38 protein-coding genes and 1 tRNA gene (1 of these 39 cut by a window edge) are annotated in these 44,589 nt (G+C 63.8%); 9 read left to right on the forward strand and 30 right to left on the reverse strand.

All coding sequences use genetic code 11. The features are described from left to right. The 3 genes in view from HMPREF3166_RS06450 to HMPREF3166_RS06460 are tightly spaced (at most 25 nt apart) and all read left to right on the forward strand, a layout consistent with a single transcriptional unit that may run on beyond the window. Positions 1–1,042: the 3' portion of a vWA domain-containing protein gene (locus HMPREF3166_RS06450; RefSeq protein ID WP_141741140.1), read on the forward strand. It extends 851 nt beyond the left edge of the window; only the last 1,042 of its 1,893 coding nucleotides appear in the window; the start codon falls outside the window, past its left edge; it ends in the stop codon at positions 1,040–1,042. 25 nt (positions 1,043–1,067) lie between these two features. Next, a complete protein-coding gene (gene ligA / locus HMPREF3166_RS06455; protein ID WP_070488286.1) occupies positions 1,068–3,125 on the forward strand; it encodes an NAD-dependent DNA ligase LigA in 2,058 nt (685 codons plus the stop codon). Between the two features lie 23 nt (positions 3,126–3,148). Then, entirely contained in the window at positions 3,149–4,039 is an 891-nt protein-coding gene (locus tag HMPREF3166_RS06460) for an aldo/keto reductase (RefSeq protein WP_070488288.1), read from the forward strand. A 7-nt stretch (positions 4,040–4,046) separates the two neighbouring features. On the opposite strand, the gene HMPREF3166_RS06465 is transcribed toward HMPREF3166_RS06460, so the two are convergent. Genes HMPREF3166_RS06465 through HMPREF3166_RS06475 form a run of 3 tightly spaced genes read right to left on the reverse strand, consistent with a single transcriptional unit; the run spans position 4,047 to position 7,715 of the window. Continuing rightward, positions 4,047–5,162, reverse strand: coding sequence for a uroporphyrinogen decarboxylase/cobalamine-independent methonine synthase family protein (locus HMPREF3166_RS06465; RefSeq protein ID WP_083293833.1), 1,116 nt, complete (start codon positions 5,160–5,162; stop codon positions 4,047–4,049). 7 nt (positions 5,163–5,169) lie between these two features. Continuing rightward, the gene (gene mnmA, locus HMPREF3166_RS06470; RefSeq protein ID WP_070488289.1) at positions 5,170–6,420 is read right to left on the reverse strand and encodes a tRNA 2-thiouridine(34) synthase MnmA; all 1,251 of its coding nucleotides are present in this window, start codon (positions 6,418–6,420) and stop codon (positions 5,170–5,172) included. 29 nt (positions 6,421–6,449) lie between these two features. Further along, the gene (locus HMPREF3166_RS06475) at positions 6,450–7,715 is read right to left on the reverse strand and encodes a cysteine desulfurase family protein (RefSeq protein ID WP_371327263.1); all 1,266 of its coding nucleotides are present in this window, start codon (positions 7,713–7,715) and stop codon (positions 6,450–6,452) included. Between the two features lie 302 nt (positions 7,716–8,017). Here HMPREF3166_RS06475 and HMPREF3166_RS06480 point away from each other — a divergent pair, with 302 nt between their 5' ends. After that, complete coding sequence (locus HMPREF3166_RS06480) at positions 8,018–9,217, forward strand: ATP-binding protein (protein ID WP_049049860.1); 1,200 nt, start codon at positions 8,018–8,020, stop codon at positions 9,215–9,217. Positions 9,218–9,307: 90 nt separating this feature from the next. Here the strand turns inward: HMPREF3166_RS06480 and HMPREF3166_RS06485 are convergent, their stop codons facing one another. The 5 genes from HMPREF3166_RS06485 to HMPREF3166_RS06505 form a co-directional block, all read right to left on the reverse strand. After that, entirely contained in the window at positions 9,308–10,261 is a 954-nt protein-coding gene (locus HMPREF3166_RS06485; protein ID WP_035012055.1) for an electron transfer flavoprotein subunit alpha/FixB family protein, read from the reverse strand. Positions 10,262–10,282: 21 nt separating this feature from the next. Further along, positions 10,283–11,071, reverse strand: coding sequence for an electron transfer flavoprotein subunit beta/FixA family protein (locus HMPREF3166_RS06490; RefSeq protein ID WP_034985575.1), 789 nt, complete (start codon positions 11,069–11,071; stop codon positions 10,283–10,285). 92 nt (positions 11,072–11,163) lie between these two features. Further along, a complete protein-coding gene (locus HMPREF3166_RS06495) occupies positions 11,164–12,390 on the reverse strand; it encodes a THUMP-like domain-containing protein (protein ID WP_070488291.1) in 1,227 nt (408 codons plus the stop codon). Between the two features lie 9 nt (positions 12,391–12,399). Beyond that, complete coding sequence (locus tag HMPREF3166_RS06500; protein ID WP_070488292.1) at positions 12,400–13,311, reverse strand: NUDIX hydrolase; 912 nt, start codon at positions 13,309–13,311, stop codon at positions 12,400–12,402. Between the two features lie 41 nt (positions 13,312–13,352). Further along, positions 13,353–14,294, reverse strand: a complete 942-nt coding sequence (locus HMPREF3166_RS06505) for an ABC transporter ATP-binding protein (protein WP_141741141.1) — start codon at positions 14,292–14,294, stop codon at positions 13,353–13,355. Between the two features lie 69 nt (positions 14,295–14,363). Between HMPREF3166_RS06505 and HMPREF3166_RS06510 the strand changes: the two genes are divergently transcribed. Both HMPREF3166_RS06510 and glgB read left to right on the forward strand, forming a co-directional pair. Continuing rightward, entirely contained in the window at positions 14,364–16,388 is a 2,025-nt protein-coding gene (locus HMPREF3166_RS06510) for an alpha-1,4-glucan--maltose-1-phosphate maltosyltransferase (protein WP_070488294.1), read from the forward strand. A gap of 11 nt (positions 16,389–16,399) precedes the next feature. After that, positions 16,400–18,535: a 1,4-alpha-glucan branching protein GlgB gene (gene glgB, locus HMPREF3166_RS06515; protein ID WP_070488296.1), complete on the forward strand. Its 2,136-nt coding sequence runs from the start codon at positions 16,400–16,402 to the stop codon at positions 18,533–18,535. Positions 18,536–18,541: 6 nt separating this feature from the next. On the opposite strand, the gene HMPREF3166_RS06520 is transcribed toward glgB, so the two are convergent. The 17 genes from HMPREF3166_RS06520 to rho form a co-directional block, all read right to left on the reverse strand. Beyond that, a complete protein-coding gene (locus HMPREF3166_RS06520; RefSeq protein WP_070488298.1) occupies positions 18,542–19,582 on the reverse strand; it encodes a tetratricopeptide repeat protein in 1,041 nt (346 codons plus the stop codon). 98 nt (positions 19,583–19,680) lie between these two features. Further along, positions 19,681–20,406 (reverse strand): endonuclease NucS, encoded by a 726-nt coding sequence (nucS, locus tag HMPREF3166_RS06525; RefSeq protein ID WP_034985584.1) that lies wholly within the window; start codon positions 20,404–20,406, stop codon positions 19,681–19,683. Positions 20,407–20,442: 36 nt separating this feature from the next. Then, complete coding sequence (locus tag HMPREF3166_RS06530) at positions 20,443–20,862, reverse strand: DUF2550 domain-containing protein (protein WP_035003544.1); 420 nt, start codon at positions 20,860–20,862, stop codon at positions 20,443–20,445. Between the two features lie 103 nt (positions 20,863–20,965). Continuing rightward, a complete protein-coding gene (locus tag HMPREF3166_RS06535) occupies positions 20,966–21,337 on the reverse strand; it encodes a F0F1 ATP synthase subunit epsilon (RefSeq protein WP_070488300.1) in 372 nt (123 codons plus the stop codon). Between the two features lie 12 nt (positions 21,338–21,349). Beyond that, positions 21,350–22,795: a F0F1 ATP synthase subunit beta gene (gene atpD, locus HMPREF3166_RS06540; protein ID WP_005292972.1), complete on the reverse strand. Its 1,446-nt coding sequence runs from the start codon at positions 22,793–22,795 to the stop codon at positions 21,350–21,352. A gap of 2 nt (positions 22,796–22,797) precedes the next feature. After that, entirely contained in the window at positions 22,798–23,778 is a 981-nt protein-coding gene (locus HMPREF3166_RS06545) for a F0F1 ATP synthase subunit gamma (protein WP_070488301.1), read from the reverse strand. A gap of 66 nt (positions 23,779–23,844) precedes the next feature. Continuing rightward, complete coding sequence (atpA, locus tag HMPREF3166_RS06550; RefSeq protein WP_034985862.1) at positions 23,845–25,482, reverse strand: F0F1 ATP synthase subunit alpha; 1,638 nt, start codon at positions 25,480–25,482, stop codon at positions 23,845–23,847. An 86-nt stretch (positions 25,483–25,568) separates the two neighbouring features. Beyond that, the gene (locus HMPREF3166_RS06555) at positions 25,569–26,387 is read right to left on the reverse strand and encodes a F0F1 ATP synthase subunit delta (protein ID WP_034985591.1); all 819 of its coding nucleotides are present in this window, start codon (positions 26,385–26,387) and stop codon (positions 25,569–25,571) included. Between the two features lie 5 nt (positions 26,388–26,392). Next, a complete protein-coding gene (locus tag HMPREF3166_RS06560; RefSeq protein ID WP_034985593.1) occupies positions 26,393–26,953 on the reverse strand; it encodes a F0F1 ATP synthase subunit B in 561 nt (186 codons plus the stop codon). A 69-nt stretch (positions 26,954–27,022) separates the two neighbouring features. Further along, a complete protein-coding gene (locus HMPREF3166_RS06565) occupies positions 27,023–27,265 on the reverse strand; it encodes an ATP synthase F0 subunit C (RefSeq protein WP_005292984.1) in 243 nt (80 codons plus the stop codon). A 93-nt stretch (positions 27,266–27,358) separates the two neighbouring features. Continuing rightward, on the reverse strand, positions 27,359–28,159 hold the full coding sequence (atpB, locus tag HMPREF3166_RS06570) for a F0F1 ATP synthase subunit A (RefSeq protein WP_070488303.1): 801 nt from the start codon (positions 28,157–28,159) through the stop codon (positions 27,359–27,361). A 501-nt stretch (positions 28,160–28,660) separates the two neighbouring features. Further along, on the reverse strand, positions 28,661–29,131 hold the full coding sequence (locus tag HMPREF3166_RS06575) for a Cg1360 family ATP-synthase-associated protein (RefSeq protein ID WP_049049868.1): 471 nt from the start codon (positions 29,129–29,131) through the stop codon (positions 28,661–28,663). 5 nt (positions 29,132–29,136) lie between these two features. Beyond that, the gene (locus tag HMPREF3166_RS06580) at positions 29,137–30,309 is read right to left on the reverse strand and encodes an MraY family glycosyltransferase (protein WP_070488305.1); all 1,173 of its coding nucleotides are present in this window, start codon (positions 30,307–30,309) and stop codon (positions 29,137–29,139) included. After that, complete coding sequence (locus tag HMPREF3166_RS06585) at positions 30,309–30,968, reverse strand: L-threonylcarbamoyladenylate synthase (RefSeq protein WP_034985601.1); 660 nt, start codon at positions 30,966–30,968, stop codon at positions 30,309–30,311. The genes HMPREF3166_RS06580 and HMPREF3166_RS06585 overlap by 1 nt, the downstream gene beginning before the upstream one ends. A 55-nt stretch (positions 30,969–31,023) precedes the next feature. Beyond that, positions 31,024–31,989 (reverse strand): N5-glutamine methyltransferase family protein, encoded by a 966-nt coding sequence (locus HMPREF3166_RS06590; RefSeq protein ID WP_246816955.1) that lies wholly within the window; start codon positions 31,987–31,989, stop codon positions 31,024–31,026. A 19-nt stretch (positions 31,990–32,008) separates the two neighbouring features. Next, positions 32,009–33,085, reverse strand: coding sequence for a peptide chain release factor 1 (gene prfA / locus HMPREF3166_RS06595; protein ID WP_034985602.1), 1,077 nt, complete (start codon positions 33,083–33,085; stop codon positions 32,009–32,011). Positions 33,086–33,088: 3 nt separating this feature from the next. Continuing rightward, entirely contained in the window at positions 33,089–34,837 is a 1,749-nt protein-coding gene (gene rho / locus HMPREF3166_RS06600) for a transcription termination factor Rho (RefSeq protein WP_034985603.1), read from the reverse strand. A gap of 292 nt (positions 34,838–35,129) precedes the next feature. Between rho and HMPREF3166_RS06605 the strand changes: the two genes are divergently transcribed. Together HMPREF3166_RS06605 and HMPREF3166_RS06610 are read left to right on the forward strand one after the other, a co-directional pair. Beyond that, entirely contained in the window at positions 35,130–36,827 is a 1,698-nt protein-coding gene (locus tag HMPREF3166_RS06605; protein WP_035003550.1) for a long-chain fatty-acid--CoA ligase, read from the forward strand. Between the two features lie 151 nt (positions 36,828–36,978). Continuing rightward, positions 36,979–37,659 carry a DedA family protein gene (locus HMPREF3166_RS06610; protein ID WP_034985607.1) on the forward strand — a complete coding sequence of 227 codons (681 nt, stop codon included), beginning with the start codon at positions 36,979–36,981 and terminating at the stop codon, positions 37,657–37,659. A 23-nt stretch (positions 37,660–37,682) separates the two neighbouring features. On the opposite strand, the gene thrB is transcribed toward HMPREF3166_RS06610, so the two are convergent. The 5 genes from thrB to argS all read right to left on the reverse strand — a co-directional run bounded on the left by thrB (position 37,683) and on the right by argS (position 44,354). Then, complete coding sequence (gene thrB, locus HMPREF3166_RS06615) at positions 37,683–38,609, reverse strand: homoserine kinase (RefSeq protein ID WP_070488307.1); 927 nt, start codon at positions 38,607–38,609, stop codon at positions 37,683–37,685. Beyond that, complete coding sequence (thrC, locus tag HMPREF3166_RS06620) at positions 38,609–39,682, reverse strand: threonine synthase (protein ID WP_035003552.1); 1,074 nt, start codon at positions 39,680–39,682, stop codon at positions 38,609–38,611. The genes thrB and thrC overlap by 1 nt, the downstream gene beginning before the upstream one ends. A gap of 56 nt (positions 39,683–39,738) precedes the next feature. Then, complete coding sequence (locus tag HMPREF3166_RS06625) at positions 39,739–41,064, reverse strand: homoserine dehydrogenase (protein WP_034985613.1); 1,326 nt, start codon at positions 41,062–41,064, stop codon at positions 39,739–39,741. 136 nt (positions 41,065–41,200) lie between these two features. Further along, complete coding sequence (lysA, locus tag HMPREF3166_RS06630; protein ID WP_070488309.1) at positions 41,201–42,613, reverse strand: diaminopimelate decarboxylase; 1,413 nt, start codon at positions 42,611–42,613, stop codon at positions 41,201–41,203. A gap of 70 nt (positions 42,614–42,683) precedes the next feature. After that, positions 42,684–44,354, reverse strand: a complete 1,671-nt coding sequence (gene argS, locus HMPREF3166_RS06635; protein ID WP_070488310.1) for an arginine--tRNA ligase — start codon at positions 44,352–44,354, stop codon at positions 42,684–42,686. Positions 44,355–44,481: 127 nt separating this feature from the next. On the opposite strand from argS, the gene HMPREF3166_RS06640 reads away from it, so the two are divergent. Continuing rightward, positions 44,482–44,554, forward strand: a tRNA-Arg gene (locus tag HMPREF3166_RS06640). Positions 44,555–44,589: the final 35 nt, after the last annotated feature.

Consider the following 44,589-nt stretch of genomic DNA (forward strand, 5'->3'; position numbering starts at 1 on the left):
CATCAGCGTCCCGGACAACACCCAAGGCCGGATCGCGATCACCCCAATCCCATTAGGATTCGAGGGCGGCAACTGGATCAAATACGGCACTGAAGCAGAGGTCAGGAACGACTCTTGTGAATATAGGGAGACCTACGAAGACTATTACATTTGGCCAGCCCCACCTTCAGCAGAGAACATCACAATCACTCCCGATCAGTCATGTGACTCGACGAAATATCGAATCAAGATTTCCGGCATTGGCGATTTACACGACACTGAACTCCCGGTCGAAATCCTCGTCGGTTTTGAACCCATAGCTAGCGAGTCCGAAGCCGGGCCAAAGTACGGCAGCGGGGTCCCTGAAGACGGGGACAAAATCGAAATCCCCGACACTTCTCCGCAGCCAACCCCCGGTGGCACGTCCTACGCCACTGCACCTGAAATCACTAAAAGCACGGTCTCCGACACCCTCGTCCCAGGCGAGATGAAGTTCTACCGCATGAACGTCGACTGGGGTCAGCGCCCCGTCGCGGAAGTCGAGTTCGACAAGAACGAGGAACCGGGAGCCCGCACCCGCAGGGGGAATCTGTACATTGCATCCCCACGCCGGGCGATTACGTCGAGACCTTTGTCGGACGAGCTAGAAGAGAATGCTCCCGTTACCGTTCAAGCTGTCAACACGCCATACGTGTACTACCTCAACCGCGAAGGAGCCGAGCAGGACTGGAGAACAGCGGATGCCGGCCAGTGGTACTTCGTGGTCTCCCTCGAGGGATACAACGACAACGGCAAGCCGAACAAAGAAGTCGAGTTCCGCCTGTCCGCCGCTGTAGAAGGCGAGCGAGCTGACGGGCCGGCGTGGCGCCAACCCCTCGAGCCTGGTCCGGCTCCTTCCCCCGAACCCCCAAGCAGCACCGGCGCGGACGGATCCGCCCCGCAGGCAAAGGACATCGACAACGCCACTCAAAGCCAAACGATCATGTACGCCGGCCTGGGATTGCTGGCCATCGTCCTGATCGCAGGCGGCGCCGTCTACTTCACCACCGTCCGCCGCAAGTAGATCCCCCGCAAGTAGACTAGCGGGGGTGAGTACTCAATCCCGCTGGCAAGAACTCGCTGACCAGGTGCGCCACCACCGGCAGCTCTACTACTACGGCGAACCGGAGATCTCGGATGCGGACTTCGACGCCCTGCTGCAGGAGCTCAAAGACCTAGAGCGGGCCCACCCGGAAATCGTCACCGGCTCTTCCCCCACCGAGGAAGTCGCCCCCGCTCCGCCCACCAGCAGTCCGTTCCGCAATGTTGACCACCGCGAGCCGATGCTCAGCCTGGACAACGTCTTTGATACCGAGCAACTCGCCGGCTGGCTGGACCGCACCCCCGCGAAGACATATCTGACGGAGTTGAAGATCGACGGGGCGTCAATAAACCTCCTTTACATCGACGGCCAGCTGGAACTCGCGCTGACCCGCGGCGACGGTACGACGGGCGAGGACATCACCCACAACGCGCGGACCCTCGACGACATCCCGGATACCCTCCACGGCACCGACGAATTCCCCGTACCGGCTCTGGTGGAAATCCGTGGCGAGGTGTTCATCGACGTCGAGGACTTCGCCGCCATGAACGCCCAGCGCCAGGCTGAGGGGCTGAAGATGTTCGCCAACCCTCGCAACGCCGCCGCGGGCGCGATGCGGCAGAAGAATTCCGCGGACACGGCCAAGCGCCCGCTGAAGCTGATCTGCCACGGTATCGGCGCGCGCGAGGGCTTCTCCCCCGCGTCCCAGCACGATGCGTACCGCGCGATTGCCGCGTGGGGGCTGCCGGTTAGCCCGTACACCAAGCAAGTTCACTCTGCTAAGGAGGTCCAGCAGCAGGTCGAGTACTGGGGAAACCACCGCCACGACGCGGCGCACGAGATGGACGGGCTGGTCGTCAAGGTCGATTCCTTGGAAGAGCAGCTGGAGCTGGGCCACACCAGCCGTGCCCCACGCTGGGCGATCGCCTACAAGTACCCGCCGGAGGAGGCGATGACCACGCTGCACAACATCCGCGTCGGCATCGGCCGGACGGGTCGCGCCACGCCATATGCCGTCATGGAGCCGAAGTACGTCGCGGGCTCCACGGTCTCGATGGCCACCCTGCACAACCCGACGGAGGCGCACCGCAAGGGCGTGATGCTGGGCGATACGATCACCATCCGCAAGGCCGGCGAGGTCATCCCGGAGGTGCTGGGCCCGGTTGAGGACAAGCGCACGGGTGCGGAGCGGCCTTTCCTGTTCTCGACGTTCTGCCCCGAGTGCGGCACCCGTTTGGCTCCTTCGAAGGTTGGTGACGCCGACTGGCGTTGCCCCAACACGCAATACTGTCCTGGCCAGTTGCATACCCGGTTGACGTACCTGGCTTCCCGCAAGGCTTTTGATATCGACGCCTTGGGGGAAAAGGGCGCTTATGATCTGATCCATTCCGGTGTACTGGCCGACGAGTCGGAGCTATTCGACTTGAGCGCCGAGGATCTGGAAAAGACCAGTTCCTATGCGACGAAGGCCGGGAAACTGAATAAGTCCGGTGAGACTTTGCTGGAGAAGCTGCAGACTGCGAAGGAGGCGGACCTGTGGCGGGTGCTGGTGGCTCTGTCCATCCGGCACGTGGGGCCGACTGCGGCGAAGGCTTTGGCGAAGCATTTCGAGTCCGTGGAGGACATCGCCTCGGCCTCAGTCGAGGAGATGGCCGGCATCGACGGTGTAGCAGAGACGATCGCGGAGTCGATCTCGGATTGGTTCGCGGTGGATTGGCACCGCCGGATCGTGGACCGCTGGGCGGCGGCTGGCGTGCGGATGCGTCAGGAGGCCGGGGAAGCTTCCGGCGAGGCGGATGGCGTGGATTCCGCGCTATTGGAGGGCCTAACTATCGTGGTTACCGGATCGCTGGAGGACTTCGACCGCACGGCTGCGAAGGAGGCTATCGAGGCTCGCGGCGGCAAGGCAGCGGGCAGCGTGTCGAAGAAGACGGACTTCCTGGTGGCGGGCGAAAAGGCTGGTTCCAAGCTGAAGAAGGCCGAGGACCTGGGTGTGCCGGTGCTGGACGAGGCAGGCTTTAAGGAGCTGCTGGAAAACGGCGCAAACCGAACGGCGCAAGACTGAACTGAGTAGAGAGGCAGGAACGAATGACTGAAACTACAGCTCTTTCTCTCCCGGAGATCGGGCTCGGCACATACAAGCTGCAGGGCCAGGCTGGCGCGGACTCCGTGTCCGCGGGCATCCGTGCGGGTTACCGTCTGATCGACACGGCCTACAACTACGAAAACGAGGGCGCGGTGGGCGCGGGCGTCCGCGCTGCAACTGGTGCCACCGCGCCCGGAGCCGCAGCAACCGGAACCGCGGACGCGCCTGACCTGGCGGATCCTGCCAGCGCGATCCGCCGCGACGAGGTGCTCGTCACATCCAAGTTGCCCGGCCGCTATCAGCGCCACGACGACGCTGTCGCCTCCGTCGAGGAATCCCTCTTTCGCCTAGGCCTGGACCGCATCGACCTGCACCTCATCCACTGGCCGAACCCCAAACAGGGCCACTACGTCGAAGCCTTCGAAACTCTACTGGAGCTGCGCGAACGCGGGCTGATCCGCCACGTGGGCGTGTGCAACTTCCTGCCCGAGCACTTGGAGGCCGTCCACGCCGCCACCGGCGAGTACCCGGTGGTCAACCAGATCGAGCTGCACCCGCACTTTCCACAGGCCGAGGCCGTCGCGGCACACCGGGAGCTCGGCATCGTGACGCAGGCCTGGTCGCCGCTGTTGCGCGGCGCGGTTCTGGAGGAGCCGGTCATTGCCGAGATTGCTGACGCCCACTCCGCAACCCCCGGGCAGGTCGTCCTAGCGTGGCACCGCGGCCGCGGGGTACTGGCGATCCCGAAGGCTGCCTCGGAGGAGCGGCAGCGCGAAAACCTGGACTCGCTGAACGTCACGCTGAGCGAGGCGGAGATCGAGGCGATCACCGCGCTGGGGCGCCCGGACGGGCGCCGGAAGAACCAGGACCCGGCGGTCTACGAGGAGTTTTAGCGCGAAATCAGTTGCGCCAGAGCAGGGCCGCCGCGTGGCGCGCCCGAGCTGCCGCCACGGAGGCCTGCGCGGCGGTGCGCTTGCCCTCGGGAACCACGATGTCCACCAGCCCCGGCAGTTCGTCGGCGGGCAGGGTCCACTGCTGCCACTGGCGCAGCACGGCGCGGGCGATGTCGCCCGCGGCGGCCTCCACGTCGGCCCCGCTGACGTCCTCGGCAGGGGCGCCGGCACTCTCCGCGCCGGCTGGCCCCGGATGCGCAGCAGCGTGCCCTCGGGCGCCGGGAGTCTCCCCGCCCACCGACGGCGCCGCCTGGGGTACCGCCCAACCAATCCCCTGGCCGCGTCCGATCATCCCGCCGACCAGGTCTTTACCGCTGGTTGTCTGCAACTGATCCGCGAGCACCACGATGCGGTGGAAGCCGGGCGCGTGCGAGAGGGCGTCGTCGATAAAAGACCCCGTGTCCAGCACCACCGGGCGCGCGACCTGCTGCTGGAAGCGCTGCCACACCCCGTAGATGAACTCGCGGTCGACGGCGGGGATGGTATCGAAGCGGGTGGCGCCGGGTAGGCCACCCATGACCTCGCGGACGCGCGGCTCGTGAAGTGCGATGACGACCTCGCAGCCGAGCGCCGCTGACAGCGCACCGGCGATCTGCTCCACGCCGAAACCCAGGTGCAGGGCGCAGTCCTTAAACGCCGGGCGGTCGCGCAGCACGGGGTGGCCGCGGAACTCCACCTCCGCACCAAAGGTCCACGGGCCGGTGACGTGCAGCATCAGCCGCTCGACCTTGCCCGTCAGCAGCTCCTCGGCGGCATCCGTGGCCTCGCGTACCCAGCCGTCCATGCGCCGGGATTCCAGGCTCGGGTGGGCAGTCAGCTCCCACCCGCGGGGATTAGCGCGGATCGGCAGCTGCGCGAAGCTGGCCGTCAGCGCAGTGAGATCTCCCGCCCGCCCGCAGCGGGGAAACGACATAACCGGCGGCACGCCTGTGTCCTCGTCCACGTCGCACGTGCGGGTCAGCGCGGACTGCATCGCGGCGCGCACCTCCGCATGGTCCGTGACGGTGCTCTCCCACCAGCCCAGGCGCCCGATCGGCTCCGACTGCTCGGTGTTGTCTGCCATCGCCGCGCTACGCCTCTGCCGGCGTTGCGCGCTCACCCGCGCTGCCAGCGGCTCCGGCGTTCGCAGCGCTATCCCGCGGCGCAGGCTCATCCGCGTCGTTCCGCGGCGCAGACTCACCCGCGTCGTTCCACGGCGCGGTGGCGCGGATGGTGCCGCTGCCCAGCAGGATGTCGCCTTCGGCGTCCGGCTGGTAGACCACAGCGGCCTGACCGCGCGCCACGCCCTGCAACGGCTCGTGCAGGTCTAGCTCCAGGCGCCACGGGCTCTCGCCCTCCTTCTTGACGCGCCCCGCCGGCGTGGTCCCCTCCGGGTCGTCCACTAGCCGCGCGGTGGCGGGCACTACCCCGCCGTGGGCGCGCACCTGCACCTCACACTCGAATTCGCGGCCGTGCACGGAAGGGTCCAGGCGCTTCAGTCGATCGGCCGTGATCCCACCGACCCGTAGATCGTCGCGCTGGCCGATGGTCACGGTGCCCGTGGCGGCGTCAATATCCGTCACATAGCGCGGCTTGCCGTCCAGACCCTCGCGCGGCAGCCCCAGCCCCTTGCGCTGGCCGATGGTGAAGCCGTACACGCCGTCGTGTTCAGCCACGGTCGAGCCGTCCTGGTCCTTCATGAGCCCCGGCCGCAGACCGATCTTCTTCCCAAGAAATGCCTGCGTCTGCCCGTCGGGGATGAAGCAGATGTCGTGGGAATCCGGCTTGGAGGCCACACCAAAACCGCGGTCCTTCGCCTCCTCGCGGATCTCCGGCTTAACTGTGTCGCCGACCGGGAACATGCAGTGCGCCAGCTGCTCGTCGGTAAGCACGCCCAGAACGTAGGACTGGTCCTTGTTGGCGTCTACGCCGCGGCGCATCACACCGTCGTGCAGGCGGGCGTAGTGGCCGGTCACCACCGCGTCGAATCCCAGCGCGATGGAACGGTCCAGCAGCGCCTCAAACTTGATCTTCTCGTTGCAGCGCAGGCACGGGTTCGGGGTCTCGCCGATGGCGTAGGAATTCACGAAATCGTCGATCACGTCGGCCTTAAAGCGGTCGGAGAAGTCCCACACGTAGAAAGGAATCCCCAGCTTGTCGGCCACGCGGCGTGCGTCCGCGGAGTCCTCCAGGGAGCAGCACCCGCGCGAACCCGCCCGCACGGCCTCGGGAGACTGGGATAGCGCCAGGTGTACGCCGATCACTTCGTGCCCGGCCTCGAGCGCTCGGGAGGCCGCCACGGCGGAATCCACACCGCCACTCATTGCTGCTACTACTCGCATGTTTGGCACCCTACTCGCGTACCGGCCTTTTAGGCCATTCCGGCAGCGCGGGCCTGCTCGACCACACGCGGCAGGATGCCCGCCAGGTAATCGACCTGGTCGTCGGTGATGTCCGCCCCCAGAGTTATCCGCAGCGCTCCCCTTGCCACGTCCACTGGCACGCCCATGGCAGTCAGCACGTGGCTGGCACGGTTCACCCCGGCGCTGCAGGCGGAGCCCGTCGATGCGTCCACCCCGGCGGCGTCCAAAAGCATGATCAGTGAGTCACCCTCCGCGCCGGGGAAGCTCATGTGCAGGTGCCCGGGCAGCGCGCCGACCTCGGGAGTCCAAATCCGCACGCCGTCGATGCCCTGCGCCGCCGCCCGTAGCCTCTCGCGCGCCACGCGCATTCTGGCGGTTGCTTGTTCTAGTTCTTTAATTGATGACGCCAGCGCCGCCGCACATCCCACCGCACCCTGCACGTTCACTGTGCCGGAGCGGAGCTTTCGCTCCTGGCCGCCTCCGCGCACGGGGCTTAAGATGTCCGCGTCCCGGCGGGCGAGCATCAGGCCCGTGTTCTTCGGGCCGCCGAACTTGTGGGCGCTGGCGGCCAGCGTGGTGGCGCCGAGGGCGTGGAAGTCGACGGGGATGTGGCCGACAGCTTGCACCGCGTCGGTGTGGAAGGGTACGCCGTTGTCGCGGGCGAAGCTGGCGAGACTCTCCAACGGCTGGATTGCGCCGGTTTCGTTGTTGGCCCACATGCAGGTCAGCAGTGCGAGGTCGCTGGGCGCGCCCGCGCTATCTTCTAGACCGGCAATCCAGTCTTCGGCGCGGATGCGGCCGGCGGCGTCCACAGGAAGGACCACACGGTCAAAGCCCAGATCGAGCGGCCCGGCCGTGAGCCAGTCGACGGACTCGACCACGGCGGGGTGTTCGATGTCGGAGCTGGCGATCACGTGTGCGCCACGGTGAGCCTTCGAACCAAACGCGAGCCCCTGGATGGCGATGTTGTCGGCCTCCGTGCCGGAGCCGGTGAAGATCACCTCTGCTGCATCCGCACCGAGGAGTTCGGCGATCTGTTCGCGGGCGTCCTCGAGGCTGCGGCGGGCATCGCGACCTGTCTTGTACTGGCCAGCAGGGTTTAGCAGCCCTGCAGCACGCTCCATCGCCTCCTGCGCTTCGGGCCGCAGGGCCTGGGACGCCGCGTTGTCCACGTACAGGCGCCCCCGCGCGCTCGCTGCACTACCTCCCGCGGCACCAGCTCCCGCGCCGCTAGTTCCCGCACCGTCGGTTTCTGCGCTGTTGGTCTTGTTCACGCCCCTACCCTACTTCTTGGGCACCGCACACCGCTCACGGGACCGTTGCCTCTTGATACTATTGAGGTAGCCAGAGTCGATAGCTACAAGAGCGATAACAATGGGTCTTGTCCTTGCAGTTCCTGGCCTGCTCATCGCGATCATCTATTTGCTTCGGAAGAACAATAAGGGCAAGGACACGGACAGGGACACAGACAAGGACACAGCCGGATCGAAAGATCCCGGATCTAACACTTCTAACAAGCCCACTGAGATCTAACAGATCTAACAGAATCTAGCAAAGCTCCACTATGCTGTGAAGCATGACCAACTCGGCACGCCAGTCCGCTGTACCCGGCCAGCGAAACCCCTTCCGCCCCAGCTTCGGCACGTCGCCGTACTACCTGGCGGGCAGGGCCGAGCTACTGCAGGATTTCGAGCTCAGTCTCGCCGAAGGTCCCGGCTCCCCGCACCGCACGATCTTAGCCAGCGGTCTACGTGGCGTGGGCAAAACGGTGCTGCTTAACGAGATCGAGGACAAAGCCCGCGCCCAGGGTTGGATCGTCCTGCGCGCCTACCCCAATAGCGACATGATCTCCGAGCTGGTCGAAACAACGATCCCCACCGCCATCACTAGCATCGAGCAGCCACCGGAGCGCAAGCTTTCCGGGGCCTCCATCACCGGCGTGGGCAGCTTCCGCACGGAAGCGCACTCGCGGGCCGAAGAACTCCGTAGCGTACCGACGCTCATCACCCGCCTGCGCGAACTCTCCGACGCAATCACCGGCACTGGCATCCTCATCACCCTCGACGAGCTGCAATCCGCCGACCTCGACCAGCTCCACCGCCTGGCCACAGCGGTCCAGGACCTCATGCGCGACGAGCGCGACATCGCCTTCGTCTGCGCAGGTCTGCCCCACGGCGTGGACACGCTACTGCAGCACGAGGGCACCACGTTCCTCCGCCGCGCCTTCCGCGTAGACCTCCACGCTGTGCCGACTGAGGAAGTCTCGAAGACCCTCGCCATCACCGCCGCGGATTCTGGCCGCCCTTTTACTGATGACGCCCTAGTCCGCGCCACCGACATTTGCCGCGGATACCCATACCTCATCCAAGTGGTTGGCGCACTGTCCTGGGCGGCTGCCGGGATCGACAGTTCGAACACCATCGAAGCCACACACGTGGAGACGGCCTCCCAGCGGGCTATCGACCGCATGACTAGCCACGTCCACCGGCCCGCACTCAGCCGCCTGCCGGAGGGCGAAATGAACTTCCTCCGCGCGATGGCTGCGATTAGTGCCGACGAAGGGGCGTCCGAACCAGAACCGGTGAGTGCAGCAGCACCGGCAACGAGAGATGTCAAGACTGGCGACATCGCCGCCCGCCTGGGCGTGGAGCCGAGAGGCCTGTCCACCTGGCGAAGCCGCCTGATTACCCGCGATCTGATCGAGTCAGCGGGATTCGGTCGCGTGCGATTCACGCTGCCGTACATGGAGGACTACATCCGACAGCAGGACGCATAGCGCCGAACAGGGCATAGGAAAAACCGGCGCCCTCCCGCCTGCGAAAAGCTAAGCGAAAGGGCGCCGGCTGTTAAAGCCTAGGGCGAAGAACTACTTGCGGTTCTTCAGCTCCTCGGTAGCCTGCGGAGCAACCTTGAACAGGTCGCCGACAACACCGAAGTCTGCGATCTCGAAGATGGAAGCCTCTTCGTCCTTGTTCACAGCAACGATGGTCTTGGAGGTCTGCATACCAGCCTTGTGCTGGATAGCGCCGGAGATGCCCAGTGCGATGTACAGGTTCGGGGAGACCGTAACACCGGTCTGACCAACCTGGAACTTGCCCGGGTAGTAGTCGGCGTCCACAGCCGCACGGGAAGCACCAACAGCGGCACCCATGACGTCGGCCAGCGGCTCGACAACGTCGGTGAAGCCCTCGGAGCCACCCACGCCACGGCCACCGGAGACCACGATGTTGGCCTCGGTCAGGTCCGGACGGTCGCCAGCCTCAGCCGGAGCGAAGGAGGTGATGGTGACGGCGGTCGGGCCAGCACCCGGCAGCTCAACCTGCTGGACGTTGCCAGCGGCAGCCTGCGGCTCCGGATCCAGGGAGCCCGGAGCCAGGGTGAAGACCGGGGATGCGCCAGCGGCGGAAGCGGTAACGGTGTAAGCGCCACCGAAGATGCTGATCTCAGCGGACTTCTCGGCGGTGATGCTGCTGGTGTTGTACAGAACACCGGAAGCAACGCGAGCGCCTACGCGGCCTGCAACCTCGTTGCCGGTTGCGGTAGCGGAGACGATAACCGGAACCTGCAGCTGAGCTGCCAGGCCGGACAGTGCGTCGACCTCCGGGGTAACCAGCAGGGACTCTGCCTGGTCGGACTCTGCGGCGTAGATGGTCTCTGCGCCAGCCTCGGCCAGTGCGCCCTGCAGCTTCTCGGTGGTGCCGGGAGCGCCAACAACGACGGCGCCGACGGTGCCGAACACACGTGCAGCGGTGATCAGCTCGACGGTGGAGTTCTTCAGCTGACCCTCACCGTGCTCAACCAGTACTAGTACGTTGGTCATGTCCTTAAATCCCTACTTCCCTTAAACCAGCTTTTCCTTGACCAGGAACTCGACCAGCTGCTTGCCGCCCTCGCCCTCGTCGTTGACGATCTCACCAGCCGACTTCGGCGGCTTCGGGGTGGAAGCGGAAACGGAGGTGGTGGCGTTTGCCAGGCCAACGTTTGCAGCGTCCACGCCGATCTCTTCCAGAGACAGCTCTTCGATGGTCTTCTTCTTGGCAGCCATGATGCCCTTGAAGGCAGCGAAGCGCGGGGTGTTGGACTTCTCAGTCACAGACACGATGGCCGGGGTCGGAGCCTCCAGGCCGAACACGCCCTCTTCGGTAACGCGCTTACCGGTGACCTTGCCGCCCTCAACGCTCAGCTCTTCCATGTGAGTCAGAGCCGGGATCTGGCGGTACTCAGCCAGCAGGCCCGGGATGGAGCCAGCGCCACCGTCGGTGGAGGCGTTACCGGCGATAATCAGCTCGATGTCCTCGATCTGGTTCAGAGCGTTGGACAGGGTCCATGCCGTGCCCAGTGCGTCGGAGCCAGCCAGGTTCTCGTCGACAACCAGCTTGGCCTCGTCGCAGCCCAGGGACAGTGCCTTACGCAGCGCCTCGGTTGCGCGCTCCGGGCCGACGGACAGAACGATGACGTTGCGGGAGCTGTCTGCTTCCTTCAGCTGCAGTGCAGCCTCAACAGCGTTTTCGTTAATTTCGTCCAGGACAGCGTCTGCGCTGTCGCGGTCGAGGGTGAAGTCATCGTCGGTGAGCTTGCGCTCGGAGTAGGTGTCCGGCACCTGCTTAACCAGAACAACGATGTTCGACATTCGTTGACCTTCCTGCTTGGGTATTGTGATTTGGCACCATAGTACCTACCACCAGGTGACCACCGCCACAAATTTCTTATATTGTTTTAGAACTACCCCCGCGAGCTGCGGCGAGCCCTACAGATAAAGGCCACAGCCTTGGCAGCGCCGCCCTCGCCGATGCGCGTAACCACGACGGAGTAAGCAGTATCAGCCGCTCCGGCACCGCTTGCGCCACCGTTTCCGCCTGCGTTGCCCTTCTTCAGCTTCCACTTCTTTCGCAGCTCGTCGGGGTCAACGTCCACGCCGCGCACGAGGATTTCCACGCTCTTCGCACCCAGTCCCACTAGCGCGGGCCGCGCCTTCTTCAGCGGCACTTCTTCGACAACCTCAAAGCCTCGCACGCCCGCGGGCAGCTCGTCGCCGGTTAGGTACGCGATGTGGGGGTCCAGCTGCCACAGCCCATGCCGCGCCGCGTATTGGCGCACCAGCCCGGCGCGCACGATGGCACCATCGGGGTCCACGATGTAGCGCCCTACCCCGCCCACGCGGTCGGTCTCGGGCTCGTCGCTTGTCACTGTTTCTTTAACTGATGACGCCCCCATCACCACCGCCCGGCGCCCCCGCCCGAGGATCGCGGGTGAATACAGGCACGTCTCCTTTACTCCTCCGTCGACGGAAACGACCTCCACGTGGCCGTCGAACTCGGAGTAGTCGATACCCGGCGCGCATTTGACCACCAGTTTGTCGTAGCAGTCCATAAGTTCCGGCAGTGGCGGCTGCAGGTCGTCCAGCTTGGTGATGCGCCCCGAGGAGTTCCGGCGTGCGGGGTCCGCCACCACCACGCCGGATTTCAGTGCGCCGGATTTCAGGTCACCGGCGAACGCGGGTCGCAGCGCATCCATCCGCACGACCGGAACTTCCGGCACATTGAAGCGAGCCATCCGCAGGCGCTGGTGGTCCAGGTCCCCGCCCAGTGCCCGCAGCCCTGCATTGGCCAGCGCGTGCAGCTCGGTGCCGATGCTGCAGGTGACATCCACGGCAGCCTCCACCCCGGCGGCCTTCAACACCTCCGCGCGCCACGCGGCGACCACTGGCGGGGTGGCCTGCTGGACGGATTCGCTATCCATCAGCCAATTCTCCAGCAGCTTGCCTGCCCGGCGGGCCTGTACCAGTTCCACCAGGGCACGAGCGTGCTCGCCGTGTGCCTTTCGCAGGTGAGAAAGGTCCTGCACGAGAGATTTCTTGGTCAGCTGGTACGTGGTGGCGTCATTAATAAGGGGCGAGCCAGCGGCGCAATCGGCGAGCAGAAAATCCAGCTCGGCGGCAGAAAAGGCCATCTTTGCGCGCTACTGCTCGTAGGAGTGGGGACGAATGGCGAAAGGGTTCTCCGGCATCTCGGCGGGGTCTACGACGAACTTCATGCCCGGCGCGAACTGGCGGGCAGGTGCGCCATACATCTGCTGCTCCATCAGGTAGTACTCGGCCATGTACGGCTCGTCGACGGGCTCCTCGAGCACCGGGTCGACGGAAAGGCTGGAGGAGAACTCCAGAACCTCCTCGATTGTGCGGAAGGTATCCAGCAACTTCAGCTGCGCCCATGTCGGCGGCATCAGGGAGATCTTGCGAGAGCGCCAGCCGTCCAGCAGCGTGGACGGACGGAACCAGCCCGTCGAGGTAGCCTCCGGGGTATCGGCCCGGGTCTCCTGCCCTTCCGGCATGGCGGCCACGAAGAAGGCCGTGTCGTAGCGGATCGGCTGCTCCACCGGAGTGACCCAGTTAGCCCAGGGGCGCAGCAGGTCGGAGCGCAAGACCAGGTTGTTGTTGCTCATGAAGTCGGAGAAGCTCAGCTGGTGGTTCTCCAGCAGCTTGCGTTCCTCCTGGTAGGGCGTGGTGTCCACCACCGGGGAGCCATCGCGGTGGGTGGCCAGCAGCGTGCCGCACTCCTCGAAGGTCTCGCGCACCGCGGCGCAGACCAGGGCGCGGGCCATGGATTCTGGTTTCTGCAGGCGCTTGGCCCACCACTTGACCTCTGCGCCCTGCCAATTGATGGCCGGCGACATGTGGCCATCGCCGTCGACGTCTCCCGGCATGTCTCGGGAATCCACCCCGCCACCTGGGAAAACCGTCATCTCCGCGCAGAACTTCATGGTCGAGGCACGCTCCTGGACGTACACCTCGATCCCCGACAACGTGTCGCGCAACAGAATCACCGTTGACGCGTGACGTGGCTGCACTGGGCCTAAACGGTTTTCCTTCATGGATCAGAGTCTACCGATCTTCCTAGCGGCGGTCGCTGTCTTCACCGGGCTCCACTGGCTCCACCGGCCCCACCGGAACGGTGGCTACCCCGGCGCTGGCGGCTGCGGCGGGCGAACCAGCGGCCGTCTTCGTGCTTAACCTCGATCGGCTGGTGGAAGGTGCGGGTGAGGTTCTCGCTGGTCATTACGTCTTCCAGGATGCCCTGGGCAACAACCTCGCCCTCGTCCAGCAGCAGGGCGTGGGTGAACCCCGGCGGGATCTCCTCTACGTGGTGGGTAATCATCACGATCGCCGGCGAGTCCGCATCCGCCGCCAGGTCCGACAGCAGCGCCACCAGGTCCTCGCGGCTGCCGAGGTCCAGGCCGGCGCCCGGCTCGTCCAGCAGTAGCAGCTCGGGGTCGTTCATCAGGGCGCGGGCGATAAGCACGCGCTTGCGCTCACCTTCGCTTAGGGTCCTCCAGGTCTGCTCGGCCAGGTGGTAGGCGCCGACGCTTTCCAGGATCTCAATGGCGCGCTCGTAGTCCAGCTCGTCGTAATCCTCGCGCCAGCGGCCCAGCACGTCATAGCCGGCGGAAATCACGATGTCCGCGACCTTCTCATCCCCCGGCACGCGCTGCGCCAGCGCCGAGGAGCTCATGCCGATGGCGGTGCGCAGCTCGCGCAGGTCCACCTTGCCCACTTGCTCGCCGATGAGCTTCACGGTGCCAGTGGTCGGGAACATCTGCGCGGATGCCAGGCGCATCAGGGTGGTCTTGCCCGCCCCGTTGGGGCCGACGATGATCCAGCGTTCGTCCAGCTCCACCTGCCAATCCATCGGCGCCAGGATGGCTCGTCCGTCGCGCACGACGGAGACGTTGCGCATGTTTACGATCAGGTCGTCCTCGTCAACCTGCGCGGTGGCCGGGGTGGAAATCAAGTTCGTCACGTTCTCGCTCACTCCCCCATGGTGCCTCAAGATCCGCGCGAAGTGTGCCAACAACATAGGCTTGCTGTGTAAGCACCAACGCGAACTGCCAACGGATCCCCCACTGCCATTTAAAGGAGCTTTCCCATGACCGGCCGCCTCGGCATCGACTGCATCTCCCCCGTCATCTCCCACGGAGCCACCCCCGCCAAGGCCATCGTCGGCCAGGTGTTTCCGGTCAGCGCGAGCGTCTGGCGCGAGGGGCACGACGCCATCTCCGCCACCCTCGTCGTCCGTCGCCCCGCCGGTGCCGAGGGTGGCCGCGCGAAGATCACGATGTCGCCTGACCCCGATGACGTCGACCGTCGCCATGCCGTGTTCGTTCCGGATGTGCCGGGTATGTGGACCTTTCGTGTTGACGCCTGGTCGGATCCAGCAGCCACATGGTTCAACGCAATCACCAAGAAGGTAGCCGCAGGACAGGATGCCCAGGCGCTGGCCAATGATTTTGAGCTCGGCGCGCGCCTGTTCGAGCGGGCGGCGGAGAAGGCCTCCCGTAAGCACCGGGAGCTGGTGGCTTCCGTGCCAGGCCAGCTGCGCGATGAATCCTTGAGCATCGACGAGCGCCTGGCCACCGCCCTGTCTCCGGAAATCAAGGAGGCCCTGGACAAGCGCCCGCTGCGCGACCTGCTGACCCGCGGCCCGGAGTTCCACGTGCTGGTGGAGGAAAAGACCGCCGGCGTGGGCGCCTGGTACGAGATGTTCCCCCGCTCCACTGGCGGTTGGGATGCCGACGGCAACCCGGTGCACGGCACCTTCGCCACCGCTGCCGCGGACCTGCCGCGCATCGCGGACATGGGCTTCGACGTGCTGTACCTGCCGCCGATTCACCCGATCGGCGAGATCAACCGCAAGGGTAAGAACAACACTCTGACCCCCACCCCGGAGGACGTCGGCTCCCCGTGGGCCATCGGCTCCAAGGACGGCGGCCACGAGGCCGTACACCCACGCCTCGGTACCGTCGAGGACTTCGAGAACTTCGTCGCCGACGCCAACAAGCAGGGTCTGAAGGTCGCCCTGGACCTTGCGCTGCAGTGCGCCCCCGACCACCCGTGGGCCAAGGAGCACCCGGAGTGGTTCACCGTGCTGCCGGACGGCACCATCGCCTACGCCGAGAACCCTCCGAAGAAGTACCAGGACATCTACCCGCTGAACTTCGACAACGACCCGGAGGGTCTGTACCGCGAGGTGCTGAAGGTTGTGCGCCTGTGGATCGGCCGCGGCGTGCGCATCTTCCGCGTGGATAACCCACACACCAAGCCCACGAACTTCTGGCAGTGGCTGATCGCCGAGGTCCACGCCACCGACCCGGACGTGGTCTTCCTCTCCGAGGCCTTCACCCGACCGCCACGCCTCTACGGCCTGGCCAAGGCGGGATTCACGCAGTCCTACAGCTACTTCACTTGGAAGACCACCAAGGAGGCGCTGGAGGAGTTCGCCGGGGACATCGCCAACTACGCCGATGTCTTCCGCCCGAACCTGTTCGTCAATACCCCGGACATCCTGCACGAATCCCTGCAGACCGGCGGCAAGGCCATGTTCGCTATCCGCGCCGCTCTGGCCTCCACCCTCTCCCCGCTGTGGGGCGTGTACTCCGGCTTTGAGATCTACGAATCCACGCCGGTTCACGCGGGCTCGGAGGAATACCTGGACTCCGAGAAGTACGAGCTGCGTCCGCGCGACTACTCAGTGGACAACTGCGCTGAATGGATCAGGGATCTGAACCTGTGGCGTCAAGAAAACCCGGCGCTGCAGCAGCAGCGCACCCTGCGCTTGCACGAGACCACGAGCGACGACCTCCTCGCGTACTCGAAGGTCGACGGTGTTACCGGCAACGCGGTGCTCGTGGTGGTAAACCTGAACCCCAACGCGATCGTCGAGGGCTCTGTGCACCTGGATACCGAAGCGCTTGGCCTGGGCGCGCCGGAAAATGCGCGCTTCGAGGTCACCGACCTGCCGACGAACCAGACCTACACCTGGGGCGCCAGCAACTACGTGCGCCTGGACCCGGACTTCCAGGTTGCGCACATCTTCCGGCTGCCCACCCTTGGTGAGGGTGAGCGCGAGCGTGTTTGCATGCGAGCCCAGGAAGAATACGATCCCCGCAGGTAGAATCGGCGGGTATGAACCACGATTACCACCGGCTCGCAGAACGTAGGCACCACGCCCCACACGACGTACTTGGGGCACACGAGGACGGCGACGGGGCCACCACCATCCGCACTGTCCAGTGCGGGGCGGAGTCCGTCGCTGTGCGCATCAACGGCGGCGAGCCGGTGCGGATGGAGCCGGTAGAGGAATACCCGGCGCTGTTCACCGCAACCGTGGATTACTTCGTAGACACCTACGTCTTCGAAGTCACCTGGGCCGGCGGCACCACCGCCACCCTGGAAGACCCCTACCGGCGTCTGCCTACCGTCGGCGACCTGGATCGCTACCTCATCGGAGAGGGGCGGCACGAGGAGCTGTGGAAGGTGCTCGGCTCGCACGTGCTGGACGGCGGCGTGTCCTTTTCCGTGTGGGCGCCGCATGCCGCGGGTGTTTCCGTGATCGGCGACTTCAACGGCTGGAACGCTAACCAACACCCCATGCGCGCGCTGGGTAGCAGCGGCATCTGGGAACTGTGGATCCCCAGCGTGGGTGCCGGGGCGCACTACAAGTTCTCCATCACCACCGGCGACGGCGTACGCCTGGACAAGGCCGACCCGATGGCGCGCCTGGCAGAGCCCGCCCCCGCGACCGCTTCCATCGTCGTGGCGGACAGCGACTATGCCTGGGGCGACGACGAGTGGCTGGCTCACCGCGCCGCCGTGGGCGTGGACGAGACCATGAGCATCTACGAGATGCACCTAGGCAGCTGGCGCAAGGGGCGCAACTACCGGGAGCTGGCCGCGGAGCTGGTGGAGTACGTGCAGGAGCTGGGCTACACTCACGTGGAACTGATGGGTGTTTCCGAGCACCCCTTCGAGCCCTCCTGGGGCTACCAGGTGACCGGCTACTACGCGCCGAACAACCGCTACGGCGGCCCGGACGACCTGCGCTACCTGATCGATTCGCTGCACCGCGCCGGCATCGGCGTGATTATGGACTGGGTTCCCGGCCACTTCCCCAAGGACGGCTGGGCTCTGGGCCGCTTCGACGGCGAGGCCTGCTACGAGCATCCGGATCCGCGCCGCGGCGAGCAGCCGGACTGGGGCACCTATGTATTCGACTTCGGGCGCAACGAGGTACGCAACTTCCTGGTGGCGAACGCTTTGTACTGGTGCAAGGAGTTCCACATCGACGGTCTGCGCGTCGATGCCGTGGCCTCGATGCTGTACCTGGATTACTCCCGCGATGACTGGCTGCCCAACGAGTTCGGCGGGCGCGAGAACCTGGATGCGGTGGAGTTCCTGAAGGAAATGAACGCCACCGTGCACCGCGAGTGCCCGGGCTCGCTGACCATCGCCGAGGAGTCGACTTCCTGGCCGGGTGTGACCGCCCCCACCAGCGAGGGCGGCCTGGGGTTCAGCCTGAAGTGGAACATGGGCTGGATGCACGACAGCCTGGAGTACATCCAGCGCGATCCCGCCTACCGCAGCTACCACCACAACGAAATCACGTTCTCGATGGTCTACGCCTACTCCGAGAAGTACGTGCTGCCGATCAGCCACGACGAGGTCGTGCACGGCAAGGGAACCCTGTGGTCGCGTATGCCCGCCGGTTCCGCCTGGGACAAGGCGGCGATGGTGCGCAGCTACCTGGCGTTCATGTGGGCGCACCCGGGCAAGAAGCTGCTCTTCCAGGGCCAGGAATGGGGCCAGACCGAGGAGTGGAACGAGTCCCGCGGCCTGGACTGGCACGACCTCGAGGGCTGGGAGGGCGAGTTCCACCGCGGCATCAGCGCCCTGACCAGCCAGCTGAACAAGCTCTACCACTCCGAGCCCGCTCTGGGGCAGGATCACGCGCCGGAGGGCTTCCAGTGGATCGCCAGCGACGACTCGACGAATAACGTTCTTTCCTTTATTCGACGCCACCGTGGGCGCGAGCTGGCGTGTGTTATTAACTTCTCGGGCACCACCCAAGAGAACTACCGCATCGGCCTGCCGCAGGCCGGCACGTGGCGCGAGGTGCTGAACACCGACGACGTGCAGTACGAGGGCGCCGGCCGCGTGAACGGCGACCTGCACACGGAGCCCGCCGGGTCCCACGGTATGGAGGCCTCCGCCGTGCTGCAGATCCCGGCGCACACCGCGCGCTGGTTCGTACTGGAGAGTTAAGCCCGGCTAGAACAGCGCCGAGGTCATGCGGGTGCGGCCCGCGATGACCTCCGGGTCCGCCGGGTCGAACAGGCTGAACAGCTCCAGCAGGCGAGCCTTCGCCTGCTTCTTGTGATCCGCGTTGCCCTCGGCGGACGGACGCAGCTCCTCGATCAGCAGGTCGAAGGCCTTAGGCTTGTCGTCCGCCAGCAGCAGGCGGTCGGATTCCGCGAACTCGTCCCCACCCGTGGACAGGCGCTGCACCAGCAGCGCGTTAGCACGCGCCGCGCGGGCCTCCCCTACGAGCTCTTCATCGGCCTGCGCGGGGTTGGCAAGGATGGCGTCATACTCCGCAATTGCGCCCGCGTAATCCTCCGCCTCGAGCTTCTCGGCAGCGGCAGCCAGGCGTGGGTCGCCCGCATCCTGGTTCGCATCAGCACTATCCGAGTCGGCACCCGCGCCACCGCCAGCCGCATTAGCCGGATCCTCCTCCGGGGCCAGGCCTCGCAGTTTGCCGTCTACCGCCTGCACGACAGCATCTACCCAGCCGTGCAGCTGTGCGGCGGGCTGGCCGCCTTCGAAGTTGGTTAGCGGGCGCCCGGCTGCCAGCGCGATGACGGTGGGGATTGCCTGTACGCCGAAGGCCTGGGCGACCTCCGGGGTGGCATCCACATCCACGTAACGGAAGAGCCACTTGGTCGGCGCCTGCTGGGACTCAGCCAGCTTGGTGAAGTCCTGGCGCATCTGCTCCGAGGCTTCCGAGCGGGCGGAACCCAACAGCGTAACCACCGGCACCTGAGTGGAACGAACGACGAGGTCCAGCTCGAAGTTCTCCGGGGTAATGGTACTTACGAAAGCTACGGAAGCTCCGGTGCCTCCTGCGCCGGTTCCACCGGCCGCACCCGGCTGACCTGCCTCGCCAGCACCTCCTGCGACTCCAGCGGCTGCGCCAGCCTGGGCAGCGCGAGCCTGCGCCTGTGCCCGCTGCTCCGCCTGCTGCTTCACCGCGCCCAGGTCCACCGCCCCGGCCACGAAACGGGACGGAGGAGTATTAGAAGGATTCGTCACCTTGAAAGTGTCCTTTCTCACTTGCCCTCCCACGCGCTGGCCGCGCGGGAGAAAATAATCGCCTTGAGGGCTAAAACCGACTAAGAGAGCTGAGTCTTCTAGAAAAGCCGCAGCTCCGAGGAGTCGGTTCCTCGCATTGCTTCATAGTCCAGGGTAACGCAACGGAAACCGCGGTCCTCCGCCAGTGTGCGAGCCTGTGGCTTGATCTCCTGGGCGGCAAACACGCCCGTTACCGGAGCCAGCAGCTCGTCCCGATTCAGCAGTTCCACATAGCGGGTAAGCTGCTCCACACCGTCGATACCACCACGGCGCTTGATCTCCACGGCCACCGTCGCGCCAGTCGAGTCCTTAGACAGAATGTCCACCGGCCCGATAGCCGTCGGGTACTCCCGGCGGATCAAGGAGTACCCCTCACCCAAAATCTCAATCTGCTCAGCCAGCAGCTCCTGCAGGTGTGCCTCCACGCCATCCTTTACCAGGCCTGGGTCCTCCCCGAGGTCGTGCTCCGTATCGGAGTAGATCTCGAAAATCTGGATCCGCAGCTGCTCCCCCTTTGGATTCGTGACGATCCACAACTGCTCGACCCCCTCATTTCCAAGCTCCGAATACTCCGTAGGGGCGTCATCAGCATCAAAAGAGCTAGCCTCGACGACCTCGAGGGAACACGGCGGCATCATCCAATTGAGCGGCTTATACGCACGATCGTCGGCGTGGATAGAGACCGAACCATCGGCCTTCACCAAGATCAGACGGTCGGCGGGCGGCAGGTGGGCCTCTAGGCGTCCGACGTAATCGACACAGCAGCGGGCAATGACTAAGCGCATGGTTGTTCAGCCTACGCTACGCAAGCCGGCGACGACTCAATGACGGGGTATGCGGCGCTCCGAAGGGGCGGACTCCAGCCAGGACACCAACGCGGTATCCCCTGCACTATCCAGGGCGATCTCCCAATGCGTCTTGCGGTGAACCACCTCGACGACGTGCACGTCGTCCTCCAAGAAGGCGGACTCCCGCGGGGTGATCTCGCGGCGAGAAACGATTGCGGTGCCCAGGCGCGTAAGCACCACATCCGAAGCAGGGCGCAGGCTGCGAAGCTTGTAGAACTTGGCGGATTGGCCCGAATACTTCAAAATCCCGTGGCGCCAGTGCCTGCCATCAGAATTTGGCAGGCGCCGGACGACCACGGGATACCCCTGGGAACGCAGCGCAAAAAAGCGCCACACAACGGCGATGACGACGAACAGCGCCACCGCCGCAAGAAAATACAACAACCACGCCATATACCTAACTTACAGGCATGAAGTAGGTTTCGAAAAAGCAAAACGGGCCCCACCGTGAAAACAGTGGAACCCGTTTGTCGGGAAGTTTAAAGCTAGATAGCTCTTAAGCTTCCATACGCTTCACAGCGCGCAACTCGGACTCTGCGACGGCCTTGTCGTGCTCAGTCTCTGCAAACTGCTTGCGGGACTCGGCATCCGCAACGTTGACCTCGCTGGCCCACGTTGCAGAATCCGCCAGAATGGTGATCTTCTTGGAGGACACGGACAGGAACCCGCCCTGCACCGCGGCCACCAGCTTCTCACCGGTGTTCGTCCGAATGGTAACGACGCCGTTCTCGACCAGCTGGCCGAGCAGAGGCTCGTGACCAGGGAGCACGCCGATCTCGCCCTCAGTGGTCTGCGCGGTAACGGACGTTGCGGTACCAACCCACAGCGGACGTTCCACGGAGACCAGTTGTGCGGCAATCTCAGCCATGTGCTTAACCCCTTACTTTTCGGTCATCTTCTTGTAAGCAGCCTCGACATCGTCCAGGCCACCCAGACCGTTGAAGGCCTGCTCCGGGTAAGCGTCGAACTCGCCGTCGCAGATGCGCTCGAAGGCGTCGATCGTGTCGGCCAGCGGCACGTAGGAGCCCGGGATGCCGGTGAACTTCTCCGCAACGAAGAAGTTCTGGCCCAGGAAGCGCTCCAGGCGACGTGCGCGCTGAACGGTGATCTTGTCCTCTTCCGAGAGCTCGTCCATACCCAGGATGGCGATGATGTCCTGCAGCTCCTTGTTCTTCTGCAGGATGTGGATCACGCGCTGGGCAACCTCGTAGTGACGCTCGCCGACGATACCCGGCTCGAGAATACGAGAGGTAGAGGTCAGCGGGTTCACTGCGGGGTAAATACCCTTCGAGGCGATGGAACGATCCAGCTCGGTCGTTGCATCCAGGTGGGCGAAGGTCGTAGCCGGTGCCGGGTCGGTGTAGTCATCGGCCGGCACGTAAACGGCCTGCAGGGAGGTAATGGAACGACCCTTGGTCGAGGTAATACGCTCCTGCAGAACACCCATCTCGTCAGCCAGGGTGGGCTGGTAGCCCACGGCAGAAGGCATACGACCCAGCAGGGTCGAAACCTCAGAACCTGCCTGGGTGAAACGGAAGATGTTGTCGATGAACAGCAGCACGTCCTGGTTCTGAACATCGCGGAAGTACTCCGCCATGGTCAGACCGGACAGAGCCACACGCATACGGACTCCCGGCGGCTCGTCCATCTGGCCGAACACAAGCGCGGTATCCTGCAGCACGCCCATCTCTTCCATTTCCAGGAAGAGGTCGGTGCCCTCACGGGTACGCTCACCAACACCGGCGAACACGGAGGTACCGGAGAACTCGCGGGCAATACGGGTAATCATCTCCTGGATGAGCACCGTCTTACCCACACCTGCACCGCCGAACAGGCCGATCTTGCCGCCCTTCACGTACGGGGTCAGCAGGTCGATGACCTTAATACCGGTCTCCAGGATCTCGGTCTTACCCTCGAGCTGGTCGAATGCCGGCGGCTCGCGGTGGATACCCCACTGCTCGCCGTCGCGGCCCAGGCCCGGCTCGTCCAGGCAGTCGCCCAGAGCGTTGAAGACGTGGCCCTTGACAACGTCGCCGACCGGTACGGAAATCGGCTTGCCGGTGTCGGTAACCTCAGCGCCACGGATCAGGCCGTCGGTCGGCGCCATGGACACGGCGCGCACGAGGTTGTCCCCGAGGTGCTGTGCAACCTCCAGGGTGATGGTCTTTGCCACTGCCTCGAGGTCAACCTCGACGGTCAGTGCGTTGAACAGTGCTGGCTGCTGGCCGCGCGGAAACTCCACGTCGACGACCGGGCCGATAACTCGCACGACGCGGCCCGCAACAGCCGATTCAGCAGAAGGCTGAACCTGGTTTGCTGTAGTCATACTTAATCACTTTCTCCGCTATCGGCGAGCGCGGATGCGCCACCGACGATCTCTGTAATTTCCTGGGTAATCTGGGCCTGACGAGCCTGGTTGGCAACTCGGGAAAGCTGCTTGACCAGGTCGGTCGCATTGTCGGTTGCGGCGCTCATCGCGGTACGACGCGCTGCGGATTCCGACGCCGCAGACTCCAGCATTGCTGCGAAGATGCCTCGGGAGACATACTGCGGCAGCAAGGCCTTCAACAGGGTGTCTGGGTCGGGCTCGAAGTCATAGTCAGCAGAAACGTGGTCTACCTTGTCGGAGACCAGATCCTCGCCGAGCTCGAACTTCTCTTCCTCAACCACAGTCTCGATCGGCAACAGTCGGTGTGCCTCTGGCTTCTGGCTTAGCATGGACTCGAAGCGGGTGTACACGATGTGCACCTCGTCGAATCCCTGTACAGCCTGCCCCTCTTCCGCGTTGAGGCCCTCGCGCCACTTAGCGGTTCCTTCGGAACCGGCGACAAAGCCGTCAATCAGGTGGCGGCGCACATCGTGGGTAGCCGCGTAGTCGGGGTCCTGAGAGTAGCCCGACCAAGCACCTGCGATGTCCTCGCCACGGAAGTTGTAGTAGGAGATGCCCTTGTTACCAGAGACGTACAGAACAACGTCCTTGCCTTCGTTCTCCAGGCGCTTACGCAGCTCTGCAGTCTTCTTGAAGACGTTGTTGTTGTAGCCACCGCACATGCCACGGTCACTTGAAACCACGAGGATTGCGGCGCGGGAAGCATCCGTCGGCTCCTGCAGGATCTTGTGATCCAGGGTGCTGGCGGAGGCCAGGCGCTGAACCACGCGGGTGATTTCATCCGCGTAAGGCTCCGCATCGTCAACACGTGCCTGAGCCTTCGTGATCCTCGAGGTGGCGATGAGCTCCTGGGCCTTCGTGATCTTCTTAGTCGAGTTCACGGACTTGATGCGTGTCCTCAGTTCGCGAAGACTAGCCATAACTATCGCCTCCCTTCTGTTTCATTAATGGTCTTGGTGGTCACTGTGCTCACTTACCTTCCGCGCCTACTGGGTTTTGCGGGAGACAGTGATCTGAGACTTGGTGACCTCGTCGTCGCCAAGCGGGCGAGCTTCCGGCTCGTTGATGACGGGGGTGCCGTCGGTGGTCTGGAAGCCCTGCTTGAAGTCCTGGACTGCGCCAGCCAGCTCGGCCTTGGACTCGTCGCTGAACGGGGTGCCACCCTTGATCTGCTCGAACACGCCACCGTGGGAAGCGTGCAGGTTCTCCAGCAGCTCGGACTCGAAGCGGCGAACGTCCTCAACCGGAACGTCGTCGAACTCGCCCTCGCCGGCCAGGTAGATGGAAACCATCTGGTCCTCGACGGACTGTGGCTCGGTCTCCTTCTGCTTCAGCAGCTCGACCAGGCGCTTACCGCGCTCCAGCTGTGCCTTGGAAGCCGGGTCCAGGTCGGATGCGAAGGCAGCGAATGCCTCCAGGTCGCGGTATGCGGCCAGGTCCAGACGCAGGGAGCCGGACACCTTCTTCATGCCCTTGGTCTGTGCGGCACCACCAACACGGGAGACGGACACACCAACGTTGATAGCCGGTCGGACACCCTGGTTGAACAGGTCGGACTCCAGGAATACCTGACCGTCGGTAATGGAAATAACGTTGGTCGGAATGAAGGCAGACACGTCGTTCGCCTTCGTCTCAATGATCGGCAGTGCCGTCAGGGAACCACCGCCCAGCTCGTCGTTCAGCTTCGCTGCGCGCTCCAGCAGACGGGAGTGCAGGTAGAAGACGTCACCGGGGTAAGCCTCGCGGCCCGGCGGGCGACGCAGCAGCAGGGAGATCGCACGGTAGGCCTCAGCCTGCTTGGTCAGATCATCGTAGATAACCAGGACGTGCTTGCCCTGGTACATCCAGTGCTGGCCCAGTGCGGCGCCGGTGAACGGTGCCAGCCACTTGAAGCCGGCGGAGTCGGATGCCGGTGCTGCCACGATGGTGGTGTACTCCAGCGCGCCGTGGTCTTCCAGGGTCTTACGAATCGAAGCGATCGTGGAACCCTTCTGGCCAACAGCAACGTAGATGCAGCGAACCTGCTGCTTCGGGTCGCCGGTTGCCCAGTTGTCGCGCTGGTTCAGGATGGTATCGATGCAGACCGAGGTCTTACCGGTCTTGCGGTCGCCAATGATCAGCTGACGCTGACCACGGCCAATCGGGGTCATTGCGTCGATAGCCTTGATGCCGGTCTGCATCGGCTCCTCGACGGGCTGACGCATCAGAACGGAGGGCGCCTGGAGCTCGAGGGCACGTTCTTCCTCGGACTCGATGTCGCCCAGGCCGTCGATGGCCTGACCCAGTGGGTTGATAACGCGGCCGAGGAACTTCTCCCCAACCGGAATGGACAGGACCTCGCCGGTCCTCTTGACCTCGTCGCCCTCCTTGAGGGTCTCGAAGTTACCCAGGATCACGACGCCGACGCTGTCGGTGTCGAGGTTCTGTGCGACGCCAATCACGCCGCCTGGGAACTCGAGTAGCTCGTTAGCCATCACAGAGGGCATGCCGCTTACCTGGGCAATACCGTCTGCAGCCGCCGTGACCACGCCGACCTCCTCACGGGAGGCCTCCGGGGAGTAGCTCGAGGTGTAGTTCGCAATCGCGCTACGGATCTCATCGGAGGAGATCGTCAGCTCCGCCATGTTCTTCCTGCTCTCGGTTTCGTCTTCCAGCATCTATTTTCTTGCTTGGTCTTTGTCGGTTCCTTGGGGCGCCTTTATATGACGCCCTAAGCGATCGACGCGCGGAGGCGCCGCAGGTTACCTGCAGTGCTGCCGTCGATAATCTCGTGTCCGACGCGGATCACGGCACCGCCGAGGAGGCTGGTATCAACCTCGGAGTGGACCGCAATCTTGCGACCGTAAATCTTTTCCAGCTTGTCCGACAGAGTCGACTTCTGCTGTTCACCCAGGGCAGCTGCTGCACGAACGCGCGCTACGGTGCGTCCCTCCAGTGCAGCTACCTCGTCAACCAACGAGTCAAGTTCCTCGACTGGACGCTGACGCAGACGGCCAATTGCCTGCAACGCCAGTGCCTCGGTCGTAGAAGTGACCTTTCCATACAGAACCTTTGCCAGCAGGTCGCGGCGAGCATCCGGGGATGCGGCGCGGTCGGCCAGCTTCAGCTCCAGCTCCGGCTCACGTTCGATGATGCGGGCCAGCTGGAACAGTTCGTCTTCAACGCGGTCCTGCTGACCTTGAGCGTCGGCGGCGCGCAGCAGGGCCAGGCGGCCCAGCTTCACCAGTCCGTCGCGCAGGTCGCGAGTGTTGGACCACGACTGGGATACAGCAGCAGACACGATTTCTTCCGTCGAGGCAGATACCTTGCCGCCGAACAGGCTCTTGGCCAGTTCCACGCGGGTGTTGGCATCCCTCGCCGGGTCGATCAGCGCGACACGCAGGCCGCGGTCACTGTCGAGCAGCTCGACAACGTCGAACAGCTCGGTGCCGGTGGTTACACCGGTGCCCACTTTGTCGGAGGTCTCGTTAAGACCCTGATCCAGGGTCTGCTCGAGGCGCTCAATTGCCTCTCGGCTCGCTGCGTGCATACCGATCACTTCCCGGATGCGCCGACGTTGTCCAGTCCGGCGAGGAAGTTATCGATGGTGCCCGAGCGCTTCACGTCGTCCGACAGCTGCTCGCCCAACAGGCGCTCAGCCAAGTTGATGGAGTTTTCACCCATCTCCTTGCGCAGGTCGGTGACAACGGCGGAACGCTGTGCCTCGAGCTGCTTGTGGCCCGACTCGACGATACGGTTGGACTCTTCGGTTGCCTGAGCCTTCATGTCCGCGATGATCTTCTGACCCTGAGAACGGGCGTCATCACGAATCTGCGCAGCCTCAGTGCGTGCCTCAGCAAGCTGAGCGTTGTACTTCTCCAAGGCAGCCTTAGCCTCTGCCTGAGCGGACTCGGCGCGCCGAATGCCGCCCTCGATCTGGTCCTCGCGCTGATTCAGCACTTCCTGGAACTTCGGAAGCACGAACTTCCAGAAGACAAACAGGATGACTGCAAAAGGAATGATGGACCAGACGATGTCGTACAGCGGAGGAAGCAGCGGGTTTACCGACTCCTCCATCGGCAGCTTCTCAGCTGCTAACAAAAAGGTGTTCGTCATAGTCTCCAGCTTTCGATTCTGGTGCGGTGGTTAGAAAGTGCTCTTAACGAGCGGCCAATCGCACTGAAATTAGAACAGGAAGCCGGCGACGAAGCCGATCAGAGCCAGTGCCTCGGCGAAAGCGATACCCAGGAACATGGTGGTGCGCAGCTGGCCGGCCATCTCGGGCTGGCGAGCCATTGCCTCAGCGGTCTTACCTGCAACGTTACCCACACCGATAGCGGAGCCGATAGCAGCCAGGCCGTAGCCGATGGTGCCGAAGCCCTGGAACTTGGTGGTGGTGTCCTGCGCGATGAGGAAGATGTCGTTCATTTGGTTTCCATTACCTTTCTGAGAACCAGCCGGTTGCAGCTTTTCTTTTGTCGTTGTCCGGCTTGGTCATTTGAGTACTTAAAAAGGGGCGAATTAGTGCTCGTCTGCGTGGAGGGACAGCTCGATGTACACGGCGGTCAGCAGGGAGAAGATGTATGCCTGCAGGAAGATCACCATGAGCTCGAACAGGGTGAAGGCGATCGCGAAGAGGATCGTGCCGCCAGCAGCCACAGTCCAACCGCTCATCTGCCAGAAGAAGAAGTTCGTGGCACTGAACAGCATGACGAGGATGATGTGTCCAGCCAACATATTCGCCATAAGACGAATCGTCAGCGTTACCGGACGGAGGACGAATGTGGAGAATGCCTCAATCGGCGCCACGATGAAGTGGAGCCAAGAAGGCAAACCAGGAATGATCAGCGAGGACTTGATGTACTTGCCGAAGCCATAGCGCTTCACACCCGCGTAGATGAATGCGATATACGCGACAACAGCCAGCACCAGTGGCAGACCCACTCGAGCGCTGGCTGAAATGTTCATGAACGGAATGATCGTCGACATGTTGACGGCAAGAACAGTGAAGAAGATAGCGGCGATGATCGGCAGGAACCGGCGCCCCTCCTTCTTGCCCAAGATATCCTCCGCGATGTGAATCCGAACGAAGTCCAAGAAGTACTCAGCAACGTTCTGCACGCCGCTCGGAATCAGCTTCGGCTTCCGCATTGCAAAGAAGAAGAATGCGGTAACCAGAAGAATCATCACAATACGGATGACCATGAGGCGGTCGAGCGCGAAGGCTCCACCAGCAAACTCACTGAACCACAGCTGGTTGCTATCCACTTGCCCCGGGAAGAATTCGTGTTCCAATGAAGGTACGTGAAACTCGCCCTTCATGGCCAAGGTTGTTACGCTCAGCGTTCTCTCCCGTGATTGGGCCGCAAGATTGCACAGAATCACTGCGGTGCGATGGAGGTCTCTTTTCGAAGAGTTAGGCCGACGCTGAGGGACTCCGTCGCACGTCCCTACATAATCAGCCGGTGCCGTATCTACTGTTCACACATACGTGTGCCAATAAATGGCCCGATAGAACAATATCAGCTTTATCTCGCGAATCGCTAAGTGAAACACGTTGCGGGTCCCCCCACTTGGTCGTGGTTTTCAACGTTTTTGGTTCCAGAATCATTTGTATGTGTTTAGGCCTACCTCCGCTCCCTCCCCGCTGCACTTACCCCAGCTCGCTACTGACAGTTGTCGCCTCTCCGCGTGAGGGCGTTATCTTTCTGCGCGCAAGCAGTGCCACCCGTAGCATCACAACAAACAAAAAGCCCCGGCCTGCATTGGCTATGCAAACCGGGGCGTGGATTCGGGCACTAGCACTAGATGCCGTTAGCCTCGCTAGCTGATGTAAAGCTTCTGGGTGCGAGTAACTGCCAGCGTCTCGATGGCCAGTACGGCGACCATGCTCAAGATCACGGTTACGGCCAGCGCTGCGGTGTCGTAGAAAGTCTTGTCCTTCAGGAAGAACAGAATGCCCAGCAGCACCGCCGCCTTAACCAGCCAGCTGCCCAGGATCAAGCCCATCGTCATCGAGGGCGAAGTGTTGGAACTAAACAGCACGATCACTACCGTCAGCAGCATAAATCCGCCGCCGACCAGCCACCCGATGCCTGCTCCCCACAGCCCCTCGGTGCCGCTGATAAGACCCCACACCAACAGGGAAAGCGCACCCAACACCACCAGCGCCAGCGCTCCGGAACGCATGGCAGCCTTCAGCGGGCCGACGTGGTCGCTGGCTTGGGATACGTCGTTCAACTCGGGCAGCTCTTTAGCGCCCGCCGCACCGTTGTTCTCAGTCGCCTCAGTCATGGCGATTAGCTTACCTGAGCCGTGTTCGACTTCCGATTCTCCCGCCACAGCGGCACCACCGTCGCCACGATGGCAACGATCACCAGCAAACTAAAGGAAATTGCCATCACGTGCAGAGGCAACACGGTCAGCCCCACCGCACCGAAGGCCACTACCCCAACCCAGGTGTACAAAACCAGAACCACGCGCTTCTGACTGTGGCCAATGTGCAGCAGTCGGTGGTGCAGGTGCTTCTTGTCTGGCGAGAACGGGCTCTTGCCCTGGGACACGCGGCGCACAACTGCCATCACCAGGTCCAGCAGCGGAATGGACAGGGCCGCCAGAACCACGATCATCGGCGAGAGCAGAGCCACCATATCCGCCGGCCCGTACAGCGCCGCGTTGATGCGCCCGGATGCCGACGTGCAGGCCGCGGACAGCAACAGGCCGATCAGCATCGCGCCGCTATCCCCCATGAAGATGCGCGCGGGCGAAAAGTTGTGAGGCAGGAAACCCATGCAGATTCCCACCAGCGCCGCAGAGATGATCGCCGGCGGGTAGGCCGCCACGGTGCCGCCCTGGTCATGCAGGATTGTCAGCGAGTAGATCAGGATCGTCCCGGCGGCGATCGCCCCCAACCCCGCGGCCAGACCATCCAAGCCGTCGACGAAGTTCATGGCGTTCACGATCGTGACGGTCAGCAGCGCCGTCAGGATCGTGGACTGGACCTGGTCCAGGATCAGCGTGGTCCCGTCCCCGAAAGGCAGGTAGAACAAGTACCAGCTCAAGCCCATCAGGCTCATCACCACGGCACCCACTACCTGCCCGCCGAGCTTCAGCACCCAGGAGATGTCGTAGAGGTCGTCCACCACCCCGACGACAACAATCACGAAGGCGGCCATCAGAACCGCCGTCATATCTGGCGTTACCGGTGGAAACCCGCGAGTCAACGCGGGCAGCTGGTTGGCCACCACTACGGCCACGACCAGCCCCGTAAACATCGCTACCCCGCCCAGCCGGGGCATCGGAACCTGGTGCACGTCGCGCTCGCGCGGGGCGGCCATCCGCCCGTAGCGCAAGATCACCGAGCGCACCACCCCCGTCACCAGATACGTCACCGTGCAGGCGACGAGCAGCACCAACACCAACTCGCGCAGGGGAATACCTGCGCCGATAGTCGGCTGGGCAAGGACTGCCATTAGACGTCTCCCCGCAGCTCCGCACTGCTCATGCCCAAAACCTCGGCCACGCGCTCGGTGGTGGCCGCGCCCTCGCGCAGGATGCGCGGGCGGCCGGAGGAAAGGTCAACGATGGTGGAGGCCACGCCGTGGTGCGCTTCCCCACCGTCGATGTAGGTCGTCACGTCCGCACCCAGCTGGTCCTCGGCCATCTGCACATTCGTCGCCGGCGGCTGGCCGGAGATATTGGCGCTGGAAACGGCCATCGGGCCGGTGCGCTCCAAAAGCTCCAACGCAATGGGCTGGTTGGGCATGCGAAGCATCACGGTGCCGCGGGTATCCCCCAGGTTCCACGGCAGACTGGGCGCCTGGTGGACGACCATCGACAGGCCACCCGGCCAGAATGCCTCGACGAGCTTACGCATGTTGTAGGTGTACTCGCGCACGAGCCCTTGGATGGTCGTCCAGCTGGGAACCAGCACGGGAACGGGCATGTCGGGGCCACGCCCCTTGGCACGCAGCAGGGCGGACACTGCCTCATTGTCGAAGGCATCGCAGCCGATGCCGTAGACCGTGTCGGTCGGCAGCACAACCAGCCGTCCGCCCTTCACCGCATTCGCCGCGGCGTCTAGCGCGGCCTCGCGGTTCTGCGGATCGGTTGCGTCTACGGTTCTCGACATTGCGGCCCTTTCTTGCTCATTTATTACGTGCTCTACCTTAACCCCATCGCCGGTACTACTGCGGTAGCAGGGCGGTGACGAAGCGCGGCCGGCCAGCCAGGTCGTGGTGTTGGGTGATCTCTCGCCAGCCGCATTGCTGCATCATCGCCGCTACCTGCGCGCCGTTGGAGTCGTCGTGTTCTATTCCGACGCCACCACCTGCGCGCCCCAGCGCCTCAGCCCACTGCAGTACCCGTGGCATGAGCTCCAGCCCGTCGTCCCCGGAGAACACGGCTGCGTGCGGATCGGCTGCCACCTCGGGGGAAACCTCAGCGGATTCCGGCACGTACGGAGGGTTGCACACCACCACGTCCGCGGACGCGAAAGCCTCAGGGGAAACACCCGCTGTCGCTGGTAACTCCGCGGGATCGTCGACAGCCAGATCAGCCTGAACGAAAGTGGCTTTGGCCTGCGGAACAAGACGGGCATTCCTCTCGGCCAGGCGCAGCGCAGCATCAGAGAATTCGATGCCTGTTAGGGAGATGGGGGCGTCATAAAGAAGAGAAACCCCGAGCCCCAACGTGCCGGGTCCGCAGCAAAGATCGACCACGTGCGGCGCGGGGCGGCCATTGAGGAAGCGCACGGCCCAGTCGGCGAGCAGCTCGGTTTCGGGGCGTGGGACGAAGCAGCCGGGCTCCACGAAGAGGTCCAGGCCGCAGAAGGGAGCGGAGCCGACGATGTGCTGCAGGGGTTCGCGCGCGGCGCGGCGGGCCACCCAGTCGGCATAGGCGCTGGGGGCGGGATCGTCGGCGCGCATAAAGAGAGTGCCGGGATCGACGGCGGCGCGGGGCGCGGCAAGAGCGGCGGTGTCAGCACCGGTTCCGGGAGCAGCAGGGCCAGTGCCGGGGTCGGCGAGCAGGTAACGCATCAGCAGGCGCGCGTCGACTGCAGCAGAATCGATGCCCGCCGCGCTCAACTGTGCGGTGGCCTCCCGGATCGCCTGGTTGATGTTCAACGTCCCACCGTTCTGCTGCTCTGCCACCGCCGAGGCGACGGAAAGACTAGTCTTCCGCCTCTAGGCGACGTGCGCGGTCGGCTTCCTTTAGCGCCGCGAGCAGCGCCTCCAGGTCGCCGTCCAGGACAGCATCCAGGTTGTTGGCCTTGTAGCCGATGCGGTGGTCAGAGACACGGGACTCGGGGAAGTTGTAGGTGCGGATGCGCTCGGAACGATCCATGGTGCGGATCTGCGCTGCGCGACCCTCGGCTGCCTCTGCCTCAGCTTCCTCTTCCTTCATCTGCTGCAGGCGTGCAGCCAGAACCTGCATCGCGCGGGCGCGGTTCTGGATCTGGGAACGCTCCTTCTGACAGGTCACCACGATGTTGGTCGGCAGGTGGGTAATACGCACGGCGGAGTCCGTGGTGTTCACGCCCTGGCCGCCCTTACCGGAGGAACGGTAGACGTCCACACGGATGTCCTTGTCGTCGATGTGCACATCCTCGACTTCGTCGGGCTCCGGGTACACCAGCACGCCCGCCGCGGAGGTCTGAATGCGGCCCTGCGACTCGGTGACGGGGATGCGCTGCACGCGGTGCACGCCACCTTCGAACTTGAACTCCGACCACGCACCGTCGCGGGAGGGCTGCTTGGAACGGATAGACAGGGTCATGTCCTTCACGCCGCCCAGGTCGGTCTCGTTCAGCCCCAGGATCTCGGTGCTAAAGCCGTGGCGTTCAGCGTAGCGCTGGTACATGCGCGCCAGCTCGCCGGCGAACAGCGCGGCTTCCTCGCCGCCGGCGCCGGACTTGATCTCCATGACGATGTCGTCGCCGTCGTGCGGGTCGCGAGGAGCCAGCAGGTCGGTCAGCTGCTCCTCCAGCTCGCCGATCTCCTCTTCCAGGCGCTTGGCTTCCTCGGCGAATTCCTTGTCCTCGGATGCCATCTCGGACGCAGCCTCGTGGTCCTCGCGGGCCTGCTCGAGCTTCTGGTGCGTCTGGATGATCGGCTGCAGCTCGGAAAAGCGCTTGCCGACCTTGCGGGCGGCCGCCGGGTCGTTGTGCAGCTCGGGATCGCTCAGCTGCATTTCCAGGCCCTGGTACTCGGCCAGGATGTCGTCGATGACTGACGGTGATTGGCTCATGGTTTAATCCTCCTCGTCCTCGCCTGCCAGGGGCGCGGAGCTGGCAACCTGCAGCATGAACTCCCGGTTGGTCTTGGTCTTACGCAGCTGCTTGATCAGCAGGTCGATGGCCGCCTGCGAATCCAGGGCGGACAGGATGCGGCGCAGCTTGTGCATAATGCGCGCCTCCTCCGGGCTGAGCAGCAGCTCGTCCTTGCGCGTACCCGACGGGTTCACGTCGACGGCCGGGAACACGCGGCGCTCGGAGATCTTGCGGTCCAGCTTCAACTCCGCGTTGCCGGTGCCCTTGAATTCCTCGAAAATCACCGTGTCGCCGGCCGAGCCGGTCTCCACCATCGCGGTGGCGATGATCGTCAGGGAGCCGCCGTTTTCGATATTGCGGGCAGCGCCCAAGAAGCGCTTCGGCGGGTACAAAGCATTGGAATCCACACCACCGGACAGGATGCGACCAGAGGCCGGCGAGGAGTTGTTGTACGCGCGACCCAGGCGGGTGATGGAATCCAGCAGCAGAACAACGTCCTTGCCCTGCTCCACCAGACGCTTTGCGCGCTCGACGGCCAGCTCGGCAACGTTGGTGTGCTCCCCCGGCGGGCGGTCGAACGTGGAGGCGATGACCTCGCCCTTGACGGAGCGCTGCATGTCCGTCACTTCCTCCGGGCGCTCGTCCACCAGCACGACCATGAGGTAGCACTCGGGGTTGTTCGTGGAGATCGCGTTGGCGATGTCCTGCAGGATGGTCGTCTTACCGGCCTTCGGCGGGGAAACGATCAGCGCGCGCTGGCCCTTGCCGATCGGCATGATCAGGTCGATCACGCGGGTGGTCAGCGTCTTCGGGTCGGTCTCCAGGCGTAGGCGCTGGTTCGGGTACAGCGGGGTCAGCTTCGCAAAGTGCGGGCGCGCTGCCGCCTGCTCCGGGGTCAGGCCGTTAACGGTCTCTACCTGGTAGATCGGCGTGTACTTCTGGCGGTTCCGTCCGCGTCCGCCGCCGTTATTGTTGTTGTTCTTCGGGCGGATTGTGCCAACGATCGCGTCGCCGTGGCGCATGCCGTACTTCCGTACCGTGTTGATAGGCACGTACACGTCCGTCGGGCCCGCGTGGTAGCCGGTGGTGCGGATGAACGCGGTGTTCGCGTCCACGAAGTCGAGAATGCCCGCGACGGGTGTCAGCTCTTCCGGCTTCGGGTCGCGGTTGTTGTTACCGCCATTGTTACCACCGTTGCCGCCGCCGTTATTGCCATCACCGTTGTTGCCGCCGTTGTTGCGGTTGTTATCGCGGTTGCTGTCACGATTATTGTCGCGGCCACGGTTACGGCGGTTGCGGCGATTGCGACGGTTGCGACGGTTGCCGCGGTTATTGTCGTCTCGATTGTTATCGCCGCGCTCGTTATCGTGGCGGTTCTTCTCGCGATCTTCGTGGCGCTCTTCACCGCGGTTGCCACCGTTCTGCTCGGAGCTATCTGCGGTTTCTTCTTGGCGCTTTTCTTGGTGACGCCCCTCCCGCGCCTCCGCGACCGACTTTTCCGTCGGCTCCTTCGGCTCCTTCGGTGCAGTCTCTTCGGCAGGCTGAGGCTTCCGGGGCGCTCCACCGCCACTCGATGCAACACCGGATTCGATAACGGCGATCAGCTCGCCTTTGCGAAGACCAGAGGTGCCTTTCAGCCCCTGTGCCGCTGCAATCTGTCGCAGCTCCGGCAATTTCAACGAGGCGAGGCCATTGGCTTGGCCACGAGCCAAAATATCGGACAGGCTCACAAAAGTCCTTTCACGTCTGGCTTCTTCATCGACCCTTCAAAAAGCCTGCGAAGCCCCAGGGTTGGCCAGACATGCGTATTCGACAACAGTTTTTAATTTAACCCAAAGATTGCGGGAATCTTCCAGAAAGATTGCCGCCTTAACGTCCCACGATGCGACTGGCGGCGGGTGTAGCGCGGGGTGGCGTCGTAAAAAGAAAGAAAGAGAAAAAGAAACGAGCCTCACATCCGGCTTCCGTAGCTAACCATAGCACCTCCCACACCGCGAGTACCTAACGGCTAGGCTGAAATGCATGAAGTCGACGATGCAGGAGATCCCACTATCCGTAGCGAGGATCCTGGAATACGGGGCCAGCGTTCACCGAAACACCACGGTGACCACGTATTTTGACGAGACTGCCGAGCAAACCAGCTTCCTGCACATCGGCATCCGCGCAGCCGCTATGGCCAACATGCTGCGCGACGAATTCGGCATCGAACGCGGTGACCGCGTGGGCACTGTCCTGCCGAACTGCACCGAGCACCTGGAGGTACTGCTCTCCGTGGCGTCGATGGGCGCGGTGTTTAACCCCATCAACCGGCACCTCATGGACGCCCAGATCACACACATCATCAACAAAGCGGCGCCGAAAGTGCTGGTACTCGACCCGACCTGCAGCGAACAGATCGTCCCGCTACTAGCCGACTGCCCGTGTGTGGAGGCGGTGCTGGTGATCGGCCCGAACCTTGCGGACACCGAGGCGGTGCAACGGCTCGTCACAGCACAGGGTGAACAGGGCGAACAAGGCGAACAGGGCAAACCGGGCTTGAGCCACCTGCGCGTATTGAACCTGGAGGCCGCACTCGACGGGCGCAGTGCCGACTTCGATTGGCCGGACATGGAAGAAACCGACCCGGCGGCCATCTGCTTTTCCACCGGCACAGAAGGCCCACCGAAGGGCGTAGTCTACTCCCACCGCGCGCTGTGGCTGCACTCCATGCAGCTGCGCGCCGCCGATAGCTTCAGCATCCGCAACGGCACCAGCTTCCTGTGCTGCGTGCCGATCTATCACGTCCTCAGCTGGGGCGTGCCACTGGCCGCGTTTATGGCCGGCGCGCCGATCGTGTTCACCGGCCGCAGCGCCACCCCAGAACACCTGGCGCACGTGATCGCAGACGCCATGCCGCGCCAGGCCCACGGATCGCCAGCTGTGTGGACGGGTCTGCTGGTGCACTACGCCAAGAAGCACCCGAAGAAGATGAGCCTGCAGGAAATCTACGTCGGCGGCTCGCAGGTCTCCCCCGCCATGATCGATGCCTGGGAGGAGCGCTTCGGCGTGGACATCATCCACTCCTGGGGCATGACGGAGACCGGACCGGTGGGCACCGTCGCCCACCCACCCGCAGGCGTGGCCGGCGCTGCCCGCGCTAAGTACCGCGAAAGCCAAGGGCGCTTTCACGCGGGCATGCGCTACCGCATCGTCGACGACCACGACAATGTGCTGGAAGCCAACGACCGCAACGAAGGCGAGCTGCAGGTACGCGGCAACACGGTGACAGCCTCGTACTATAAGGACGACAGCCCGCGCTTTACCGAGGATGGCTGGCTGCGCACCGGCGACATCGCCACCGTAAACAAGGACGGCTACCTGACAATCCACGATCGCAAGGCCGACATCATCCGCTCGGGCGGCGAATGGATCTATTCTGCAGCGCTGGAGAACTACCTGCTGGAACCCACAGCGGTGATCGAGGCGGCGGTGATCGGCATTCCATCGGAGAAGTGGGGGCAGCGTCCGCTCGCGGTGGTAGTGGTTGCCGAAGGCACCCCCTGGACTGCGGAAACCGCGCAGGAGTTGGCCGACGATCTACGCAAGCGCGTGCCCGGCTGGATGGTGCCCGAGAACTGGACCTTCGTGGATCACATCGATAAGACCAGCGTGGATAAGTTCGACAAGAAGGACCTGCGCCAGTACTTCCGCGAGGGGAAGTTCGAGATCATCACGATCTAAGGGGCGCACCCGGGTGCCTGCTGAGGGGTAGGCTGGGGCGAACTGGACCGGGTAAGGGGGCACACCCCCTGGGTCGTCGGGGTAAATTCACCAGAATTTAACAGGAACGATTCCAACTATTGCGGGAAAAAGTAGAGTAGCGTTTTCCTGCATGACCGATGTAACTGTGCTGGCCCTCGGGCCGCAGTGGTTCGACCCGATGTATTTGCTTTCGGGCTCCGGACCTTTCGGCGCGGCGATCCTGCCCGCCATTTTTGCGATCATCTTCATCGAATCCGGGCTGTTCTTCCCTTTCCTGCCCGGCGACTCCCTGCTCTTCACCGCTGGTCTACTGGCCAGCCAGCCCGATGGCTTCGCACCCCTGTGGCAGGTATTGCTAATCACCCCGATCGCAGCGATCCTGGGCGACCAGGTGGGCTACTGGATTGGCCACCGCTTCCACCCCGCGCTGCGCAACCGGAAGGACGGGCGTTTCTTTAAGCAGGAGCATCTGCACCGCTCTGAGGCGTTCTTTGAGAAATACGGTGCGATCACGATCATCCTGTGCCGCTTCGTACCCTTCGTGCGCACCTATGCCCCACTAGTAGCTGGGATGTCCGGCATGCGCTATCACACGTTCATTCTTTTCAACGTGCTTGGTGGTGTGCTGTGGGCCAGCGGCATCGTCTACCTGGGGTCGCTATTCGGCGGAGTGGAGTTCGTGCGCAACAATATCGACGCCATCTTCCTCGGAATTGTCGCCTTCTCGATTGTCCCGATGCTATTCGGGTTAATACAGAAAGCCCGGAGCGAGAGGAAACAATCTCCCGCCCCGGCCACTATTGAAGAATAGTTTCCCAGGATTGGTTTCCGGCCTTACCCGGTGACGTCTACCGCGACCGGACCGGCGACATCCAGCTCCAGGACCTTCATCCCGCGGCCGCGGGCCTCTTCCACCAGTGCGTTGTCCACCGGCTCGGTGCTCAGCACCAGGATCGTCGGGCCCGCGCCCGAAAGGAACGCCGGATAGCCCAGGTTGCGCAGACGGTTCACCCACTCGGCGGTCACCGGCAGCACCTCGGCGCGGTAGGTCTGGTGCATGCGGTCGCGAGTGCCCTCCCACAGCAGCTCCGGATCGTCGCGCAGCGCGACGGTCATGACTGCCGTGCGGGAGACGTTGAAGCGGGCATCCACGTGGCTAATGTCCGACGGCAGCACGCGACGGATCGCCTCCGTCGATGCGTGGAAGTCCGGGATGAACGCGGTGGCCTTGATGTCCGGGTGCACGTCGATGCGACGGGCGTGGTAGGCCGGTGCGGATACTCCGTCGATGGGCGTGTTCGTCCACGAGACCACGCCCGCGCCCAGCACGGAAGCGCCCGCGTTATCGGGGTGCCCCTCAAAGGTAGAGGCGATCTGCACCTGTGCCTGGTCGTCCAGCGTGAACCCTGCCAGGCCGTTGCCCGCGGCCACGCCTGCCGTCGCCGCGGCGGCCGAAGACCCCAGGCCGCGGGACTGCGGGATGGAGTTCGTACAGCTCACACGCAACCCCGGAACCGTCACGTCGGCTTCCTTCAGCGTTGCGCGCAGGGCGCGTACCACCAGGTGGCGCTCGTCCAGTGGAACCTCGCCCTCGCCTTCACCGGTGACCTCGACCTCCAAGCCGGACTCGATGACCTCGGCAGTCACATAGTCATACAGCCCCAGCGCCAGGCCGAGGGTATCGAAGCCAGGCCCCAGATTCGCGGTCGATGCGGGAACCTTGACGGTGGCCTTGCGGCCAACGGGGATCTCGACGCCCATTACTTCAACCCCAGCTTGTCTGCAACGGCGTGCGGGTCCACGTCGGTGACGGTGGGCTCCGGCATCTGAGACAGCGCAGTCGTCGGATCCTTCAGGCCGTGGCCGGTGACGGTACACACAATGCGCTGTCCAGCAGTCAGCTCGCCGTTGGCGTGAGCGTCCAGCAGACCTGCAACGGAAGATGCAGAGGCCGGCTCGACGAAGATGCCCTCGCGGCCAGCGATGGTGCGGTAGGCCTCCAGAATCTGCTCGTCGGTCTGGGCGCGGAAGTCGCCACCCGACTCCTCCTTGGCTGCAACGGCCTGCTGCCAGGAAGCCGGGTTACCAATGCGGATCGCGGTAGCGATCGTCTCCGGCTCCAGCACAGGCTCGCCCTTGACCAGCGGGGCAGCTCCGGCTGCCTGCACGCCCTTCATCACGGGACGCTGGGTGGAAACGCCGTCCTCCGCGTACTCGGAGTAGCCCTTCCAATACGCCGTGATGTTGCCCGCGTTGCCGACTGGCAGGAAGTGAACATCGGGGGCGTCACCAAGACAATCCACAATCTCAAACGCGGCGGTCTTCTGCCCCTCGATGCGCATCGGGTTCACGGAGTTGACCAGGGCGATCTCCGGGAACTCGGTGGTGGTCTTGCGGACCAGCTCGAGGCAGTCGTCGAAGTTGCCGCGTACCTGGATGATCTGCGCGCCGTGCATTACTGCCTGCGCGAGCTTGCCCTGGGCGATCTTGCCTTCTGGGATCAGCACGGCGGACTTCAGACCGGCGCGGGCGGCGTAGGCCGCCGCGGAGGCTGAAGTGTTGCCGGTCGAGGCGCACATCAGGACCTTCTGGCCCTTGTGGTAAGCGTCCGTGACGGCCACGGTCATACCGCGGTCCTTGAAGGAACCGGTGGGGTTGGCACCTTCGATCTTGAGGTAGACCTCGCAGCCTGTGATCTCCGACAGGTAGTTCGCGCGCAGCAGCGGGGTGCCGCCCTCGTTGAGGGTCACCGGCTCCCAGTCCTTCGCGAACGGCATCCGATCGCGGTACATGTTGATCAGGCCGGTCCAGTGGTTCAGAACCTTGTTCGTCATAGCTTCCCTGTCGTTTCTTCCCAGTTGTCGGTCTTGGCTTAAAGCGCTCTTAGAGTTTAGCCTTCCATGCGGATGACGGAGTCAATCGCCTTGACAGCGTCGAGCTCCTTGAGCTTCGCCACGGTCTCTTCCAGGTTCTTTTCCTTCGCGCTGTGGGTGATGACGACGAGGCGCGCACCGTCGTTCAGCCCTTCTTGACGCACGGTCTTCAGCGACACACCCTGCTCAGAGAACACGGAGGCCACCTCAGCCAGCACGCCCAGGCGATCATCCACCTGCATGTCCACGTGGTAGCGGGTACGCACGTCACCAAAGTTGGCGATGGGCAGGGAGGCGTAGGTGGACTCCCCTGGTCCGCGGCCACCGAGCACAATGTTGCGCGCCACGGCCACGACGTCACCCAGCACGGCGGAGGCGGTCGGGCCGCCACCGGCGCCGTTGCCGTAGAACATCAGGCGACCGGCGGACTCCGCCTCGACGAAGACTGCGTTGTAGGACTCAGAGACGCTGGAAAGTGGGTGGCTGCTGGGGATCAGCGCCGGGTACACGCTTGCAGACACAGATTCCTTACCTTCCTCATCCACCAGACGCTCACAGATAGCCAGCAACTTGATGGTGGAGTTTGCGGCCTTGGCCGCTTCGATGTCGGCGACGGTGATGTCGCGGATGCCTTCGGTATGCACGTCCTCGCCGGACACGCGGGTGTGGAATGCCAGGGAGGCCAGGATGGCGGCCTTGCTGGCGGCGTCAAAGCCGTCAACGTCGGCGGACGGGTCGGCCTCCGCGTAACCCAACTCGGTGGCCTCTGCCAGCATCTCGTCGTAGCTGGCACCCCGGGTGTACATTGCGTCGAGAATGAAGTTAGTGGTGCCGTTGACAATGCCCATCACCTGGTTGACCTTGTCGCCGGCAAGGGAGCGGCGCAGCGGTCCAACAACCGGGATGGCGGCGGCAACGGCCGCCTCGAAGAACAAATCCACGCCGGACTCGTCGGCAGCGGCAGCCAGCTCGTCAGCGTGAGCGGCGATGAGAGCCTTGTTGGCGGTGACGACGGACTTGCCGGCGCGCAGCGCCGCCAGCACGACCTCGCGCGGGTACTCGATGCCGCCGATGACCTCGATGACCAGGTCAATGTCGTCGCGGGCCACCAGAGACAGCGCGTCGTCGGTCAGCTTCTCCGGATCCACACCCGGGCGGGGCTTGGACAAATTGCTGACGGCAATACCCCGGACCTCCAGCGGGCCACCGATGCGGGCTGCGAATTCATCACTGCGCTCCTCCAGCAGCCGCAGCACTTCTGCACCAACGGTACCCATGCCCAGCAGAGCCACACCTACGGTCTGGCCGATTCCCTTGCCTGGCTTAAACTTCTGCTCGGTCATGTCGCTCCTTTGTCGCTCCTTTGTAAGGTCTCAAATGAGAGGAAAGTTGGTAATTTTTTCTTAGGTTATCGCACCAATCTACCGTGCGACTAGACAAAGCTGTCCATTACCCCTGTTTTGCCCTGTATCCAGGAAGTTACTCCTCCAAAGCCAGCACGTCGTCGATAGTTTCGCGGCGAATCATCAACCGCGCCTCGCCGTCGGCCACTCGCACCACCGGGGGTCGGGTCATCATGTTGTACCGAGAGGCCATCGCGTAGCAATACGCGCCCGTGGCGCCGATCATCAACAGGTCCCCGGGACGAACGTCCTCCGGCACCAGCGCGTCATTGACCAGCACGTCGCCCGACTCGCAGTGGGAGCCCACAATGCGGGTCGGCAGCAGCTCACCGTCGACCTCGCGGTTGGCCACGCGGCAATCGTATTCCGCCTGGTAGAGGGCGGGACGGATGTTGTCGCTCATGCCGCCGTCGACGGAGATGTAGCGGCGGGTCATGCCCTCGGCCACCTCGACGTCCTTCACCGTGCCCACCCGGTAGAGCGTGATCATCGATGGTCCGGCAATCGCTCGGCCCGGCTCGACGTTGAGCTTCGGCTCGGGCACGCCGGCCGCCTCTGCTGCCTTGCGCACCTTGCTCTTGAGTTCGGACGCCACCTCTTCCACGTCCAGAGCCTCCTGATCCGGCATGTAGGCGATACCGTAGCCACCACCGAGATCGAGGGTATCCAGCGACGTGGGGGCGTCCGAAAGCGTCGCGGTGGAATCCAACAGCTGCTTCCACAGGCCCAGCAGGCGCTCGGCGGCCAGGGCGAATCCGGAGGCCTCGAACACCTGGGAGCCGACGTGGCAGTGCAAGCCGCGCAGGCGCACGCCATCAGCAGCGTGGCACGCCATGGCCGCATGATGAGCTGCTCCGGAGGCCAGGGAGAATCCAAACTTCTGATCCTCGTGGCTGGTGGCGATGAACTCGTGGGTATCGACGTGCACGCCAGGGGTCACACGCACCAGCACATCCTGGGACTTCCCCAGCTCACCGGCGACGGCGGACAGCGCCTCGATCTCCTGCAGCGAGTCCACGACGATCAGCTCCGCGCCTTCGGAAACTGCCAGGCGCAGGAACTCCGGGGACTTGTTATTGCCATGCACGGTGATGCGCTCGGCGGGGAATCCCGCGGCCAGGGCGACCTGCAGTTCGCCGAGGGAGGCCACGTCCAGGGATAGCCCTTCTTCCATCACCCAGCGGGCGACCGTCTTCGAAAGGAAGGCCTTGGAGGCGTAGTGCACGAAGTTCCCGCCGCCGAAAGCCTTCGCCAGGCGGCGGCAACGGGTGCGGAAGTCTTCCTCGTCCATCACGAACGCGGGCGTACCGAATGTCTCGGCGATCTCGGTGATCGGCACGCCGCCGATGGTGACCTCCCCCTGTCGCTCCCCTGTCGTCTCGCGGCGAAGGGTCAGCGGGTAGACGTGCGCGGGAATCGCGTTGAACTCCGCGGTGCTGGCCGTGCGGCGGCGCAACGGCGTGGAGTTCAAGTGAGTCTCCGGATCCAAGGGAATCTCCTAGGTGAGTGAATTATCGGCAGGGGGCGGGAGGTGGTGGCGTCACAAAGAAAAACAACAACTACATGCGCTCCGGGGCGGACACACCCAACAGCTCGAGCGCATTGGCCAGGGTCTGACGGGAAGCCGCGGCCAGGGACAGACGGGCGGCGAACAGGGCCTGGTTCTCGGCCACAGTCTGCTCGTCGTCGCTCGGCTTAGGCAGGATCTGGCAGGCATCGTAGAAACGGTGGAAAGTGCCGGCCAGGGACTCGGCGTAGCGAGCCACACGGTGCGGTTCGCGCAGCTCGGCGGCGGTCTTCACCACGGCTGGGAACTCGCCGAGGGTGCGGATCAGGTCGCCTTCGCGGTCGTGGGTCAGCAGGGAAAGGTCGGCACCCTCGCGAGTAACCCCCAGGTCCGCAGCCTTGCGCGCCAGAGAGCACAGGCGGGCGTGCGCGTACTGGACGTAGAACACCGGGTTGTCGTTGGACTTCGAGGCCCACAGATCCATGTCGATATCCAGGGAGGAGTCCACAGAGCTGCGGATCATCGCGTAACGGGCAGCGTCCACGCCGATGGCCTCCACCAGGTCATCCAGGGTGATGACGGTGCCGGCGCGCTTCGACATACGCACGGCCTTGCCATCCTTGACCAGGTTCACCAGCTGGCCGATGAGCACCTCCACCTGCTGCGGGTCGTAACCCATGGCGGCAGCCGCCGCACGCAGGCGAGCGATGTAGCCGTGGTGGTCGGCGCCCAGCATGTAAATACACAGGTTGTGGCCGCGATCGAACTTGTCGGCCACGTAGGCGATGTCGCCGGCGATATACGCTGCGTTGCCGTCGGACTTAATGACCACACGGTCCTTGTCGTCGCCGAAATTGGTGGAGCGCAGCCACCAGGCACCATCGGCCTCGTAGAGGTTGCCGTTGTCCTTGATCTTCTGGATCGCAGCCTCCACCGCACCGGACTCGAACAGGGAGTTCTCGTGGAAGTACACATCGAATTCCGTGCCGAACTCCGCAAGAGTGCGCTTGATGTGAGCGAACATCAGCTCCACACCCTGGGATCGGAACAGTTCCTGTGCCTCGTCCGCGCCGAGCTGCTGCCAATCCGGGTTGGCCTCCACGATCTGGGAGGCGATGTCCTGGATGTAATCGCCGCCGTAGCCGTCGTCCGGAGTGGGATCGCCCTTCGCGGCGGCCACCAGGGAGCGGGCAAAGCGGTCGATCTGCGCGCCGTGGTCGTTGAAGTAGTACTCGCGGGTGACCTTCGCGCCGCGGGCGGTAAGCACACGCCCCAGGGAGTCGCCCACGGCCGCCCAGCGGGTACCGCCCAAGTGGATCGGGCCAGTCGGGTTGGCGGAGACGAACTCCAAGTTGATGGCCGAGCCAGCGAGCTCGTCGCCGCGGCCGAAGTCTGCACCGGCGGTGAGGATGTCCTCGACGATCTTGCCCTGCGCAGCGGCGGCCAAGCGGATGTTGATGAAGCCCGGGCCTGCGACAGTGGCTTCGTCGATGCCCTCGTGCGCGCCGAGGGATTCCGCCAGCCAGGTGCCGAACTCGCGCGGGTTCGTGCCGGCCTTTTTGGCCACCTGCATGGCGATGTTCGTTGCGTAGTCGCCGTGCTCCGGGTTGCGCGGGCGCTCCACGGTGGCGCTCTCCGGCACCACGGAGGAATCCAGACCGTGGGCATCCAGGGTCGTGCGGGCAGTTTCGGTAATCAGTTCAGACAATTCAGCAGGAGTCACAGCATTAAACACTAGCAGTGAGGCCGGACAGCTTACGCAGTGGCGGAGGTGATTGAACTACTGCCCCGGTGCAGTGCTAGACTTTCAACCCGTATTGACGCGAACACAAAGTGAACCGCCGATACGCGCCTTCGTAGCTCAGGGGATAGAGCACTGGTTTCCGGTACCAGGGGTCGTGAGTTCGAATCTCGCCGAGGGCACTCTGTCATGAGTCGCGACATAGTTGACACTTCAG

The organism is Corynebacterium sp. HMSC08A12, assembly GCF_001807485.1.
Lineage (GTDB): Bacteria > Actinomycetota > Actinomycetes > Mycobacteriales > Mycobacteriaceae > Corynebacterium > Corynebacterium evansiae.

Excerpts from the sequence above, each read along its gene's own strand:
- HMPREF3166_RS06610 (WP_034985607.1), top strand. The coding sequence starts at position 36,979 with ATGACCGATGTAACTGTGCTGGCCCTCGGGCCGCAGTGGTTCGACCCG.
- atpB (WP_070488303.1), bottom strand. The coding sequence starts at position 28,159 with ATGAAGGGCGAGTTTCACGTACCTTCATTGGAACACGAATTCTTCCCG.
- HMPREF3166_RS06490 (WP_034985575.1), bottom strand. The coding sequence starts at position 11,071 with ATGTCGAACATCGTTGTTCTGGTTAAGCAGGTGCCGGACACCTACTCC.
- HMPREF3166_RS06580 (WP_070488305.1), bottom strand. The coding sequence starts at position 30,309 with ATGGCAGTCCTTGCCCAGCCGACTATCGGCGCAGGTATTCCCCTGCGC.
- HMPREF3166_RS06495 (WP_070488291.1), bottom strand. The coding sequence starts at position 12,390 with ATGGCCTTTTCTGCCGCCGAGCTGGATTTTCTGCTCGCCGATTGCGCC.
- HMPREF3166_RS06530 (WP_035003544.1), bottom strand. The coding sequence starts at position 20,862 with ATGGCGTGGTTGTTGTATTTTCTTGCGGCGGTGGCGCTGTTCGTCGTC.
- HMPREF3166_RS06545 (WP_070488301.1), bottom strand. The coding sequence starts at position 23,778 with ATGGCTAGTCTTCGCGAACTGAGGACACGCATCAAGTCCGTGAACTCG.
- HMPREF3166_RS06555 (WP_034985591.1), bottom strand. The coding sequence starts at position 26,387 with ATGCACGCAGCGAGCCGAGAGGCAATTGAGCGCCTCGAGCAGACCCTG.
- HMPREF3166_RS06485 (WP_035012055.1), bottom strand. The coding sequence starts at position 10,261 with ATGACCAACGTACTAGTACTGGTTGAGCACGGTGAGGGTCAGCTGAAG.
- HMPREF3166_RS06625 (WP_034985613.1), bottom strand. The coding sequence starts at position 41,064 with ATGACCGAGCAGAAGTTTAAGCCAGGCAAGGGAATCGGCCAGACCGTA.
- HMPREF3166_RS06560 (WP_034985593.1), bottom strand. The coding sequence starts at position 26,953 with ATGACGAACACCTTTTTGTTAGCAGCTGAGAAGCTGCCGATGGAGGAG.
- HMPREF3166_RS06510 (WP_070488294.1), top strand. The coding sequence starts at position 14,364 with ATGACCGGCCGCCTCGGCATCGACTGCATCTCCCCCGTCATCTCCCAC.
- HMPREF3166_RS06480 (WP_049049860.1), top strand. The coding sequence starts at position 8,018 with ATGACCAACTCGGCACGCCAGTCCGCTGTACCCGGCCAGCGAAACCCC.
- HMPREF3166_RS06585 (WP_034985601.1), bottom strand. The coding sequence starts at position 30,968 with ATGTCGAGAACCGTAGACGCAACCGATCCGCAGAACCGCGAGGCCGCG.
- HMPREF3166_RS06605 (WP_035003550.1), top strand. The coding sequence starts at position 35,130 with ATGAAGTCGACGATGCAGGAGATCCCACTATCCGTAGCGAGGATCCTG.
- nucS (WP_034985584.1), bottom strand. The coding sequence starts at position 20,406 with ATGCGCTTAGTCATTGCCCGCTGCTGTGTCGATTACGTCGGACGCCTA.
- HMPREF3166_RS06565 (WP_005292984.1), bottom strand. The coding sequence starts at position 27,265 with ATGAACGACATCTTCCTCATCGCGCAGGACACCACCACCAAGTTCCAG.
- HMPREF3166_RS06460 (WP_070488288.1), top strand. The coding sequence starts at position 3,149 with ATGACTGAAACTACAGCTCTTTCTCTCCCGGAGATCGGGCTCGGCACA.
- HMPREF3166_RS06535 (WP_070488300.1), bottom strand. The coding sequence starts at position 21,337 with ATGGCTGAGATTGCCGCACAACTGGTCTCCGTGGAACGTCCGCTGTGG.
- thrC (WP_035003552.1), bottom strand. The coding sequence starts at position 39,682 with ATGACGAACAAGGTTCTGAACCACTGGACCGGCCTGATCAACATGTAC.
- HMPREF3166_RS06465 (WP_083293833.1), bottom strand. The coding sequence starts at position 5,162 with ATGGCAGACAACACCGAGCAGTCGGAGCCGATCGGGCGCCTGGGCTGG.
- mnmA (WP_070488289.1), bottom strand. The coding sequence starts at position 6,420 with ATGCGAGTAGTAGCAGCAATGAGTGGCGGTGTGGATTCCGCCGTGGCG.
- HMPREF3166_RS06575 (WP_049049868.1), bottom strand. The coding sequence starts at position 29,131 with ATGACTGAGGCGACTGAGAACAACGGTGCGGCGGGCGCTAAAGAGCTG.
- thrB (WP_070488307.1), bottom strand. The coding sequence starts at position 38,609 with ATGGGCGTCGAGATCCCCGTTGGCCGCAAGGCCACCGTCAAGGTTCCC.
- prfA (WP_034985602.1), bottom strand. The coding sequence starts at position 33,085 with ATGAGCCAATCACCGTCAGTCATCGACGACATCCTGGCCGAGTACCAG.
- atpA (WP_034985862.1), bottom strand. The coding sequence starts at position 25,482 with ATGGCGGAGCTGACGATCTCCTCCGATGAGATCCGTAGCGCGATTGCG.
- HMPREF3166_RS06505 (WP_141741141.1), bottom strand. The coding sequence starts at position 14,294 with ATGTTGTTGGCACACTTCGCGCGGATCTTGAGGCACCATGGGGGAGTG.
- atpD (WP_005292972.1), bottom strand. The coding sequence starts at position 22,795 with ATGACTACAGCAAACCAGGTTCAGCCTTCTGCTGAATCGGCTGTTGCG.
- HMPREF3166_RS06500 (WP_070488292.1), bottom strand. The coding sequence starts at position 13,311 with ATGAAGGAAAACCGTTTAGGCCCAGTGCAGCCACGTCACGCGTCAACG.
- glgB (WP_070488296.1), top strand. The coding sequence starts at position 16,400 with ATGAACCACGATTACCACCGGCTCGCAGAACGTAGGCACCACGCCCCA.